Here is a 57,671-nt window from a genome sequence, read left to right as displayed (position 1 = left end):
ATCATAATCGCTATTCGGCTATGGTTGGTAACTCAATAAAAACATTAAAAAATCATGCATAAATTAATCACTATTGTGTCAGTTACTTTTCTTGGCTTTATTATATGGGTCATATATCAAGCTAATACGGGGCAACATAGTATTTTCTTTGAGCTTGTTAGAAGTATCCCTTATGGCGATAAAGTAGGGCACTTTTGTTTATTTGGTTTGCTTGCTTTAGGTGCTAATTTTGCGTTTAAGCTAAAATCATATTCAGTATTGTCATGCAATTTGTATATTGGTTCGAGCGTCGTGTTTCTATTCGTTTTATTGGAAGAACTAAGCCAATACTATATACCAAGCAGAACCTTAGACATTACAGATTTGCTTGCCGATATGTTAGGTATCCTCACTTTTAGTTTGATAACCAAGCTGATAAATAAAGGTTCGCGATGACGAGTTTTGTTAGCTTACATTAGTTGATTACTGCAAATGAACAGCTTTTTCCCCTGCATATAAAGCGCTGGTTTGAAGGTTGTTTTGTCGTTAGTTTATAAATGTATTGATAGTTAAATTTTATTCAATTCAATTCTGCCCCATTCGCCAAACTCATATTCACTATGTCGAATCTCAACCACCATGATTAATTTTCGGGTTTTTTCCATAAATTTAAAATGGGTGTCTTCGTAACTTTCTTCTTTATTACATGTTATTTGTGATCGAGGCGATTTATTACTTTGCTCACACTAGTAAGCACTTAGTGGCAAAAAGTGCCGATGGAGAGTTTGCTATGCTCGCCTCGGCAGAATAGGAGCTTGCAGTTTCTAAATAAGCGGCCCTAACGAGCAACGTCATAATTTGCTCGCCACTTTCATTTCTAGGGGTATTGTGGCTGAGTGAGGGTAATGGCGCGGTTATGTTGCAGCGCTGTTGAGCTGTATTCAGTAAAAGTATCCTGATGTTGATCAATAAATAATACCGATAACCCGTATTGCTTAGCAACATCCATACCTGCTGCGGAGCCTAGGCACAATAATGCTGTTGACCATGCATCGATCATCATGAAACACAGTAACCGACACCGTGCTATGCGACACGGGCGCTAAACGACGTGCATCAATAATATGGCTATAACGGTTACCTGCCTGATCATAATAATGCCGATAGGTACCCGAGGTCATAATGGCGAGCGGCTCAGGCTTGATAACGTCAACAATTTTTTGTAGTTGCTGTTGCTGGGGTAATGGCTTATCAATTGCGATACGCTAGTGTCTGCCATCAGGTTTGCTATCTTGGGTTTGTAGTTCACCGCCAATTTCAATCAGGTAATTAAACATTGATAAACCCCCAGCTCAGCTGGGGTGACTCGCATAGGTTTGACCGTGACAACGGTAGGGGTATCTTCTTTGCTCGACCAAAAGTAAAGAGGAAATAACCTATGCGAGACTATAAGAGTTTGTCTCATACTCGTTGGGATTGTAAGTACCATATTGTATTTATCCCCAAAAAGAGACAAAAGTTGATTTATGGAGCGATTAGGAAGCATTTAGGTGAGACGTTTCATGAATTAGCTAAAAGAAAAGGGGTAATAATCGAAGAAGGGCATTTAATGAAAGATCACGTTCATATGTGTCTGAGTATACCCCCAAAATTTGCAGTTTCTAATGTTGTCGGTTATTTGAAAGGAAAAAGCGCAATTTCGATAGCAAAAAACTTTCGAGGGCGACAACGAAATTTTAATGGGGAAAACTTTTGGACTCGAGGTTATTTTGTATCGACAGTTGGTTTAGATGAAAATATGGTTATAGATTATATTCGAAACCAAGAAAAGGATGATGAACACCGAGATCAATTAAAGTTTCAAGTGTAGTTCGCCTTGGGCGTTTTCTTTAGCCCTTTGAGGGCGTAATCAAATAAGCCTCCGGCTTTGCCGGAGGTCAGTTAACTGCTAATACCATAGTTTGGCAATATCCACTAAACGCTGTACTGAATAGCCTTGCGCGATTGATGATAAATCAATACTAACAGCAGGATGGCTTTTGGCAAGTTGCTCAGTTGCGACGATATTAACTGAGTTGAGACCAATATGTGGGGCAAGTTGTGCCCGTTGGGAATTGTAAGCTGTTGATCACGAAACCCCCACAATGAAAAAAGCGGGGCAATGGTTAAATCGTAACAACCTGATGTAGCCTCACTTATTTGTTTTGCGATAGTCACGAGCTGGACAATTTCAGGCCCCACATTGATAGCATCCGTTGTGTGTTGTTGATTAAATTTTCGATAACAGAATCATTACGATAATTAGACATTAAGCTGTCTATACGCTGTAACTCTTGCTCTACTGCCCGCTGAAAAGCTGGTTGACTAATCGGTTGTTCGCTCCAGTAACGAACATGATAAGTCGTGCCTTGCGCCGCGCCTGAAAAAGACTGCACTTGCTCTGTTGGCTGACAGCCCAGTAAACAAACGGCGATAGCTAATAGCATCAGTGTGGTTTTCATTAAAATTCACCTCTTAAATAATGTCGCTAAATTGTAACCTCTACAGCTACTTTTTTGCGCGGCGTTGCATCATTTTTACGAAATCTTTACGCCTTCGGCGACTATCAATCTGGAAAATTTACACCGATCCCACCTATTGTACAGCCTTAAGTTTTCTCACTAAGGAACGTTATGGGCTGGTTATTGTTATTAATACTTGGCGTGTTAAGCGCCATTTTGATTGTTGCCATGTTGGCACCTGAAAAGTTTTAAGGAATCACTGATGGAAGTGCTACTAATATTTACATTAGCTGTGCTGTTAGCATGGCCATTGGGTCGTTACATGACCGGTATATTCTCTGCGGGATCACACTGGAGTGATAAGGTTTTTTTGCCAATAGAAAATGGCATATTTAAACTACTGGGTATTAACCCACGTCATGGCATGACATGGAAAAGTTACGGTATCGCGTTTTTGTTAAGTAATTTAGTGCTCGGTATTATCGCCTATTTACTGTTGCAATTTCAGCATATATTGCCCCTTAACCCTAATGATATCGCGGCATTAGATTGGGACTTGGCGCTGCATACGGCGGTTTCATTTTTAACCAATACAAATCAACAGCACTATTCTGGCCAGGCTCAGCTGAGTTATTTAAGCCAAGGTTTTGTAATTCTTACCTTGCAGTTTGTTACTCCGGCAATGGCACTGGCGGTCTGTGTTGCGGTATTACGCGGCATGTTAGGAGGCCGTAATGCAACAACCGCAAAAGAAGGTGAAGAGCGTAACTTAGGTAATTACTATCAAGATACCGTGCGTGCAGTGCTGAGACTGATGCTGCCACTGGCTGCGATTGTTGCACTTGCGCTAACCAGTCAAGGCGTGCCTTCAAGTTATCAGGCGAGTCCAACGGTGGACGTGGTTGAACAACAACAAACGTTGAGCGAACAAATGATCCCACTAGGGCCGGTTGCGGCTATGGTCTCAATCAAGCAATTAGGCACTAATGGCGGCGGCTGGTTTGGCCCTAACAGTAGTAATCCTTTAGAAAACCCAACCCCAGTCAGTAACGCGATTCAAACCATTGCCTTGGTATTGGTGCCGATGGCGGTGGTGTTTATGGCCGGTGGCCTATTGCGCCGACAAAAATTTACCTTGTTATCGCTTGCGGTCATGGGATTGCTTAGCTTGGCCTTTATTGGTGCCGCTGTTTATAGCGAGCAGCAGCCTAATGCCGCCTTTGCTGGGTTAGCTCAAGAGGCCGGAAATATGGAGGGTAAAGAAGTTCGCCTTGGGACTGACTTATCGGCGCTCTGGGCCACGTTTACGACTCAAACATCTAACGGCTCTGTGAATGCCATGCATGATTCACTTAATCCGATTGCCGGGCTTGTTACCCGCTCGGGGATGTTGATCAATGGTATTTGGGGCGGTATTGGATGTGGTTTTGTGAACTTTCTGGTGTATGTGTGGTTAGCGGTATTTATTGCCGGCTTGATGATTGGCCGCACCCCTGAAATTTTTGGTCGTAAGTTAGAAAAGCGTGAACTCAGTTGGTTAGGCGTGCTCTTAGTGCTGCCAAGTGCAGTGATTTTAACCTTTACTGCGATCACAGTGGCATTTCCTACATTAACAGGCAATAGCAACCCAGGCTTACATGGCGTTGCCCAAGTGTTTTATGAGTACACCTCTGCCTTTGCAAACAATGGTTCTGGTTTTGAAGGACTGGGGGATGACACCACATGGTGGAATCTAAGTTGTGTGGTGGTACTAATCTTAGGCCGTTATGTCCCTTTGGTTATTCCACTACTAATTGCTGGTTCGTTAGCGAAAAAGCGTCAAGTGCCTACCAGTGCCGGTACTTTACCACTGTATAACGTCACTTTTGCTGTCACTTTAATTACAGTGATCCTGATTATTAACTTCCTGTCATTCCTACCGTCTATGGTATTGGGTCCGATTGGTGAAGCTCTTGAGATATCACAGCAAGCCGCTGTGGTGCTAGCGCAATAGCAGTATGCAGGTGAATAAAATGAATAATACATCAAAATTAACACAAGCCAGTTGGCAGGCTTTTGCCAAACTTCATCCTAAACTGGCGGTTAAAAACCCCGTTATGCTAGTCGTGTGGGTGGCCACCCTGTTAGCTATGGTTATGACGGTGCAACAGTTTGTTGCCGGTGACAATATTGCGTTTGCTCTGGCAAGTAGTTTAGTGCTGTTTTTTACTCTATGGTTTGCCAATTTTGCGGAGGCCATTGCCGAAGCTCGAGGACGCGATCAAGCGAGTAGTTTAAAAGCAACGCGTCGAGACTTAACTGCTTTACGGGTTGATGGTAAAACGCAAAGCCAGATTTCTGCAAGTCAATTAAAAGCCGGTGATATAGTTTTGGTTCACAGTGGTGAGCTGATCCCAGCCGACGGTGAAATTGTCACCGGTGTGGCAACTATCAACGAATCGGCATTAACCGGTGAATCAGCGCCGGTACTTCGCGAAGCGGGTACCGATCATTCCGGTGTTATTGCCGGTACTAAAGTGCTAAGTGGCACAATTACAGTGCAAGTAACCGCAGAATCAGGAAACAGCTTTCTTGATAAAATGATCAGCCTAGTTGAAGGCACTAACCGTCAAAAAACACCTAATGAACTCGCCTTAACGGTACTGTTGGCTGCCCTGACTTTAGTGTTTTTAATTGCTGTTGCCACTTTACCGGCAATGGCGGGGTTTGTTGGTATTGAGCTGGATTGGTTAATGTTAATTGCACTGGTGGTGTGTTTAATTCCTACCACTATTGCAGGCTTGTTACCGGCGATTGGGATTGCGGGTATGAACCGTGCTTTGGCTGAAAATGTTATTGCAAAGTCAGGTAAAGCCGTTGAAGTTGCTGGTGATATTGACACCTTACTACTTGATAAAACAGGCACGATTACCTTTGGTGATCGCCAAGCAACAGCGTTTCTACCAGTCTCAGGTGTTGCTGAAAGTGAATTAATTGCTGGTGCACTTTGGAGTTCATTGCAAGATCCCACTCCAGAGGGGAAATCAATTGTTCAGCTTGCTAAGCAAGATGAATACAGCATTCCAACGTTAACTGAGCAAGATGAGTTTACCCCATTCAGTGCGCAAACGCGTCTTTCATCAATACAACTAGCAAGCGGTGAATGCTGGGTAAAAGGGGCAACTGATGCGGTAAAAAATTGGGCGCAACAACGTGACCTCACAGTGCCAAAAAGTTTAGATTCAATCGTCACGCGCGTTGCACAACAAGGTGCGACCCCTTTGGTGGTTGCCAGCGAGAAAGGAATTTTAGGGGTTATTCAACTGTCTGATGTGATCAAACCTGGTGTTGCCGAGCGCTTTGCTGAGTTAAGAGCATTGGGCGTACGTACTGTCATGATCACCGGTGATAACCCTATCACGGCTGGTGCAATTGCGGCCGCGGCAGGGGTGGATGACTTTGTGGCTGAGGCAAAACCTGAAGATAAACTTGAGCTGATCCGCAAAGAGCAAGCACAAGGTCGACTCGTAGCTATGGTGGGCGATGGCACGAATGATGCGCCTGCACTGGCGCAAGCAGATGTGGGTTTAGCCATGAATTCAGGCACGCAAGCTGCGAAAGAGGCGGGTAACATGGTGGATTTAGATTCCGATCCCACTAAATTACTTGCTGTTGTTGCGGTGGGTAAACAAATGTTGATCACCCGTGGCGCATTAACCACCTTCTCATTAGCAAACGATGTAGCAAAATACTTTGTGATTGTACCTGCGGTGTTCGCCAGTGCAATGCCAAGCATCAATGCGTTAAACATTATGCAGTTACCCGATCCGAAAATGGCTGTGTTGTCGGCTCTGATATTTAATGCAGTGATTATTCCAGCCCTAATTCCACTGGCATTAAAAGGTGTGAAAATTAAGCCTATCAGCGCAGAAAAGCTGCTACGCAACAATATGTTGATCTTTGGTCTGGGCGGGATTGCGCTGCCGTTTATCGCCATTAAAGTGATTGACCTACTACTTAACGGAGTATTTTAACCATGAATAGATTACATCATAGTTCTGGACAGGCACCGTGGCGTCCTGCAATCGGCTTGGCTGTTAGTATGTTGGTGATTTGCGGCGGCTTTTATGCGGCGATTATAACTGGCCTTGGCGGTCTGTTATTTCCCACTCAAGCAACAGGCAGTTTAGTGATGGTTGAAGGAAAAGCAATGGGATCGGCGTTAGTCTCCCAGCCATTTACGAGTACCGTGTATTTTCATGGCAGACCAAGCAGCGCTGATAATGACCCTATGGCAACGGGGGGCAGTAATTTAGCGCCATCAAACCCTGAGTTACGCGATAGAGTAGCGCAGCAAAGCGCTGCACTGGCTTCGACTTATCAACTTGAGCCTGAACAGTTACCGGTCGATTTGCTGGCCAGCTCTGGTTCGGGCGTAGACCCTCACATTAGCCCAGCCGCTGCGGCGTTACAGGTGGAGCGTGTAGCGCAAGCTCGGGGGATCAGCACAGAGCAAGTATCGCAATTGGTTGCGCAATATAACGAGCCTGCACAATGGGGCATTTTTGGTCAGCCTCGGGTTAATGTGCTGCTATTAAATTTAGCACTTGATAACAATTACCCTCTATAAATTAATTAGTTAGTCGATTGTGATGCGGGACAATCGACTGCCGCTCTCGTCTTAGTACAGAACGGTTTCTCTCCCGCTTTTTTATAGGAAAACAATAATGCGTTTTATACTTTCTTTAGTAACGGCTACAACCGTAATGACCAGCGCTGGCGTCGTGGCGGCCCCTTTCAGTAGTGAAGGCTCTGTAACCTTAGCATCTAATTATTATTTTCGTGGTATTTCGCAAACTGAGCAGGGGCCTGCAATTCAAGGTAGCGTGAGTATTAATCATCAGGATGGTTGGTACGCCAGTGCTTGGGGGTCAAATATTCGCTTTGGTGAAGGCAGTATGGAACTGGATTTATCACTGGGTCGTAATTGGGCTTTAGATGAAAACTGGGCTTTAGATATGGGGCTAGTACAGTATCGATATCCAGAAGGTGATAATGAGACTACAGGCTATAACTACATGGAAGGTTACGCTAAGTTAAACTATCAAGATTGGCAACTTGGTTTAGCACTAAGCGATAGTTATTTTGGTAACGATGTGGGCAAATTTTGGTATTTATCGCTTGATTGGCAACAAACATTAACCAGTGAGCTACAGCTAAATTGGCATTTAGGGTACAATCAATTCGATAATGATCAAGAGTTTAAAACTTTTTTAGGCTCGCCAGTGATGGATGGCTCAGGGTATACTGATTGGGGGCTGACGCTGTCGACTGAGCAACTAGGGCTAACTTGGTCAGTTGGCTATGTTGGCAATTCAATTGCCAGTGATGCCTGCGCTGATATATGCGATAACCGTTTGCTATTAAGTGCAGCAAAAAGTTTTTAATTCCACTGAAAAGGAACTGTCGTGGCCGTTGATCCTCGTAACCAAAAAGCCGATGCGCTACTAAAAATCTTGCAACAACATCAAGGTGGGCAACTAAAAATTTTTATTGGTGCCGCCCCTGGCGTTGGAAAAACCTGTGCTATGCTTAATGCGGCCAGAGAATATATGCAACAAGGCGCGTCGGTAAAAATAGGTTTGATTGAAACCCACGGCAGAGCCGAGACGCAACGTTTACTCGAGGGCTTTGATATTTTACCTCGACGTGAAATTAGTTATCACGATCAACAACTGAGTGAATTTGATCTAGATGCCGCATTGGCAGCCAAACCGCAACTGATTTTGGTCGATGAACTCGCTCATACCAATATTCCCGGTAGTCGCCATAAAAGGCGCTATCAAGATATCGCCGAATTGCTGGAAGCGGGCATTGATGTGTATACCACGATGAATGTGCAGCATATTGCCAGCCTCAACGATTTGGTATTACAGATCAGTGGTGTTAGGGTTAAAGAAACCGTACCTGATCAGTTTATTGACCGCGCTCAGCAACTGGTGTTCGTCGATTTAGCTCCTAATCATTTATTGGACCGCCTAGCCCAAGGGCAAGTGTATCTTGGCGACTATGCCGAACAAGCGATACAGCAATTTTTTCAATTAGAAACGTTAACCGCACTGCGTGAAATGGCGATGAAGCGGGTGATCGGGCATGTTGACGATCAACTAAAAAATGAACAAGAAGCCAAAGCGCGCAGTAACGATTATTTAATTCAAGATAAGGTGTTGGTGTTGATCTCGAATCGCCGTGATCATGAACACCTTATTCGTATTGGCCGACAAATGGCAGAAAAACGCCACACACCTTGGATTGTGGTGTGGGTGGACACTGGAAAAATACATAACCAGCTTGAGCAAAAACGATTGCAATCGGCTTTTGCATTGGCAAAAGAGCTGGGAGCAGAAACCGATACATTACGTGGTCCCTCCAGCATACAAACTATTTTACCCTATATTAGTGAACATAGGATCAATACCGTGTTAGTGGGCGCGGGCACTAAGCGGCGCTTGCAACCATGGCGTAAACCTTTATATCAACAATTAATCAATAGCGGTTTACCGATAGAAGTGTCGGTTTGGCAAGCCAGTAAACGCCAGCACAAGTACGTAACAGAAGCCGCTCCGTCACTGGCATTTGGCCAAAAAATGGGCTATTTGTTTGGTTCACTTTTGGTTGCTGTAGCCAGCGCGGTTGCACTTGCATTATCAAGTTGGTTGCAAAGTGGTAACTTAGTACTGGTGTATGTATTAGCTGTGGTATTTTGTGGCTTAAAATACGGCGCGCGGCCTGCGATTTTTACCGCTTTATTGTCATTTCTAAGTTTTAACTTTTTTCTTACCGATCCGTATTACACCTTTTTCGTTAATAAAAATGATGATATTGCCACCTTACTGTTTTTATTTGTGATTGGTGTTGTGTGTGGGCCTGCGGCATCGCGTATTCGTCAACAGTTCTTATTATTAAAAGAGGCGAATCGTTATACTGAGCTGCAACGTGATTTTGCTCAGCAATTAACGGTGATCAATCAAGCCGATGAATTGTGCCTAACCTTGGCTGGGCAGTTACAGCAAGCACTGGACTGCCCAGCTCATGTGGTGGTTTTTGAGCATCATCAGCAACAGATCAGCCCTCGTTTAGGGCAGCCTTTACAGTCACTTGATCAAGCTATGGTTGATTGGTGTTATGCCCACAATCAAATGGCTGGTCGTTTTAGCGATACCTTAAATGCCAGTGATTGGACGGCATTTCCAATACAAGCTGATAATAAATCGATTGCAGTACTATTGCTAAAGTTTGCCAAAGAGCAGCAGGTGTTCACAGAGCAAGATAACAATTTGATCCGTACCTTTGTACAGCAAATGGTTAATGTGTGGCAACGTATTCATCTTAATAATGAGCTTGAAGCATCGACTCGCAAAGCGGAAATGGAACAGCTTCGTTCGGCATTATTAGCCTCAGTATCCCATGATTTACGTTCACCTTTGTCTGCCATGATGGGCTCGGCAGAAAGCTTAAAAGTACTCGATAAACAGCTATCAGCGCAAGACAGAGTGGATTTACTTGAAACCATCATACATGAAAGCCGACGTCTTGATCGTTACATTGAAAACTTGCTCGATATGACCCGCTTAGGTCATGGTACCTTAAAATTAGAGCGCGATTGGGTGCCTGTGGCTGATATTATTGGCAGTGCTAAACTGCGCTTAAAATATTTATTTCCTGATATTGAAGTGGACTATCAAGAGCAAAAAAACTTGCCTTTGCTGTATGCTCATGCGGCTTTGTTAGAGCAAGGCATTTTTAATATTTTGGAAAACGCAGCAAAATACAGCCCAATTGATGAGCCGGTGATCATTACTGCGAATCAGGATGGCCGACTGTGTCGCATTGAAATCGAAGATCATGGCCCTGGTATTGCTGAAGAATTACAAGAAAAAGTATTTGATATGTTTTACGTGGTCGCCGATGGTGATAGTAAACGGCACAATACCGGTATGGGCTTAGCCATTTGCCGTGGTATGATTGCGGCTCATGGCGGTAAGGTTAAGGCTGATACAGCCCGCTCTGGCAGTGGTTCGCGTTTTATTATTGAACTGCCCTTACCCGATCCCCAAGACATCCCAGTAAGAGGTTAACCTGCGTGTCGGCACATATTTTAGTTGTAGATGACGAATTTCAGATCCGTAAAATGTTGCGAATTGCACTGAAAAGTGTCGGTTATGAGGTCTGTGAAGCTGAATCAGTGAGTACTGGGTTGGCAGCAGCTGTTCGCCAACAACCAGATTTAGTTATTTTGGATTTAGGCTTGCCAGATGGCGATGGCTTAGCGCTATTAGCCGAAATTCGCAGTTTTTCGAGTGTGCCGGTGATTGTGTTATCAGTGCGCAGTGCAGATCTCGATAAAATCAAAGCCCTTGATATTGGCGCGCAAGATTATGTTACTAAACCGTTTAGCGTGGAAGAGTTATTAGCTCGGGTGAGAGCCCAGCTGCGAGACCGATTTCCAGATAAAACCGCCTCTGTACTTGATGATGGTCATTTAAAAATTGATTTAGCGCGGCGTTTAGTGACCTGTAACGGCAAATTAGTAGAACTGACTCCAAAAGAATATGCGGTGCTTGCCAAGCTTGCTCAACATCGACAATGTGTTATTACCCAAAAACAGCTGTTAGAACATATTTGGGGGCCAAGTCATGCACAAAATACCCATTATTTACGTATTGTGGTTAGTCATATTCGCCATAAAATAGGCGATGATCCAACCACGCCACGTTATTTGATCACCGAAGCGGGTATCGGCTATCGCTTAATGTTGTAAAGTTGTGTGTTCTATAGCAAGTCAAAGATGAGCCAACATACTGCGTGCAGATTCAATACTTATTACTAAGTTGTAAATAAGTATAAATGATTATACCATATATCTCTAACCTTAGGGGAGTAGTCTCTCAGCTCTACTGAGATAATCGTCAACAGTCCCCGAACAGCAGTTCGTGGCGGTTATGTCCAAATTGGATTGACAAGACTTAAGGCAAGTGTCGCTCTCGGGGTGGAGGGTTTCGCTTGTCTTTGTTCTTGCCGCCCCAAGGAACTGTTCATGAAGATATTCAAAAGCCAATGCGTACGCCCTAATACAGGGGATATGCATGGATTCTATTAATGCTATTTTACTTGGCATCGTTCAAGGTATTACAGAATTTTTACCGATTTCTAGTTCTGCTCATTTGATTTTGGCACCCTTGTTCGCTGGATGGCAAGACCAAGGCGTAGCATTTGATCTTGCAGTACATGTTGGAACGTTGTTTGCTGTACTGCTTTATTTTAGAAAAGATGTTAAAGAATTAACCCGAGATGGATTGTTGTCGTTACAACATCGTCAATGTGTTGGACAGGGAAAACTCGCGTTTTTTATAATGGTTGCAACCATTCCCGCTGTATTAGCTGGGTTATTGTTGATGGATCTTATCGATAATCAACTGCGCTCAGTAGCTATTATTTTTGCCACTACATTGTTCTTTGGTCTTTTATTGGGATGGGCTGATTGGAAACCCAATAAACAGCGTCAGTTAGACGATTTGAAATTCAAAGATGTGCTTTTTATCGGCGTCGCGCAAGCGGTTGCGCTCATTCCTGGCACATCACGCTCTGGGGCTACCATTACCATGGCTTTATTGCTGGGACTAAGCAGAGAAGCCTCGTCTCGCTTCTCCTTTTTGTTAGCAATACCCATAACTGCGCTCGCCTCTGCCGCAAAACTGATAGATGTCGCTCAGTCAAACGCAAGTGTTGACTGGCTGGCTTTCCTTATTGGGGGCATTACATCATTTTTGATGGCATTAACAGCAATTCACTTTTTCTTAAAATGGTTAAATCAGTTCGGTATGTGGCCCTATGTCATATATCGCATCCTCTTAGCTGGCCTAATTTACTTTTTCTTTTTAACGTAAGGTAACACTATGACACTCGCGATTTTAGCCATTTTAGGTGGCTTTATTTTATTGGTTTGGAGCGCTGACCGCTTTGTTGATGGTGCGGCCGCGACTGCAAAATATGCTGGCATGCCGTCACTGCTAATTGGAATGGTCATTGTTGGTTTCGGTACGTCTGCGCCTGAAATGGTGGTCTCTGCCATGGCGGCCATTGATGGCAATCCTGATTTGGCCCTTGGTAATGCGCTGGGTTCAAATATTGTTAATACCGGATTGATACTGGGTATTACCGCCATTATTACGCCAATTTTAGTGCAGTCAAAAATAGTCAGAAAAGAAATCCCATTATTATTACTGATAAGTTTAGCGCTGGGTTATTTTCTTTGGGATGGCGCGTTAACTCGTGTTGAATCAATCCTTCTTTTGGTAGGTTTTTTTACCTTAATTGGCTGGAGCATATACTCTGCCATGAAAGGCAAAGGAGACATATTAGAAGGCGAAATGGACCAAGAACTGGCAGAACACGCCATGCCGATAAAAAAGGCGGTTTTTTGGCTAGTACTTGGGCTGGTATTACTGATAGTGAGTTCGCGAGTACTTGTCTGGGGAGCGGTTAGTATTGCAGAAGCACTGGGTGTGAGTGATTTAATTATCGGTTTAACAATTGTCGCATTGGGCACCTCGCTACCTGAATTAGCCGCATCCATCATTGCGGTTAGAAAAGGTGAGCATGACATCGCTATTGGCAATGTGGTGGGGTCGAACATGTTTAACTTACTGGCAGTAACCGGTATTGCCGGAGTCATATCACCCATGACTAATTTGTCTTCTGATGTGCTATCTCGCGACTGGTTGGTTATGATGGGCTTGACACTCGCGTTACTATTCATGGCGTATGGCTTTCGTGGCGCTGGACGGATTAACCGATTTGAAGGTGCGGGCTTGTTGGTCGCATTTTGTGCTTACAATGTCTGGTTAGTTTCGTCTGTTATTTGATAACGACATTTAAAAATTAAGAAATTTGCATTTGAATTCGCTTCAAATGCATATAAAGAAAGAGATATATATGAAAGATTCACTTATTCAATTTTGGCAAAGTCATTCTGAGACAATAATAGCACTCGGTTATAATTTAATTTTAGCGATTGTTATTTTGGTGGCTAGCTCATTGATAGCAAGAGCAGTACGTAAGGCGATTCAAAACACTAACTCTAAGTTGAATAAAGTCGACGCGACCCTGATACCAATCTTTTCAGTGGTTGCCAGTTATGCGGTATATGTCATTGGTGGTGTATTTATTTTAGACATCTTTGGTGTAAATACTGCCAGCCTTATCGCTTTAGTTGGTGCGGCAGGTTTGGCAGTTGGTCTTGCGCTTAAAGATACACTCAGCAACATCGCTGCTGGGATCATGCTTTTGATATTACGACCTTTTAAAACTGGCGATTTTATCGAGTTTGGTTCAACTCAAGGGACAGTAAAAGAAATCAGTTTATTCACTACAGTGCTTGAAACCATAGATGGCTTGTATATTGCTTCACCCAATAGCGTTTTGTGGGGAAATAACATTAAAAACTTTACTCGCAATGGTAAACGCCGCATGGATATTGTTGTGGGTATTTCCTATTCAGACTCGATAGATGACGGGTTTAAAATATTGCAGGCTGTAGCAGCAAATGAATCAAGATTGATGACTGAACCAGCGCCTCAAGTCATGGTTGCATCCATGGCCGATAGCGCAGTAAATATTCAGCTTAGAGCATGGGCAACAAATGAAAACTATTGGTCTGCTTATTGGGATTTGAATAAACAAGTAAAAGAAGCCGTTGAAGCGGCTGGTCTAACGATCCCTTTTCCACAACGCACACTGCACGTTGTGTCTGAGCAACGTTTATCTACTGTAAAGGATAAGTCATGAAGCGATTAACTTTGGTGGTGTTAATCAGCTTAATGCTTGGCTTGGTGGCGTGCTCTAAGCCTGTTGAGGTAAAAATGTTAAGTGGCGCTGCACAAGGCACCACTTGGCATGTTTCAGTGTGGAGCAACTCCGCAATTGATACCGAAAGATTACAGGAAGAGATAGAAGCTGAGTTCCTGCGAATTGATAAAATGATGTCGAATTACCATTCAGACTCAGTCATTGAGCAGTTTAATCGCAGTGAAAACCCTCAAGCTATTGAAGTTGGGGAAGAAATTGTCAGCTTGGTTAACATTGCTCGACAAGTGAGTCAGGCAACCAATGGCTGCTATGACTTGACCGTTAAGCCGCTCTTTGATTTGTGGGGGTTTAGCAAAGATGTATTTAATGCCCCCTCTGAAACAGACATCCAAAATGCCATAAAAAAAATTGGCCTAAGTTATCTTACTTCACCAACACAAACCAGCCTGTTAAAAAAACAGCCAGAATTAAGTGTTGATCTATCCTCGATAGCACAAGGTTATAGTGTGTCGCGTATTGCAAAGGTAGTTGAGAGCGCTGGAATAACCGATTACCTAGTTGAAATAGGTGGTGAGATGCAAACTCGCGGGCACAAACCAGATGACTCGTTCTGGCGCATTGCGATAGAACGCCCCTTACCTGGCGATAGGGTTGTTCAAAAAGTGATTGATATTAAGCAGGATGATTCAATTGCTATTATGACGTCAGGCACTTACCGACACTACTTCGATGAACAAGGCAAGCGCTTTAGTCATGTTTTGGATGCACGAACAGGCAAACCGGTTACTCACTCTACCTTATCTGTTACTGTACTTCATGACGACCCCACGCAAGCAGATGCGTGGTCAACAGCCCTACTGTGTCTCGGTGAAAGTGACGCTATACGAGTCGCTAACGAACATGGCGTTGCCGCTTTTATTGTGAGGGAAGAGAAGGGTTCGCTAATCGAGAGCAGCAGTAATGCGTGGAATACGATGAAAAATATAGGGGTAAACTGATGTTAAGACTATTCTCAATTCATCAGAATGTTATTCAGGAAATTGAACATGATGCTGAAAATCTATCTAGTGTCATAAATGGCGCGCAATGGATTGATGTTCATGAGCCTAATGAATTTGATCGTTCGTTATTGATGGAGCTATTGCATACAGAGCTTCCTGAATCCAACGATATTGAAGAGATTGAAGCATCAGCACGCTGTTTTGTTGATAAATCCGGTATTCATATCCATTCGTTGTTTATGACGCAGTCTGAGGGACGTCATCAGACGGTAAGTGTTGCGTGTATTTTACAGAAAGAACGATTGATCACGATCCGCGATGGCGATATTGCAGACTTTCGTTTGCTGAGAATGCGAGCGCGTCGTGGGCAAGTGGAGTCCCGTTCGCCGCAAGACTTGCTAGTGACATTATTGGAACAAAAAGTTGAGAATCACGCTGACTCGCTGGAAGACTTACATCGAGAGTTAGAGGCCGTAAGCTATTTAGTATTGGAAGATGAGACATCCGAACTGGAAGACGCAATAGGAAAGCTGGCTAGACTGGAAGACACAAATGGTAAAATCCGTCTGTGTTTAATGGATACACAACGAGATATCTCATTTTTACTCAGGCACTTGACTGTTCAATCGTCAGAACAGGAAACGCTTAGAGAAATCATGCGGGATATTGAGACCTTGATGTCACATACCACCTTTTTATTCGATAAAATCAATTTTTTGATGGATTCAACACAAGGTTTTATCAATATAGAACAAAATAAAATTATAAAGATTTTTTCTATTGCAGCCGTCGTGTTTTTGCCTCCAACGCTTATCGCTAGTATGTATGGGATGAATTTTGAATTTATGCCAGAGCTTAAGTGGGCATTCGGTTATCCATGGGCTATTGGGTTAATGATTGCTGCGGGTTTTTCACCTTACTTGTATTTTAAACGCAAGGGGTGGCTTAAATAATGGAATTGTGAATAGTAAATAAGCTGGCTCAGCTTCTTAGTCCAAGATGGCCATAAACACTGGCCAATTTCTTGTGATTAGTTCGTTTGACGTCAAACTAATTTTATTTTGCAAAACTTGAAGCAGTGGCGTTTTCCCCAGTGTGGTTTGCAGAAAACGCTTGTTTTTCTCCTGCGAACTTTCCACCATAACGGCGCAACAATTCAAAACAGCCCAAGCAAAGTGAATATTAATATGCTTTATATTCATGATTTTTTGTTCTGAAAATAATGTCTAAATGAACTGACCGATACACAAGACTTCAACAACTAATAGGGCGCTTTTTATGATAACAATAAAAATACCTGGCGGGACAACTAAGATTATAACAGACAACGTTGCTAGCCCTTTTTATTAACAATGTATTACAACCCTTGTCCTAAAATTATTTTTTCGTCTTTGTGATATTTTATTTTAAACGGGTATTGTTTGGTATTTGGACAACTCGGGTAATTTGATAAGGCTAATTACCCGAGTTTTAGTTAACCAATAGAGAGTTGCGCGCTTGGGTACCTTAGTTTTTTACTACGTGGACTTGCTAAAAAATAGGCGATTGTTAGCGGACCTATTCTGCCCATAAACATTAAAAACATAATGATAAATTCACCTATTGGTGACAGCGAACCTGTTAAACCTCGAGATAAGCCAACAGTGCCTATTGCTGATACCGCTTCGAATGCAATATCAATAAAAGGTGCATCTTCGACTAACAATAAAACGAAAATAGCAAGCCAGGTAACTCCTGCAGAAATAATAGTTAAAGCTAATGCTTTATACACAGATTCTTTGTCTATTTCTCGGCGTAACACAGTGATCCCTTTATCACGTCTGAGGTAGCTATAGGTTGCTAATATTAAAACAATAAACGTAACGACCTTTATGCCACTTGCGGTACTCAAAGAGCCGCCACCAATAAACATAAGCATCATAGTTAAAGCGGTGCTGGCATTTTTTAATTCTTCAATAGCAATGGTATTGAATCCCGCAGTACGGGGAGTGACAGCTTGAAACCAAGCAGCTAACCATTTACCTACTTCAGACAGTGGTTGCAGTGTTTTTGGATTATCGTATTCAATCGCGTAAATAAGCAATAATGCAATAACGTTAATAATAACTGTGCTGATCAACATTAATTTACTGTAAGTACATAGTTTTGCCCAACGTTTCGATTTATATAAGTCCATTAATACGGTAAAGCCTAAACCACCAATTATAAACAAACCAGTTATAGTAAGGTTAATCACAGGGTCGGCCACATATGCCATTAAACTGTTTGGGCTCAATGCAAAGCCAGCATTATTAAAAGCACTAATAGTATAAAATACTGCATGCGCAAATGCTTTTAGCCAGCCCATTTCTTGGCCCCAATATAAGGTTAAAATGGTAATACCAAGGCTTTCTACTAGCAGTGAAAATAATAAAACTGACTTAGCAGTGCTGACCAAAGTAGAAGTATCGGTTTGATTATAAGCCGCTTTAGTAATAGTTTTTTGCATAAATCCGACTTTGTTACCAAGTGCTATCAGTGTGACCACAGCAAACGTCATCAGTCCTAAACCACCGAGTTGAATCAATAGTGCAATAACACCTTGCCCAAAGGCGGTAAACGCAGAGCCGGTATCCACAACAACCAACCCGGTTACAGTAACAGCAGACGTTGCCGTGAATAAACTTTGTTCCCAAGAAATAGGAATATGTGCAGCAAAAGGGAGTTTAAGTAATATTGCACCCAGCAATATTAAAAAAATAAAACCAGTGCTTAATATAACCGGAGGTGCGGCGTTTAATTTTTTATTTCCTCTTGGCTTTCGCTCAATTGGAGTTTGTAGGGGATGCCACTGAACCATAGTTTATACCAGCCTTGGTGCAATATGTTTTAATTCAGCTCTATTACCTGTTAATAGTAAACTATCGTGCTCCTGCAATCTAAAGTCGTGCTCGAGTTTAATGAATGTTTGTTTACCCCGTTTTACCAGCACCGGATCGATTTCGCCTTTAGTATCTTTTAGTAATTGCCCTAACGTTACATCCTGTAAGTTCGATTTTATATGAACTTCGACTACATATAAGCCATTACCCAGAGCAATATAATCGTTTACCATTGGATAGTTTAGCGCTTGCGCAACACGGACCCCCATTTCTTCCTCTGGATGAATAATGCGGCTAACCCCTAATTTTGAAATAATTGTGTGATGTGCTTTAGTGCCTGCTTTTACCCATATTTGTGCAACGGCTAAGTTCTTTAATGCTAAAGTACACAAAATACTTGATTGCATGTCTTCGCCAATCGCTACCAGTACTGCTTCACTATTTGCTAAATCTAGCTCCTTTAACGCCGCTTCATCCGTTGAGTCACACACCACTGTTTCAGATAAGTGCTCAACATATTTTTCGGCGAGTTTTGGGTTGCTATCAACGCCAGTCACTGTGTGTCCTAAATGGATCAACTCCAAGCTTGCTGCAATGCCAAAACGGCCTAAACCGATAACTGTAAAATGTGCCATAGTATTCCTTCGTTACTTTTTCCAAAAGCTGTGAGTAAAAAGTGCAAAAACAGTAAAATATTCTAACCGACCCACGATCATAGCGACCGAGAGTATCCAAATACCTGTATCTGAAACAGGTTGAAAGTTAGCGCCAACTTCACCAAATCCAGGGCCAAGCACATTGACGCATGCTGCTACCGCAGTAAATGCACTCCAAAAATCAAGGCCAGTTGCCATAAGCATTAATGTAAATAATAAGCTTGAACCAGCGGCAAAGGTCATAAATGCCATAATTGCATGACGTACATCTTCTTTAACGGGCGAGCCTTGATATTTAAGTGTAAATATTGCTCTTGGGTGAAGTAACTGCTTAATATTGTTATTAATCATTTTGCCAACAATAATGTTGCGGATTATTTTATTTCCGCCAGCGGTTGAACCTGCACAACCACCAAGGTAGCCTGCAATAACCAGTAAAAAACCGGCCTCAGTTGGCCAGTCAGTAAAGCTTGCTGCGCCATAACCTGTGCTGGTAATAAAAGAAATAATATGAAAAGTAGAAAAACTAAATGCTTCAAGTACATCTGAGTAGCTGTCTTTAAGCAGTAGCATAGCGGCTAAAATAACCGCTAAAAGCGCCACTATATAAATAAAATAACGTGTTTCTTCATCATGATAATAACTAGCAATGGCTCTTTTATGCGCCACTTTGAAGTGCAAGGCAAAGTTAATAGCTCCTGCAAGCATGAACAAATTAGCTATCCACAGCAGTAAATGGCTTTGGTAATACCACATACTTGCATCGTGGGTCGAAAAACCACCAGTTGAAACAGTGGTAAAGGCATGGGCAATTGCATCGTAAAAACTCATTCCGCCAGCATAATAAGCTAAACTACAAAGTACGGTGATAGCTAAATAAACACCCCATAAATAATGAGCGGTACTGGCAACACGCGGAGTTAGTTTTTCGTTTTTAATTGGTCCGGGGGTTTCTGCTTTTAATAATTTCATGCCACCAATATTCAACATAGGTAAAATAGCCACTACAAAAATTACAATGCCTAACCCGCCCATCCATTGTAGAAATTGTCTATACAATAAAAAGCTTGGAGGCATGTTGTCTAGCCCCGATAACACAGTTGCGCCAGTCGTCGTTAAAGCGCTGATCGATTCAAATAACGCATCACTAAAGTTAATGCCAGTGACGACTAAAATTGGAATGGCCCCCAACACACCTACTATAATCCAGGTTACGGTGGCGTATATGAGTGCATCTCTGAATGTTGCTGTGGTTAAATCCGTTTTTCGTAAATTGATCAGTAGCACTAAAGCAACGCAGAGCATTGTTGCAGCAGGAATAAGAAAAGCCCCAATAACCCGATCTTTAAAAATAAACAATGAAAGGGCGGCAAATACCAATTGTACAACCCCCATCCAAATAATTGGAAAGGCGAGTAGTCTTAAGGTGATTTTCCAATTTATCATCAATACGCCTTATCAAATACCTACACTAGGTAAGCAGCAATTACTAAAGTGGCGCTAAATATACGGTAGGAAATAGTAAAGTCAGCGTTGCAAAGCAAAGCTTTATAAAGATTTAATATATAGAGCAAAAAACTTTATAAAAACTTTATAGTCCCTGCCTAGTAATCACAGTAAGCTAAGAGGGAGTCTATGAAGAGCGATAAAATGAAGATAAAACAATACCTCAGTGCAATTGCTGCGAGTGTACTAATGCCAATACTGATTGTGTTGGCTATTTTTCCGGTGCGAGATTGGTTTACCACCACAGATATTGTGATGCTGCAATTATTGTGGGTTACTTTGGTGGCGCTGCGCAGTAATCGTCGTGTAGCGGCAATTACCACTTTAGTCAGTGTGGCCTGCACAGACTGGTTTTTTGTTACCCCGTATTTCACTTTTCATATTGAAAATATTGAGTATATGGTGACCTTTGCGGTCATGCTGATCGTGGGATTGGTGATAAGCCAATTAGCAGGTCAACTTACAAGTAAAATTAGTGATATTAAACGCCATGCCAGTAACACCAGTTGTTTGTATGAGCTTGCCAAAGGTTTAAATGGCCTCGATGAAATTGACCGTCAGCGCGACTATTTCCAAGCGGTAGTTGAGCAACACTTACAGATAGAACTTGATTGGCAACAAGCTAGAATGACTCAAAATGCACAATCAACACATTACTTTGCGATCGGTGAAGTTGATAGTCGTTGGGGCGGTTTTATAGCCTCAGAACCGCTTGATGAGGCGCAAAGTGCATTTTTAAATACTGCAATTTCAGTGCTATATCAGGCACATGAGAACACTCAGCTACGCCAACAGTCAGCTGCTATTTCTGTGCAAGCAGAACTCGAGAGAGCTAAAAACGCTTTATTGCGCAGTTTGTCGCATGATTTACGAACCCCGCTTGCAACGATCATGGGCGCATCGAGCATGCTCGCGGATGAAAACATTGTACTCACAGAGGCAATGGCTGCAGAGCAAGCGCGTAATATTTATGAGCAAAGTAAAATTCTTAACGAACATTTTGATAAAGTGATGGAGCTTAGTCGGGTCAATAAAATGGGCGAAGACTTAAAGTGGCAAGCCATTAGCTTGCAAACCTTGATCAGCGAAGCGCAAGCGCGACGTCAGCAGCTGTTATTTGATTTTCAGCTCGTCACTCAAGTAAGTGAACAAGACAGCTGCGAAGGGGATATCACCTTGCTTGAAATTGCTTTAGCGAATATGTTTGAGAATGCCAGCCGCTATGGTGATGGTCACGCGGATCTCAGCTTTCATTATCGGCAACATGCGCAGCAAGTTGACTATCAACTGTGCATTACTAATCGCTTAGCAAGCTCACTGCAATCAAGCACTGACCAAGGTGTTGGCTTAGGCAGTGTCATTTGTGATGTGGTGGCTAAATTTCACCACGGAAGTTTTACTTTAGATATTAATGAGCAGCAACAAAGTGCTACTGCCTGTTTAGTATGGAGTAAGTTAAATGATTAATATTTTAGCTTTAGAAGATTCACCACCACTGCAGAGCTTTTTAAAAACGTTATTAGCAGCCAGTGGTTATCAAGTGAGTGTGAGTGCTAAAGGGCTTGATGGTTTTGCGCTTTTAAGCGAACAAAGTTTTGATTTAGTGTTACTTGACTTAGGTTTACAAGATATGGACGGGCAAGATTGGCTGGTGGAACTTAGGCAGTGGAGCCAGTTGCCAGTGCTGGTACTCTCAGCACGCGATGGTGAAGTTGAAAAAGTCACCGCCCTTGATAATGGCGCTAATGATTACTTAACTAAACCTTTTAGTGCTAATGAATTACTGGCGCGAATTCGCGTGTTATTACGCACTAATACGCAAACGAGTTTAGCTTTAAACTGCGGCAATATTACCATTGATCCACATAAACACACTGTTACACTCGCGCAGCAAGAAGTTAAACTTACCAAAAAAGAATATGCAATTTTACTGTTAATGCTGCAAAACAAAGACAAAGTGCTTACTCACAATGCGATATTAAGTCATGTATGGGGGGAGCAGTATATTAACCGCCCTGAATATGTGCGTGTGCATATGGCTCAACTAAGGCAAAAGCTTGAAGCGAATCCCGCAACTCCAAAGCATTTACTTACAGAGCCGGCGGTAGGCTACAGGTTAGTTGATTGAGGAGGTTTGGGTATATAAAGCGTAAAGGGGCTTTACACCCCTTTTAAGCTAGCACTGGTAAGGGCTTAACCGTATTTTGCTTCTAGCTCATCTGCTGTATGGTACTTTTCATGGCTTTTTAATTGCTCTAAGTAGCGGGCAATTTCAGGGAAGTGGCTGATCATGCCACTTTCGGCTACCTTTTCAACAACAAAAGACAGCATAAAGTCTGCGCCTGTTAATTGCTCGCCTACTAAGTAGCTTCTACCTTTAAGTTTTAGGTTGATGTAGCCTAAAATTTTGCCAATTTCATTATCAGCGTAGTCGGCAATAAAATTAGTTTTACAGCCATCTTTGGTAATAAATAATTTTAGTAAAAATGGCACCATGGCAGAGCTTTCTGCAAAATGTAGCCACTGCTGATAATCAATATAGTCTTTGCTATCACGGCTTGGCGCAAACTTGCCGTTACCATATTGCGTTATTAAATAGTCAGTGATAGCACCTGACTCAGTAATAATTTGGCCATTGTCCTCAATCACGGGGGATTTGCCTAGTGGATGAATCGCTTTGAGCTCATCAGGAGCTAAAAATGTTTCGCTATTACGTTGATAGGCAACAATTTCGTAGTCAACGTCTAGCTCTTCAAGAAGCCAAATAATACGTTTAGAGCGTGATTTATTTAAATGATGTAATTTGATCATGGTTGTCCTTAAAAGCGCAGCCGTAGCTGCGCAGGGTAAATTTAAAGTGGATTATTTACTTGTACTACCGTTTTGCCAAAGTTCTTACCGTCAAGCATATCGTTAAACGCAGATACGGTATTTTCAAAGCCTGTTACTACATGTTCGCGATAATGAATTTTCCCCTCGCTAAGCCACTTTTGCATATCAGTGGCAAATTCATCATAACGATGGCCATAATCATCAAAAATAATAAAGCCTTGCATACGAATTCGCTTAGTGAGAATTTGCCCCATTAGCGCGCCCATACGATCCGGCCCTTGTGGTTGCTCAGTGGCATTATATTGCGACACTAAGCCACACAATGGCACCCGCGCTGCGGTATTAAGTAAAGGTAATACGGCGTCAAACACTTTTCCGCCCACATTTTCATAATAAACATCAATACCTGTGTCACAGGCCTGAGTTAATTGTGCTGCAAAGTCATCAGAACGGTGATCAATGCATGCATCAAAACCAAGCTTTTCAACTGCGTACGTACATTTTTCAGTACCGCCTGCAACACCGACTATTTTACAGCCTTTAATTTTAGCAATTTGCCCCACGGTTGCCCCAACTGGGCCTGTCGCTGCAGCAACAACGACGGTTTCCCCTTCTTTAGGTGCGCCGATATCAAGTAATCCCATGTACGCGGTAAACCCAGGCATACCCATAATACCTAATGCATAAGACGGATTGCTGGGAGATTCACCAAGCTTCATCAGTCCTTCGCCATTACTAATGGCGTATTGCTGCCAACCTGTATAAGCAAGCACCCATTCGCCTTGTGTAAATTCACTATTTTGTGATTTCTCTACTTGGCAAACAGTAGCGCCAACCATCACATCACCCACTTCAACCGGATCAGCGTACGACTTTGCATCGCTCATACGCCCTCGCATGTAAGGGTCTAGTGAAAGGTAAATTGTACGCAGTAGAACTTCATCTTCTGCTAATGCAGGTAGCTGTGTTGTTTCTACACTGAGGTTTTCTTGAGTGGGGGCGCCATGGGGGCGAGATTTAAGAATGAACTGTTGGTTGTCTAGCGTACTCATAAGTGTTGCTCCGTATCCAATGTATTGTCATATTTCGTATTTATTTTACTGCGTCGTCTGCAGATAACTTATTACTATAACTTAGGGCTGGTGAGTATTAATTCAATCTCGTATCGCTTTTTGTTTGTAGCTGCTCAGGTAATCATTTTTGCTCAGATGCAATAGTCTGTTATCAAGGAACAAACTGTGATAAAAAAGCATAGTACAAAAATTATCAAAGGAAGGGTAAATGATGAAACAGAGTTATTTTTATATTGGTATAAACGTGTTGCTGAGTAGCTTGCTTATATCAGCCCCTTTACATGCTAGTAACGAAGTACTTTCGGTTGACCGAGGCAGCCTGCAAGGTATGGAGTTTATGTTTGAAAATGATGCAAAAATAACCCCGAAAAATAGTAACTTCACCCTTGTTAACTCTGTGCTTATGAGCAGCGAAGCTGGTACGCGCGTGGCGGTTGTGACCATTCGTAATGATGCGACAGGCTCGCGGATACTGCAAGCTGATCATATTATGGCATTATTTGCTGATGGTAAGCGGCTTTCGCCTATTGGACTTTCAGATAATTTAAAGCTAGAAGATGGTGAGCAACGCTCCATTACTATTTCGTTTGGTGCTGATGATTTTCCAATTTTGGCAATATACACCAGCAATAATTTAAACCATTAATACAGGACTGCTCATGACACTTTTCGCTCCCTCTATACTCTCAGTTGCATTATTAAGCTTTAGCGTTAACGCAACACAAAGTACCGACTTTGTTAGTGATGATATTTTTACGCAAGGGGTTGAAGGGCCAACTTTTCATAATGGCTATTTATATGCGGTTAATTTTGCCGAGCAAGGCACTATTGGCAAGGTTGATAGCAGAGGCCGCACTACATTATTTGTTAAACTACCGAATGACAGTGTTGGAAATGGCTTGCAGTTTGACAGCCAAGGTAATTTGTATGTAGCGGATTACGTAAATCACAACATATTAAAAGTAGATGCTAACTCTCATGAAGTCAGTGTTTTTGCACATAATGATGCCATGAACCAACCTAATGATATTGCGATAACTAAATCGGGTGTATTGTTTGCCAGCGATCCTAACTGGGCTAAAAGTAGCGGTAAACTCTGGCGTATTAATAAAGACGGCTCAACTAAATTACTTGAAGATAATATGGGCACTACCAATGGCGTTGCGGTCAATAACGCTAATAATAAGCTCTACGTAAATGAAAGTGTGCAACGAGTTATTTGGCAATATGATGTTGATAGTGAATTAAATATCAGCAATAAACAGGTGCTTATTAAGTTTGACGATCATGGCATGGACGGCATGCGCGTTGACAATCAAGGTAACGTTTTTGTGGCACGTTTCGGCGCTGGCGTGATAGTAAAGATTAGCCCCGCCGGAAAGATACTAAAAACCTTTAAACTCAAAGGGCAGCATCCAACTAATGTGGCGTTTAATGAGCAGCAAACCAAGTTGTTTGTCACTATGCAAAAGCGCGGTGCGATAGAAGTGATTGAATTATAGAGAAAGTGGTTCGTGGGTAACAACGAGAATTATAAATAAAAGCCCACGAACACCGTTTACCTAATGCCGCAGCAAAACAATCATAATAGATAATTTTGCTATGCATCCCGATTTTTAAGGTAGCCACTTACTAACTTATTTGCAATCACGAGTGCTTTATCGCCAAGTAAAGGCCAGCTTTGCGTTAACCCTTCATGTATTAGTAATAGCTCATCTTCATAGCCTTTGAGATCTAGGGCAGTCGTTAAACTGTTAGCAACCTCAAATTTATGACGAGTTAACAGCGCTGATAAAGCTTTACTATTTGGATAAGCCGCTACCGCATTATGGAATAAACAGCCGCTAGGTGCATATTCCCCCATCCAAAACCCTATTTGCTTAAATATATGCTCTGCTGAGTTGTTCTGGCTGTCATTTGACGAAGTGAAAATAGTGTTTAAATACCGAGTGTGTCGGTACTCAAGCGCAGTGACTATCATTGCTTCTTTCGAAGGACAGTATTTGTATAGGGTTCTTAAGCTCACCCCGGTGGCATCTTTAAGCGCATCAACGCCTTGTTCTGCAAAGCCATGTTGAGCGAAAGCAGTTTCTAAAGCGGTGGCTATTTTTTCTTGAGTCTTATTCATAGTTGACATAGTAAAACGATCACTCTACCACTTGCAAGTAGAGTGATCGTTTTACTTTTGAGGTGAATGTGTTTAATAAGTTAAAATCAATGCCGATTTTAGAGATAGGGTTGGTCGTTGCGTGGAGTTCTGGCTTTATAGGCGGAACGCTTGCGTCTAATACAGGCTCAATTTTTACAGTGTTGTTTTGGCGGTTTTTAATCACATCAGTCATTTTACTGCCTTTTTCAATAAAGGTTTTAACGAAGCTAACTAAACGGGATTTACTCCAACAGTGTGTTATTGGTGGCTTTGCTATGTTTGGTTATTTAGCGACGATTATCGCAGCAATTGATATGGGGGTTTCTCCAGGAACGGCAGCGTTAATTGCTTCATTACAACCTATAGTCACTGCTGCACTTGCTGGTATTGTGTTGTCTGAGAAAGTTGTTTTAAAGCAGTGGATAGGTCTTTGTTTAGGCTTTGTTGGTGTCGCTGTCACTGTTGTTGGTGGCTTAAACGACTCACCTTTGCTTGCTTACGCTTTAGCGTTGCTTAGTATGATATGCATAGTTATCGCAACATTTGTAGCGAAAGCTAAGCCGAGTAAAGTGAGTATTTTGCCATCGCTCACTATACAATGTTTAATTACTAGTGCGCTCTTTATGCCTCTTGCTTACTTTAATGGTGGTTTAGTTCCCGAAATTAGTTTGAATTTCGTCTATGCGGTGGTTTGGTTTATATTATTTTCTACCTTAGGCGCTTATGGATTATATTGGCAGATCCTATCGAAAAGCTCTGCAACACGGGTGTCGAGTCTAATTTATTTAACACCACCGGTAACAACGTTATGGGCTTGGGTAATGTTTGGTGAGGCAATTACTGTACCTGCTATATTAGGGTTAGCTATCAGTGCAGTTGGTGTTTATTTAACTTTAATGAAGACAAAAAATACCAAGATCATAGCTGCACAGCCAGGTAGCTTAACCAAGTAAAAAACACTAAGTACAAAGTAAAAAGCGCACCGGGCAGGGTGCGCTTAGGGGTAATCCTGTGTTATATATTCAAATTGAATAAAAGGATTAATTTAATATTGAACTGTTATTCATTACGCTTTTGTGTTCATAAAGTGAACAGTGTACCTGTAGCCTAGATTGAAATTCAGAAATAACAAACTTATAGAACAACTTTAAAGCAATTTTACATTTTTGCAATAATTATTCTTATTTTTTGTATTTAATGATATATAATATTCCTGTCGTGTAATTTAATTTCTCAGCGTCCAAGAGGTAACACCGTATGCATCCACACATCGCTAAGCTTTATCAAAGCGCTAAAAAATCTCATAAATTGATCATTGGTTTAATGAGTGGTACGTCGCTGGATGGCTTAGATGTGGCATTGTGCAAAGTCTCAGGGCAAGGAATGCAAACCAAAATAGACGTTTTAGCTTTTGATACAGTTGACTATGATGATGACTATAAACAAAAAATAAAACAGGTGTTTGCTAAACGTGAATGCGACTTAGAGCTGGTGACCTTACTTAACCCGTGGATCGGTAAATTGCATGGCACTATGGTCAAGCAGTGCTTAGCTAAATGGCAAGTACCCGCCGAGGATATTGATGTAATAGCAAGCCATGGACAAACTATTTATCACTGTCCAAAAAGCCAGCATCAACATGATGATTTTAACCATGGCACGTTGCAAATTGGCGATAGTGATCATTTAGCTGTAACGACCGGCATTACGACGATTGGCGATTTTCGACAAAAACACATTGCAGCCGGTGGTGAAGGCGCGCCGCTTGCGGTATATGGTGATTACTTATTCTTTACCAGCCATCAAGAAAATCGTATTTTATTAAATATGGGTGGTATTGCTAATTTAACCTTTTTACCAAAATCAGCGGATACGAATGCAGTATTTAGCTCTGATATTGGCCCAGGCAATACGATTATGGATGCTTATGTGCAAACGCATTTTGCACCATTGCATTACGACAAAGACAGCCTGATTGCCAAGCAAGGTGTTATTAATACTTCGTTACTTGAAGTGCTTTGTAATGACGCATTTTTTGATTTAGCTTTTCCAAAAACCACGGGGCCAGAGGTATTCAATCTTGCTTACTTAACCAACGCACAAGCTATCAGCAACACCCTTGATATTAGTCATTATGATGTTATGGCAACACTTAATCGTTTTTCCGCGTTGATGATTGCAAAAGCAATTAACCAATGTAGCGAACAACTTTTTGATATTGCAGTATATGCAAGTGGTGGAGGTATTCATAACCCATTACTAATGGAGCATATTTTATCTTTATGCCCACCATTAAGTGAGGTTAAAAATACCCAGGCACTGGGAATTGACCCTGATGCTAAAGAGGCCGTTTTATTTGCTATTTTAGCTAACGAGTGCCTTGCTGGAGGACAAAGCCGTTTTGGTAATGCAGAGCAAGGTATTCCTTATGTCACTATGGGAAAAATTAGCTTTGCAGATTAAAAAAATGATAAAAATGAGCTGCTGCAACTTACGATAAACTGTTTAAAAGATTGCTCTTTACTGAGCATCGCACCTTGCTGACTCGTATCATGTTGTTGATAACCAGATCCATACGCTTCAATAAAGGCATCAAACTCAATACTGTCTTTGAGAGTGTCATGTAACCCATGCAACATTAATTGCAGTATATACTTATCACTATGACTAATGTGCTGAAAAGCGAGTGGTGCTATCCCTGCTTCGAGATCACCTTGAGTTACTGTGTGTTGCACAAAATAGCGCGCATTTCTGGCCGTGATATTTGTTGCGCTTAACGAAATAACATCTCCTTCATTTACATCATCAGGCAACTCGCAAATAAACTGAATATTATGATTTTCATCCGCAGCAATAGGTAAGCCGTCATAAATGGTATTATGAGCCATAGCAGTAGAAAATGGGCCTTCAAAAGAAGGCAGTGCAAAATTTAAATGCACTTGAGAAACTGTCATTTCAGCGGAACGTCTTTTCATCATCAGTTAAATCGGATAGAAATTATCCGCTATTTTAATTGCAGAATTATGACTGTTGAATTAACCAGCATTATATAAAAGCTAAAACGCTATTTTTAAATTTTATATTTCAACGCTGGAATGAAAAATGGCTGTTTCGCACCAGTCATCTTTTGCTGCTTACTTGTTATGTTTATATTTTAATATTGCTAAATTTAAAGCGCTCGATATTCTCTCTTTTAGTAGTACACTGCTAATAACTAACAATAATAAAAGTGAATAAATATGAGCCATGTAATTGTTGCAGGTGTAGGCATGACCAAGTTTCAAAAGCCAGGTCAGCATCAGCCTTATCGTGTCATGGCTGCTAATGCGATTAAAATGGCAGTGAAAGATGCAGGTATTACCGCCAAACAAATCGAGCAAGCATTCGCAGCTTATATTTATGGTGATAGTACATCTGGACAGCATGCTTTTTATGATGTTATTCAAAGTGGTATAGCAATCGTCAACGTTCATAACAATTGTTCAAGTGGTTCATCAGCGCTATATTTAGCAAGGCAAGCTGTGTTGTCTGGTGAAGTTGAATGTGCACTTGCATTCGGTTTTGAAGAAATGCAACCGGGGGCGTTAGTGTCACATTGGCAAGATAGAGAAAGCCCATTTGATCGCGTTGAGCCTGTTTATGAGCAATTTAATGTACCACAAGGGCCTATCGCTTTAAGGGCATTTGGCAGTGCGGGGCGTCATTATATGGAAAAATATCATGTAGATGCGAGCTTATTTGCCAAAGTGGCTGTGAAATCTCGCTCTCACGCTGTCAATAATCCGTACTCGTTGTTTAATACCCCATTAACAATGGCTGATGTACTCAATGATAAAGTTATTTTTGATAACTACTTAACGCGTACTATGGCTTGCCCACCAACCTGTGGAGCGGCAGCTGCGATTATTTGTAGCGAAGCGTTTGCCAAACGAAATGGCCTATCGCATGGCGTGAAGATCCTAGCTCAAACCATGACGACAGACACGCAAGTGTCATGGCAAGATCCAATTTCTTCAGTGGGTGCTGATATGACTAAGCGCGCTGCGAATAAAGCATATAATAGTGCGGGTATTGGCCCACAAGAGATAGATGTTATTGAATTACATGACTGCTTTACGCCTAACGAAATAATTAATTATGAAGCCTTAGGTCTGTGTGCAGAAGGCGCAGCAATAGAGTTAGTTGAAAAAAATGATAATACCTACGGCGGTAAATTTGTGGTTGGTCCCTCAGGGGGGCTGATGTCGAAAGGCCATCCCATTGGGGCAACAGGGTTAGCGCAATGTGCTGAATTATGTTGGCATTTGCGAGGTGAGGCCGGTAAACGCCAAGTAACAGGCGCAAAATTTGCGCTACAGCATAATATTGGTTTAGGCGGCGCTGTAGTGGTGACTATTTATGGTCAGTAAGCTTCGTAAGGTAAACACCGAACCAATTAGACAGCTCGGTGATTACCGTGCAATTTATTTTAAAGGAAGTGTTTTTAACTAATTGGTATGAAACTGAATAGCATGCGGTAGGTATAATTTAATTTCCCAATACATATACCTAGGCAAGGTGCTGGGATTAATCTTAACAGTGATATGGAATGTCGTATCTATGTAATGTATCTGGTAGTTTAATTTATTAGTAGAGGTGATAATACGTATGATGATAGCGTTCAGATCGAGTCTCTCGACGCTAAAAGCTACAGACACCACCTACGGCATTAAAAACACTGAGATATTGTTCGTAATAACCTTCATTTGTTTTTCCACGTCAGAGGGGGTTGTCATAAAGTATGAAAAGCTTAAACACAACTACAATTATTTAATGCTCATCGAGCCTAATAATGAAAGTTTATTCCCAGCTAAATTATTTTCTATATCTATATTCCCTTTTGTTATACCTTTCATTTGAATATATCTTTTTTGGAATATCAAATAAATGCTAATCTAGTGGGATAAATTATAATTGGAACAATCAAGTATGAGTTTTTCCGGATGGCTTACTTTAGGCTTAACACTCTTAGTGCTTCTAACGTTGATCAGAACGAAAATCGCGCCTCATGTTGTGATGCTGGCAGCACTGACAATACTCAGTGTGAGTGGTATTTTAACAACCAGTGAGGCATTAGCTGGGTTTAGTAACTCAGGGTTGATAACTGTTGCAGCAATGTTTGTGGTCGCTGCTGGAATACACCATTCAGGTGGGATAGATATTTTAGTTAATAAACTATTAGGTTCGCCCAAAAACTTACGTGCAGCACTGCTTAGGATTTTCATTCCAGTGGTGCCATTGAGTGCGTTCCTAAATAACACACCTGTTGTTGCCACCATGATCCCCGCAATAATGGCGTGGTCAAAGAAAAATGATTTAGCTCCTTCGAGGCTATTAATACCGCTTAGCTATACTGCGATACTGGGAGGAACAATTACCCTTATTGGAACAAGCACTAATTTGGTAGTAAATGGTCAGTATCAAAGCATTACTGGTAACCCAGGATTCGGACTGTTTGATATAACCCTTATTGGTTTACCTATTGCAATCTTGGGAATGGTGTTTATTTACTTTATTTCTCCCTTCTTGTTACCAAATAAGCGTGAGAGTAAGCCGTTTTCAGATCTCAGAGAATTTACTCTGGAAGTGTGTATTTCCAATAATGGTCCTTTGGTTGGGAAGTCAATTGCAGAAGCTGGACTTAGAAATTTAAAACGAATTTATTTAGTTGAAATTGAAAGGGATAATACAACTCTTAGCGCAGTTTCATCCGATGAAATACTCTATGGAAACGACAGGCTAGTATTTGCAGGACAGACTGAAGCCATCACAGATCTATTAAAAATCAATGGTATTGAGGCGCCTTTAAATCAGGATAAATCTTCATTAGATGAAAAAAAATCAGGGCGCACATTAGTTGAAGTCGTCGTGTCACCGCATTGTGAAGCATTGGGAAGCGCGATTAGAGATTCAAAGTTTAGAAATAGGTATGGCGCAGTCGTACTTGCGGTTGCAAGAAATGGCGAACGTTTAAAGTCTAACTTAGGAGGCATAAAAATCCAAGCGGGCGATACATTACTACTTGAAGCAAGACCAGCATTTATATCAAGGCAAAAGTATAACAAAGACTTTCTCCTTGTGAATGTTTTAGATCACGAGCAGCCTAATCATGAAAAAGCCAATTTATCATGGGGAATATTAGTGTGCGCCGTATTATCTGCTGCATTTGGTATCACCTCAATGTTAAATGCGGCGTTAGTTGGTGCGGGACTTATGCTAGCAATGGGGTGTTTATCGGTTAAGCAGGCAGAAAAAAGCCTCGATTTGACAGTCATATTGACCATAGCCGCCTCTTTTTCATTAGGTCTTGCACTGCAAAAGACCGGTGTCGCCAGTTTTATTGCTGATAATATTGTAAATATTAGCGCGGGCAATGCACTGTTGTTATTAATTTTGACCTATGTGACCGTTTCAATACTGACTGAAGTCATTACCAACAATGCCGCCGCAGTTTTAATTTTACCAATTATTATTGAAATCACAGATAAAGCAGCGTTAAATGCTGAACCTTATATTTTTGCCATTATGATGGCGGCATCAGCAAGCTTTGCAACTCCGCTAGGTTATCAGACTAATTTGATGGTATTGGGGCCTGGTAACTATAAATTTAATGACTTTCTAAAAATTGGCCTGCCAATGAATTTATTCATTGGCACAGCTACAGTATCCATTTTATATCTATTTTGGCCTTTAACCTTGGCATAAAACATAGCAGTGGCTAGCCACTGCTATACTAATTTACTGGCTTAAAATTGAGTCACTTGATTAGCTTTGAACCAAATATTTTGTCCGTCACGTAATTCTAGCGCAAGAAAGTCTGCTCGTGACAATTCAATTTCTATATCTGTTTTATCCTCTAGCACAACGTCTAACCGTGCAGTCCCCCCAATTAATAATGAACGTAATAATGTTGCTGTTTGGGTATGAGGTTGCTCTTCGTTATAAACGCTAAATTGATGGGGACGGCAATAGTGTGTTAACGTTTTTTTGTCTTCTTCTGACGATTGCAACGATGCAGGCAATTTATTCGTTGTACCAATAAATTGATAAACAAATTCACTGGCGGGTTGTTCATAGATTTGCTGCGCGGTACCAATTTGCTCAATCTTCCCTTTGTTCATTACTACGATTTGATCAGCGACCTCCAGCGCTTCTTCTTGGTCATGTGTAACAAATAAGCTGGTGATATGCAGCTCATCGTGCAAACGGCGTAACCAGCGGCGCAACTCCTTGCGTACTTTGGCATCCAGCGCCCCAAAAGGCTCATCTAATAACAACACATTTGGTTCAATTGCTAAGGCTCGGGCTAATGCAACCCGCTGACGTTGACCGCCCGATAATTGTGCGGGATAGCGATCCGCCAACCACTCTAGTTGCACAAGCTCTAGCAGATGCATGACTTTAAGGTTAATTTCGTCATCAGTTGGACGATCACCTCGCGGCTTTGCTTTAAGTCCAAACGCGACATTTTCAAATACCGACATATGTTTGAATAATGCGTAATGCTGAAAAACAAATCCTACTTGTCGAGAGCGAATATCCTGCCCAGCTGTATTCTTACCGTTAATTAACACTTCGCCAGCATCGGCTTGCTCTAACCCTGCAATAACACGCAGTAGGCTGGTTTTACCACAACCAGATGGCCCCAATAAAGCCACTAATGAACCGCTTGGAAAGGTAATACTAACATCATTCAAAGCTGTAAAATTACCAAAATGTTTAAATAAATTATTTACTTCAATACTCATGATTTCACTCGTTGATTCTGTAGGTTACGGTGCAAAACTTCTTTTATAATCAGGGTAATAATGGCTAAAAACGCCAATAACGATGCACAGGAAAATGCCGCTGTAAATTGATACTCGTTGTAAACTACCTCAACATGTAATGGCAGGGTATTTGTTACCCCACGAATATGCCCAGATACCACAGAAACAGCACCAAAGTCGCCCATAGCACGGGCGTTACATAAAATGACTCCGTACAGCAAACCCCATTTAATATTTGGTAAGGTTACTTTTTTGAAGATAGTCCAGCCAGATGCCCCTAACACTCTGGCAGCTTCCTCTTCATCTGTACCTTGGCTTTGCATCAGTGGGATCAATTCCCTTGCGACAAATGGAAAGGTGACAAATAGTGTGGCCAACACAATCCCTGGTACGGCAAAAACGATTTGCCAGCCCATAGCCGTAACTTCGTCACCAAACCATCCGCCTGCACCAAATAGCAATACAAACACTAAGCCAGCAATAACGGGACTGACAGAAAACGGCAAATCGATTAGTGTTAATAAGAAACGTTTACCGAAAAAGTCAAATTTAGCTATTGCCCATGAAGCCATCACGCCAAATACTAAGTTAAGTGGCACCGAGATCGCCGCAACTAGTAATGTCAGACGAATAGCCGCAAGAGCATCTGGTTCAGTGATTGACGCAAGGTATACATCCCAGCCAGAGCGAAGCGCTTCGTAAAGCACCATTAATAACGGTAAAATTAAACAAGCAACTATAAATGTCAGTGCGAGCGTCAATAATGTCCTTCTAACCCATGTTTTTTCGGTTACCGCAGGCTGATAAACCGTCATTGTTGGTCGATCTTCAAACCACTTTTTGGTTGCTATAATCATCAGGCCATTACTCCATCAAATTGTTTTTCTCTGCGCTCAAGCCAACCTTGCAAACCATTGATCACCAGTAACATCAACAACGAGAATAACAGCATGGCACAGGCAATAGCCGTGGCACCAGCATAATCATATTGTTCCAGTTTGGTGATGATCAGTAGGGGGGTGATCTCAGACACCATTGGAATATTTCCAGCGATGAAAATTACCGAACCATATTCGCCAACGCCTCGTGCAAATGCCAGGGCAAAGCCGGTCAACATTGATGGGAACAAGTGCGGTAATATCACCCGACGAATGGTATACCAGCGGCCTGCGCCTAGCGCTGCTGAGGCTTCTTCAAGTTCTTGTTCAAAGTCCTCCAAAATTGGCTGCACCGTACGAACTACAAAGGGAAAGCCAATAAAAATCAACGCTAGGGTAATACCAATAGGGGTATATGCCACTTTTATTCCCCATTCCAGTAACACTGACCCTATAGGTCCGTTAGGCCCATAAATGGCGACCAGGGCAATACCCGCTACCGCCGTTGGCAGTGCAAAAGGTAAGTCAATCAGGGCGTCCACAATCCGCTTGCCTTTAAATTGGTATCGCACCAATACCCATGCGACTAATGATCCAAATACGAGGTTCACACTTGCTGCGAATAACGCTGTTCCGAATGTTAATTTATATGAGGCGACTACTCTGGCATCGGTAATCACGCTCCAAAACTCGCTCCAACTCAGACTCATCGTTTTTACCACCAACGCACTTATTGGCAGCAGCACTATCAGCCCTAGATAAAAAAGGGTATATCCCAAGCTTAATGAAAAGCCTGGTAACACCGAGTAAGTTTTCAACTTGCTCAAAGACATAATTAACGCCCTGGCTGATAAATTTTGTCAAACACGCCGCCATCATTGAAGTGCTTCTTTTGAGCTTGTTGCCAGCCCCCAAATACATCATCAACGGTAAACAGGGTTACATCAGGGAAGCGCTGTAAATCTTTCTGATCAGCGAATTCAGGATGCACTGGACGGTAAAAGTGTTTAGCTGCCAAACGCTGAGCTACAGGGCTGTATAGATATTCCAGATAAGCCTTAGCTTCTTCTTCAACGTTATGATTTTTAGCATGCTTATCCGCAAGAGTAACCGGAGGACGGGCGAGAATACTCAGTGACGGTACTACAATTTCAAATTCAGCAGCATCACTAAGCTTAGTTGTGGCGAGCAGCGCTTCGTTTTCCCAAGCTAATAACACATCACCAATACCATTACGCACAAAGGTATTGGTTGAACCTCTGGCTCCCGAATCCAACACAGGTACATTGCGATATAATTTGCTGACAAACTCACTGGTCTTTTCTTCACTGCCGTAGCGCTGTTCGGCATAAGCCCAAGCCGCTAGATAGTTCCAGCGAGCACCGCCAGAGGTTTTCGGATTTGGGGTAATTACCTCTATACCAGGTTTTACCAAGTCATCCCAATCACTAATATTTTTAGGGTTGCCCTTGCGTACCAAAAATACAATGGTAGAGGTGTAAGGAGCACTGCCATAAGGTAAGCGCTTTTGCCAGTTCTTATCAAATAGCCCCGCGCGTTCCGATATGGCGTCAATATCATAAGCCAGTGCCAGAGTTAGCACATCAGCCTGCAAACCGTCGATCACTGCGCGGGCTTGTTTGCCAGCCCCTCCGTGAGACTGACGCACCTGTACATCAATACCAGTACGAGCTTTATAGTAAGTGGCAAATTCCTCGTTATATTCTTTATAGAATTCACGGGTCGGGTCATAAGACACATTCAATAATGTTTTTGTTTCAGCTAAAGCTATAGGTGTTAATAATACACTGCTAGCGAGTGCCACAATACTTAGTAGTTTTCTCATTTTTACTTCTCCGTTATAAATTAATGTATTAAAAGGTTAATTGCAGGCGTGCAGAAAGCAGTTTTTCATCAAGGCGATCTAGGCTTACAGATTTTCCATTATCAAAATCACTGATTTCATAGTTTACTAATACTTTCACATTGTTATTGACATGCCAGTTCACCCCCACAGTGGCGGACCGAATATTGCTGACGGAACGTGCTGCATCGGCGTGAGCTATGAAAACATCCTCATCTATATTCAGCTCAGCCAGACGAGCAACCACTTCCCAAGCTCCACTATCTGATGCAGGTTTCACCCCACCCCAGCTGTTCTGCTCACCGCTGACGATCCAACTGGCGACGACTTGCCAAGCGGTGTTGGTAATGTCAACTTGCTGGTTCTGACTATTGGTCAGCTCCAATGAAGATGCAACATACTCACCAAATGCGCCAAACTGACCGTTGTAATAAGTAAAATGGGGAGCTACACGAGTTTCCTTACCATCTCGCAGAACATCACTGTTATAGCGAAACACAGTAGCTCGGCTGGAGGTTTTATAGGTGGGTAAACTGCTGTTTAGTTCTGATTCAGCGAGGCTGCTCGCGATACCTATTCCTAAACCTCCTAAATATTCAGGCTGCCAGTAAATACGAGCATAAACGGCTTTAGTATCGTCGTTATCTACGCCAGCGTCGATACGATCTCCGGCGTTGTTAGCGATGCCAATAGTTACTTGTTGCTCTTTAGTTTTATAATTCCAGGCAATCCCTGCATCACGATTAGGCACTAAGTTGTCAGTTAAGCCGCGCTCAAGAAACAATAACCTTGAGCCTGATTGCACACGCTCCAAACCGATTGATGATTTAAACTTACCTATACGCAATGCTGCACTTTCACTGGTTTTCCAGTCAAGGTAAGCATCTAGTAATTCGCCATTTTTACCATCACCAAATTCCGGCAAAATACGAAAACTAAAGGTGTTATTGATTTTGCCACGTACATCTATACGCGCTCGGCGGATCAAAAACGTATCGGTTCCGGTATCGTCATCAGTAAAATAGCGGGCATCTGCCTGAATAAAAGCACCCACTTTTAAATTATCGACCCAACTTGATTGGGAGCGCTTTTCTAGCGCCGCAATTTTGTTGTGTAAATCATTAATTTCTTCCGCTATCGCTTCATTTTGTGAAGCGTTAGAGTTTGCAAGTACCGGAGCTGTAATTCCAAATAAGAGTAAACTTGTAGTAAAAAATGGTATCGTTCGCATTGAGTTAAATTCCTAATTTATTAATAGCTTACATAGCTAAAGCTATATTCGTGCCATTTTTAAATTGTTGATTTTTATGTATATTCTAAAAAGTGTTTTTATAAGCGTCCTATATAACCAATGGTTTTATTAAATGTAGTGAATCTGTCTTATTTAACGATTTTTGATCATAAGCGAAATAGCCAAATCCTTGTTTACAAATATATGGAAGTTTAGCGGTCTGGACCTCCATATATCTAAAAGTTATATTATAACCATTTAATATATCAAATAGTTATTAGTTAGTTATCCAAATATCGATAAAGCAATACACTCCAGCTCAAATTACATATTGAAATGGAGTGATTCATGGAACAATTACCGGTATTGAATTTAAGCGATTGGCATGGGGATGGACGAAGTCGTCAGGCTTTTATTAGTAAACTTGCAGATGCAGCTAGAAAAATAGGTTTTTTTTACTTGACTGGTCATGGCATTGAGCTTGCGAGACAACAGCAAATACTGCAACTAACAAAAGATTTCTTTGCATTACCAATGCCTGAAAAGCTAGCAGTTGAGATGACGAATAGTCCTCATTTTCGCGGTTATACCCGCTTGCAGGGTGAATTAACACTCGGTAGGCCTGATTTGCGCGAACAATTTGACATAATGAAAGAAGAGGCGATTCATATGCCAAGTCACGATTTACCTATCTGGTGTCAGTTACAAGGGCCTAATCAATGGCCGCAAAACTTACCGCAGATGAAATCGATTTTATTGAGATGGCAACAAGATTTAGCTGCTATCAGTGTATCGCTATTAAAAGCTCTTGCAGTAGCATTAGAACAACCTGAAACTGCATTTGATGCCACGATAGGAAATAGCCCTTACCAACACATGAAACTTATTCGCTATCCAAATAGTAAAAGGCATACTTCAGCCCAAGGTGTTGGAGCGCACAAGGATCCAGGCTACCTCACCTTAGTGTTGCAAGATGAGCAATCTGGTTTAGAAGTTCAGACTGACAACGGCTGGTTAAGTGTACCGCCTGTTGCAGGCGCTTTTGTTGTTAACATAGGTGAATTACTTGAGTTAGCCTCTAATGGATATTTAAAAGCGACTTATCACAGAGTCACTAGTCCACAAGCTGGAGTTGATCGCTACTCTTGCGCCTTTTTTATGGCGGCACAGTTGAACGCAACGGTGCCATTGTTACCTTTGCCTGAATATTTGGCACGCCAAGCTCAAGGGCCGGCAAGCGATCCATTAAATCCACTCTTTAATCAAGTTGGGCAAAACGTATTAAAAGGGCGTTTACGCTCACATCCTGATGTTGCGAAAGCTCATTATGCCTCATTTGCCGATGCTATTTAATTATAATTAGGAGCTATTATGCAGTTCAAAACTAAATTACTTCACACCAATCATACCGCTGAAAACTCAACAGGAGCCCTTACGACACCTATTTATCAAAGTAGCACTTTTGCTTATGGCAGTGCCGAAGATGGGCGAGCTCGTTTTGCAGGTGAACAGCCTGGTTTTATCTACAGTCGCATGGCCAATCCCACCGTACAAACACTTGAACAACAATTGGCACAGCTAGAAGGAGCAGATGAAGCACTCGTTGTTGCCAGTGGTATGGCAGCAATCAGTAGTATTTTTTATTCATTGGCAAGTCAAGGTGATGAAGTTGCATTTATTGATCCTGTATATGGAGGCACCGCAGCATTTTTAATTCAGACGCTTACTCGAGCGGGCATTACAGTACGTCGTTATCAAGATGATGCTCACCTATTGTCAGAGATAACCCCCGAGACAAAAATTATTTTATTTGAACCAATTACTAATCCGACTTTAAAGGTCAGTGATTATCGTAAGGTCATGTTAGCAGCTGAGCGGGTTGGGGCAATCACCATTTGTGATAATACTTTTTTAACACCCTATTTATTCAAACCATTGGAACATGGTATAGATATAGTAATGCACAGCGCTACTAAATATTTAAGTGGTCATGGTGATCTAATCGCGGGTGTGGTCGCCGGGCGTAAAGCGTTAATGCAGCCAATTCGCACCATAGCACTTAAGCATATAGGAGCTGCTATTGGGCCACAGGAAGCCTATTTACTTCAGCGTGGTTTACGTACTTTAGCACTTAGAATGGATGCACATATTGCGGGCGCTGCTAAAGTTGCTGCTTTTCTTGCGGCACACCCAAATGTTGTAAAAATCTATTATCCTGGTCGCTTAGAGGATCAAGGCTATCAAGTTTTGAGGGAAACAATAAATGCCTTTGGCGGGATGGTGAGCATTGAACTGGAGGGAGGATTTAGCCGAGTAGCACGTTTTTTAGACCATTTAAAGCTGTTTACTCAAGCTGTTAGTTTAGGTGATTTAGAAAGCCTAGCCTGTCACCCTGCCAGCACGACTCATGCTGCAATGGATGTTGAAAGCAGGTTAGCTTCTGGGGTTAATGATAATCTGATTAGGTTGAGTATAGGAGTGGAAGATCCTGACGATTTAATCGCTGATCTTGCACAAGCTTTAGCGCGTTAAACATTTTTAAATTAAATATAAATATTATAATGTGAGTTTAAGCCGAGATTTTATATATCTCGGCTTTTTACAACGCTGTTTCTTAAACGGTCTAATCTCTCACCTCAGACAGACTCTATTCTTTAGTTATTTCGAGCAGAATGGAGTTTTTGCTATTTTTAAAAAAGCACAAAACTTATGAAACTCGACTCTTTAAAAATGGAAGTGTAAACTCGCTTTCTTTTTTGTTTCCAGTAGCGAAAAATATCGCATTAAGTAACTCTTCTCCGTCAGGCCATGCTCCATGACCTGACGCTTCATTAATATGGCCGCTAAATCCGGCGTCATAGGTTGCAAGACCCCAGTTATTAGCCCAACTTTGTGCTTCTTCAAAAGGCATCCACGGATCATCTCGGCTCGCAACAAGCACACCAAATGTATCCAGATTTTGATAAGGAATAGATGCAGATATATTTATTTCATTTCCGGGAACACCTTCCTGTATTGGCCCCGCTAAAGTAAAACGTCGTGGTGTAGCAGGTGCGACAAACAACACGCCGGCAATTTTATGTTTCCAATCTTGTATCGCAACAGCACTTGCAAGGCAGCCAAAGCTATGGGCGACGATCCAAACTTTTCCTGTTGTTTTTGCTATTTCTGCGCTTAATACTTCAGCCCATTTCAGCAGTTCTGGTGAATCCCAGTCAATCCCTGTTACACGATGACTATCTTCGATCCGGCTTTCAAGCCAGCTTTGCCAATGTTGAGGTCCGCTGCCGCGATAACCAGGCACTATCAATGTAGTCGTTTTCATTCCCTCTCCTAATTAAAAGTAAAAAATATATACATGACTAGTGAGCTACATCAAATTTCGAGCCAAAGGTAAGGTTTTGATTTTTTTGTATATATTAAATTGATATAAGTATTGGTTTTTATATATCATCAATTGTTGGTTTATTGTGATAGATTCGTCTTATTTAGTAAGTACAGGCCATTTACATGATATTAACGTCCGAATTGCTCGCCATTTTTTGGCGAAAAGTTGCAGAAACACCGGAGTTGCCTAAATTACTCGAAGAGTTGCTCCCCTTCCTTAAAAGAGAATTTTCTATGAATGAAATTGGGGTGGTAAGGTGGCAACAGCAACCTGAAAAAATTCGTTTTTTAGCAAGTTCATTCTCACAAAGCAAAAATGTTGAACTCAGTTTATTGCATGGAGAGATTCAACAGTGGTTTGCTGACGAACGATTTCGCTCTCAGGTAACACGTGTATTACCACTGCAACAAGATCAGCAACATTGTGTGATATTAAGTAAATTAAGTTGCGCAGCAGATCAACAAATACTACTTGCATTTATTTATCGTCGAGAGCAAGTTACATTTGCTTTTGATTATATTCCTGGGTTGCTCCCTATTTTTTCAGTTGCTGCCAACAATTACTTACAGCATCAAAAATTACTACAAGCGACTAAAGTTGTGCAATCACAATGCCAAGATCTGTTATCCAAAATGGGCAAGGATAATATGGACAATCAAATAATTGGCTCATCACATGGGTTAGCTCAAACTATGGAGCAAGTGAATATCGTGGCTCCATCTGATTTAACAGCTTTGATTCGAGGTGAAACAGGCTCAGGTAAAGAAGTCGTTGCCAGAGCCATTCATGAGCAGTCCCCTCGAGCAGACAAAGCATTTATCAGAGTAAACTGTGGTGCTATTTCGCCTGATTTAATTGATTCAGAATTATTTGGACATGAAAAAGGCAGTTTCACGGGGGCAGCCGGTGTTAAGCTAGGTTGGTTCGAACGTGCTGACGGCGGCACATTATTTCTGGATGAGATTGGTGAGCTGTCATTAGCTGCTCAAACACGATTACTAAGAGTATTGCAAGAAGGGACACTTAATAGAGTGGGTGGTGAACGTGAAATAAACGTTAATGTGAGAATAATAGCTGCCACACATAGAAACCTTTCGGACATGGTCAATGAAAAATTATTTCGTGAAGATTTATGGTACCGAATCAATGTTTTTCCAATTTACTTACCTTCATTGAGAGAAAGAAAACAAGATATTTCCGCTTTAGCAAATCATTTTTCTGAACGTGCAGCAAAGAAGTTAGGGCTACCTTATATTCCTCCAACTTCACATCAAGCTACTATGCTCCAAGCTTATCATTGGCCGGGGAATGTGCGTGAGCTGCAAGTTGTTATGGAACGAGCTGCAATACTCGGTCAAGGAAAGCAGTTAGATATTGAAGCATCTCTTGGTCCCAGCTTTAAAGTGACGGCACCTTCCATCCCTGCTGAAAATAACAATCATGAAAATAAGCTCGATAAAAACGTATCAATCGAGCCTCTAGAAAAAACCATTGTCTCTTCGATAAATAATGCACTCAAGGTCACCAATGGAAAAATAAGTGGTGAAGGGGGAGCTGCTAGTTTACTCAATATAAACCCCAACACACTACGCTCAAAAATGCGCAAATATCAGATTGAAATAAAATATTTTCCAGGAAACTCAAACCTACTATCTTGACTCAGGTAATAATCTATCTAGTAGCAAGAGAAGCAAAAAAATTGTTTAGCCATTGCCAAACGGAAGTTTGTTGCTGTTTGTTTCTACCGGTATTATGTTTTTGCTCCCAGCGACGTTTTTCCTCAACCCTTTTTTTGCGTCGCTCATCGGCACGGTTAGCTACTTCTGTAAAGTGCAACCGTTGCTCTTTAGAAAGATCTTCTCCAAACGCTTTTATTGGTTTACTAGCACTAACTGCTCGACTTGATTTAGGGGATGAACACATATGAATTTCTTCTGTTAGTATTACTCTCATGTAGTTAGACAGGATGAGAAGTAAATTTCTTTCATTTTTTTGGTAAGTTAAAAATATTTGAAAATGATACTGACAAAACAGCTCAATAATAAAAACTATCCTGTTGTGCTGGATAAATATAGCAAAATCATTTTTGCCTTATTTTCCTTCTAGCTAATTAGCAACTTGCTGATTAGAATAGAGCTATTAGTTAAATAACAATAACGAGTCACCGATGTTGCAACACGTAATCGCATTAATTGATGAGGCAAACAGCCAAGATCCAAACCAACAGCAGCATAACAATAAAGACTGGCCTAAAGAGCGCTTATACTCAGAGCGGATGACAGATATGCTCAATCGTTTTCAGCCTGATGCCGACGAGTTAATGCATATAGCAGTTCGAGCGCAGCACATTAAACGCTGGTGTTCACCGCGAAGTGATTTCCCCATGAATAAGCAAGGTTATCATCAATGGCGCAGTGCGCTTTATATTTTTCATGCCAGTACTGTTGTTGAACTAATGCAGCAAGCAGGTTGTACGCAAAAAGATCAAGACCGAGTCTATGCCGCAGTTGCTAAACAGCAAATAAAACGTAACCCAGATAGCCAATTAGTTGAAGATATTGCAAGCTTGGTGTTTATTGAGCACTACATGTTGGCATTTGCGCAAACTAAGCCTGATTATGATGAACAAAAATGGATAGGTATTCTTCGCCGCACTTGGCAAAAAATGTCAGCACAAGCGCACGACTTTGTACTGGCGGGGCATATTACTTTACCAGCACCACTAGTACCCTTGATTGAAAAGGCACTCGCTGAGAATTAAAGTTTAGATAACCCTAATAACACTGAAAACTTAGTTGAATTAGCGTTAATCTCGTTCTATTAGTGAAAGTAGCAACTTAGTCTTGGTTAAGTTGCTTTATGTTATCAGTTGCTTGGTTTTTAACAATCACTTCAGGATTCATGGCTATAGGCAGCGCTAATTCTGTATTATCAAGGGTAAGCTTAAGTTGCTTTTTTAAAGCGATTTTATTTTCTTGATGTAGAGTTTTAAGGTTATGTGTTAATTCCAGTTGTACTTGCTCGGTTAACGATGCTTGATTTGGGCTTAATAATAAAAGTGTTAGTAGTAGCGTATTCATGCTGTTTTCTCCTTATTTAAATTACCGCCAGAATAAGGATTAAAGATGACGAAAAGGTGTTGTTAATATGTCTACTTGGTTAAACTTTGATGCTATTTCAATGAATACAATAGTTACTTTAAGCTTGCACTAAACAAATTAAAGTACCTTCAGTAGCACGTACGTATGCATAGTATTGGTTATCTTTTTGAGTCGGTGAATGTAATGGCTCTGCACCCGCCAAGATGGCTTTATCGTAGCTTTCACTTAAATTAGTACAACTAAAGCGCAGTTCAAAGCCTAAAGCGGGTTGTTTAGGATGTGAGCGAATATATCCTTGCTTAAATTGTGCTTGTGCTACAGGGTGGGTAACAAACGCTAATTTTATAGTGCCTGTGTTTAGCTCGCCAAATTCAACGTCATCACTGAGGCTATAAGTAGTTAGCCCAAATGCTTGATAATAAAAGTCTAAGGTTTCTTCAACGTTATCCACATAGATCACCTGACTGACAAACTCCATTTATTGTTCTCTTTTTGATTGTCCAGCTTATAAATAAAGCACAACAATAAAAATATAGCGAAAAAAAATGGCATGCTTAATAAGCACACCATTTTTTAAAGCTTACAACAGTCTTACGATTTATTGCGATTTTCTTTACTAAACGCACGAATTTTACGTTTTTGTGAAAGTGTTACTTTGTTAGTGCGCCCAGCAAATGGGTTATCACCTTCTCTAAATTCAATTTTGATCGGCGTACCCATAATTTTTAAGGCTTTACGGTAGTAATTCATTAGGTAACGTTTGTAACTATCTGGTAAGTCATGTACTTGGTTACCGTGGATCACAATACGTGGTGGGTTATAACCACCGGCATGGGCATATTTAAGCTTAACACGGCGACCACGTACAAGTGGCGGCTGATGATCGGCTTGTGCCATGTCCATAATGCGGCGCAACATAGCGGTGCTAATACGTTTTGTCGCTGATTCATACGCTTCATCAACTGACTCAAATAAATGACCAACGCCAGTGCCATGTAAAGCTGAGATAAAGTGTAAACGAGCAAAATCAATAAAGCCTAGGCGGCGATCAAGTTCAGACTTGATACGATCTTTTACGTGGTCGTCAAGACCATCCCACTTATTAACTGCAACCACTAATGAGCGGCCAGAGTTAAGCGCAAAGCCTAACAAGCTTAAATCTTGATCAGAAATGCCATCGCGAGCATCAACAACTAACAACACCACGTTACAATCTTCAATGGCTTGCAGGGTTTTGATCACTGAGAATTTTTCAACAGTATCACTGACTTTCTTACGCTTACGTACACCTGCGGTGTCGATTAAAATATATTCTTTGTCTTTACGGGTCATCGGAATATAAATCGAGTCACGGGTTGTGCCTGGCATGTCGTATACGATTACGCGGTCTTCCCCAAGGATACGGTTAGTCAGTGTTGACTTACCTACGTTAGGGCGACCAATAATAGCAAGCTTAACAGGCTTATCAGCAAAGGCTTGTTGCTCAGTTTCGCCGTCAGCGTCTTCGGCGTATAGATCAATGAGCTCTTCGTCATCATCTTTACCGTCGTCGTGTAATGCAGCAAGCTCAGCAATAACCGGTTGTAGGGTTTTTTCAAGTAGCAAGGTAATACCACGGCCGTGAGCGGCAGCAATATGATGTACTTCACCTAAAGACAGTTGATAAAACTCAGCGCAGTTAGAATCGGCATCGATGCCATCTGTTTTATTGGCAACCACAAAGCACTTTTTCTGTTGCTTACGTAAATGATTTGCAATCGCTTGGTCAGCAACGGTCATGCCGATACGGGCATCAACTAAAAATAATACGATATCAGCTTCTTCAATCGCGAGTAACGATTGATCGGCCATTTCGATTTCAATACCTTTTTCAGAACCATCAATACCGCCCGTGTCTACCACGATAAATTCATAACCATCGTAGTTTGCTTGGCCATATTTTCTATCTCGTGTTAAGCCAGGGAAATCGGCAACGAGTGCGTCACGAGTACGTGTTAAACGGTTAAATAATGTGGACTTGCCCACATTGGGTCGCCCAACTAGAGCGATCACGGGAAGCATAAACTACCTCTTAAAAAAACAACAAAAGGCTTCGCAGAGCGAAGCCTTATAAAAAAGATACAAAAATTAGTAAGTTAGTCTGGTATTTTAACCGCGCTAACTTCACCATCTCGGGTGTATAAAATAAGTTTGTCCTTGGCAACAACGGGTTCAACAAAGAAGCCTGAGCTGTCAAAATCTTCGCGTGATACTAGTTCACCCGAGTCTTTATTTAGCCAATGTAAATTGCCTTCTTGGTCACCCATTGCTAAGTATTTGCCAGCTACTGTTGGTCCGGTTAAGTACCAGCCACGTAGTGCTGGTTGGCTCCAGCGTTCAATGCCTGAGTCTTTATCAAGAGCATAAACTACGCCATTACTATCTACTACATAAATTGTTTGTCCATCTATGGTGATTTCACGGTAGCTACTGTATTCACGTTTCCAAACAACATTGCCTGAACGAATATCAACTGCGGCTAAGTTACCATTGTAGGCAATTGCATAAGCATAAGGGCCATTGATCAACGGTTGTGTGTCTACATCAACTAAACGCTCAAACTCTGATGCGCCTTTAGGTGTCGCAATTTCTGCACTCCAGGCTGAATAACCACTATCTGAAATAAGTACGCTAAGCTTGCCTGTTTCAAGGCCAACCAATACACCACCATTAGCAACAGTGGGTGTACTTTGACCACGTAAAGTCAGTGGCGGTACTTCTTGTTCGTGGGCCCAGCGTTCTTCACCTTCATCTGGGTGTAAGGCAAGTAGCTTACCAGAAGCTAAATTAACGAAAATCAGGCCGTCACCTGCGGCAGGTTTTGCCAGTATTTCACCTGGTACACTTTTACGCCATAAAATTTCACCCGTTTCACGGTCGATAGCGGTTAAATAACCATGCTCAGAGCCGACAAATAACTTACCGTACGCTTGTAAAATACCACCTGAAAGTTTAGCGCTTTCGTCAGTTTCCCAAGGCCAAAAAGCAAGGTTTTCGCGCACATCAGTTTCCCAAAGTGTATCGCCATTGGTTAAAGAAAGTGCCTCTACTTTGCCATCACGATTGGCAACATACACGGTTTCTTGATATACCGCTGGTGTTAAGCGTGAAAAGTAATGTTCAACACCATCGCCAATCGATTCTTGCCATACTACGTCGGTTTCAAATTGATTAACAATTTCGGGTAGTACTAGTTCTTCTTCGTCATCGCTTGATGAGCAGCCCATTAAAGTGGCTACACATAACGCAAGCGTTGCAGCTGTTAATTTTTTCATGAAAACCCCTTATGCAGATGGACTAGTTACGGCTAAGTCATCAAGTTTGATTTGCAATAATGGGTTGCCTTCAAGACCACCGGCATCAGCCGCTGCTTGATAAGCGCCAAGTGCTTCACTCTGCTTGTTTTGTGCAGTGTAAATATCACCTTTAATTTCAGCAACTGCAGCAGTAAATGCCGCTGGTAGCTCTGTATTTAAAGTAGTTAAAGCCTGATCATATTGTTTTTGCGCAATTTGCACACGAGCCAAACGAGTCGCCGCAGTCGCTTTAAGTTCAGAGCTTTGTGTATTTTCGATGATCCAGCTAAGCTTTTCATTAGCAGCATCAAGGTTTGTAGCATCAACGGCTTCTTTTGCGGCTACAAAAGCTGCAAGAACACTGTAGCTAGAGTCTTTATTGTCGGCAATAAATTGCTCAGACTTAGTTACTACATCACCATTTTCTACTAACTTAGTGTATGCATCTGATGCGCTTTCTGCGGTTGTTAATTGATGCTCATTGTACGCTTTCCAGCCGTATAAGCCGCCTAAACCAAGTACTACACCTAAAGCCAGTGATACACCATTTTCTTTAAAAAAGCGTTTAATTGCTTCTGCTTGTTGTTCTTCTGTTGAATAAATATCCATGCTTACCTCTTAATACTTATTAGCTTTACACAAGCTCAGCTAAAAGCGTTTTAATTTGTTCTAATTCTAATGTGACTTGTTCTTTACGCTCACGTAAATATTTAACAGTCACAACGCCTTGTTCTAATTCGTCTTCGCCGATAATCAATGCGATTAATGCATCGCTTTTATCCGCGCGTTTTAATTGTTTCTTAAAGTTGCCGCCGCCAGCATGCACCATAATACGAAGCCCAGGTACATCAGCGCGTAATTTTGCGGCAATAATGGGGGCTTGAATACTGGCTTTATCGCCCATTGCAGCTAAATATACATCGCTGCTACGGCGAATATCACCTACACATTCTAAAGCTTGTAACAATAACACTAAACGTTCAAGGCCCATAGCAAAGCCAACCGCAGGGGTTGCTTTACCACCTAGTTGTTCAACTAAACCATCATAACGCCCGCCTGCACACACAGTACCTTGTGCGCCAAGACTATCAGTTACCCATTCAAATACGGTACGGTTGTAATAGTCTAAACCACGCACTAGGCGCTCATTAACCGTGTATTTGACGTTAGCGGCGTCTAATCGTTCACATAAATTTGCAAAATGTTCTTTCGATTCAGCATCTAAATGCTCAGACAGTTTGGGTGCATCAGTTAAAATGGCTTGTACGTCTGGGTTTTTACTGTCTAAAACACGTAGTGGATTTGAGTGCATACGACGTTTTGAATCTTCATCAAGCACTTCTACGTGTTGTTCTAAGTAGCTAATCAAGGCATCGCGATAATCAGCACGGGCTTCATTTGACCCCAGCGAGTTTAGCTCTAAGCGAACATGCTCGCTAATACCAAATTGCTGCCATAATTGCGCAGTTAATAAAATAACCTCTGCGTCTATATCGGCGCTGGCAATACCAAAGGTTTCTAAACCAAATTGGTGGAACTGGCGATAACGACCTTTTTGCGGGCGCTCATGACGAAACATCGGACCCATATACCATAAGCGCTGCTCTTGGTTATACAGTAAACCGTTTTGATTACCAGCACGTACACACACCGCAGTGCCTTCTGGACGAAGGGTTAAACTGTCGCCGTTATGGTCGGCAAAAGTGTACATTTCTTTTTCAACAATATCGGTTACTTCACCAATAGAACGTTTAAAAAGATCGGTTGACTCTACAATGGGGAAACGAATTTCTTGATAACCGAATGATGATACTGTCTCGCGTAAGATGTCTTCTACTTTCTGCCAAACTTGGGTATCGCCCGGCAGACAATCGTTCATTCCACGTATTGCCTGAATTTGTTTTGCCACTGATAAATCCTAAAACTGTATTTGCGCAGCATGCTGCTACTACAAGAAAACTAAAAAAATCGACCCGCTATTATAGCGCGCTGACTATAAAGGTAAACGGCAAAGCAGGGGCTTTACCGAGTATATTGTCATTATTCGACAATTTTTATGTCAATTGGGGTCTCTTGCTCTTTTTTGGCGATAAAATCGCGCACATAGCCTTCTAGTTGCTCAACTATGTTGTTGTTATCAATACGCGCCTTTTGACGTTCACCATTGATATAAAGTCCTGAACGGCGATTAGCACCAGCAAGGCCAATATCACTCACTAATGCTTCACCTGGACCATTTACCACGCAGCCAATTACTGACACTGAAACTGGTTCGATGATATCTTCTAAACGCTCTTCAAGTGCATTCATGGTGCTTACAACATCAAACTCTTGGCGTGAGCAGCTTGGGCAGGCAATAAAATTAATGCCGCGCGAACGAATACGCAGTGATTTTAAAATATCAAAGCCGACTTTAATTTCTTGCACAGGATCGGCAGCAAGAGATACTCGTAGAGTATCGCCAATACCTTCGGCGAGTAACATGCCTAAACCAACAGCCGATTTTACCGAGCCTGAGCGCATACCACCGGCTTCGGTAATACCTAAATGCAGTGGTTGATCAATTTCTTTGGCAAGTAAGCGATAGGCCCCAACAGCTAAAAATACATCTGATGCTTTTACTGATATTTTAAATTGGTCAAAGTCTAAACGGCGTAAAATATCAACATGGCGCATCGCTGACTCTAGTAATGCTTCAGGCGTTGGCTCGCCGTATTTTTCTTGTAAATCACGCTCTAATGAACCGCCATTAACACCAATACGAATTGGAATATTATGCTCACGGGCAGAGTCTACAACAGCGCGAATGCGTTCTTCACTACCTATGTTACCTGGGTTGATTCGTAGGCAATCAACACCATATTTAGCTACTTTTAATGCTATACGATAATCAAAATGAATATCTGCGACCAATGGGATGGTGACTTGCTCTTTTATGCTTTTAAAGGCTTCTGCTGCGTCCATCGTTGGTACGGATACTCGCACAATATCGGCGCCCGCATCCTGAATAGCTTGAATTTGCGCCACAGTTGCATCAACATCCATGGTGTCTGTATTGGTCATTGATTGTACTGCGATTGGTGCACCATCACCAATCGGCACGTCACCGACATTAATGCGAGTTGATTTTCTACGTTTAATTGGGGATTCTGAAAACATACTAACTACTCTACTAACGGTAAATTAAACTTGGCTAAACGATTCTTAGGAAAGGCTGATAAATCAACGGTTTCGCCATTTAAGGTAATATCAACAACTTGATGTTTACCCAGCACTACAGAAAAAGGTGGTAAACCCGTTACTGTCATTACATAGCCTGGTTTTTTAACCCCAAAAGCAATGCGCTCACCTTCGCCGTCGTAAATTTCTACCCAGCTTTCTTCATCAAAGTGCATGATAATTTCGCTACTACCTTCACTTGCTTGTGTGGGTGTAATAGGCGAAGACTCCACTGCAGAGGGAGTTACTGCGTCTTGGCTTTCGTTAGCCTGGATAAGTTCATTAGCCGATGGATCACTTTGCACTACAGGTTCACTAAGCACTGGTTCAGAGTTTTCAAAAGGTGATGCTGGTTCAGCTTGATTTTTAGTGTCAGATTCGGACGGCTTTTCAGCAATTAGTTGAATTGTCGAGTTCACAACAGTGTCGGCAATTGGGGTTGAATTTTGCCACCACCACAATGCAGACGAGCCGATGATCAACGCTAAAATTGCGTAACTGACTAACATTAAACGGCTATCATGGGCTTCTTTTTCTGTGCGCTTTGAAAAGCTTTGCATATTGCCTTTAGTAACCGGCGCCGCAGGTTCAACAAAAAGCGCCAATACAGCGGTAGTATCTAATTTGAATTCACGGCAATAGCTTTTTACATACCCTTTTATAAATGTGGCAGGGCCTAATAAGTGATATTCATCATTTTCAAGGTGCTGTAGCTTTTGCACCGATAGTTTTAATTTTTTAGCCAGCATTTCGAGGCTGACTCCGGCATTTTCTCGGCTGTTCTTTAGCGTTTGGCCAAGTGTTAGCTCGGTTGATTCGGTATTATCTTCATTCATAATGCGTATGAGTCAGGGTCCACTAATAATAGTCTATGTCCCGCTTTTAAAGAGTCGTCGGGACTTAATTTATTCCATCGCATTAATTGATCTATTAATAAACGACGCTGCGTGGCAATACTGTATAAGGTATCGCCTTCATTGATTTCGTAAAAAATATGCGGATCATTAAGAAACACTTTGGTGCCATTGTTGATGCGATCCGATTCTTTTAGGCCATTCCATTGCAATAATTTTTGCAGTTTAACATTGTATCGCACTGAAATGCTAAACAGGTTTTCACCGTCTTGCATGATATGGTACGGCACTTTAATTTGTGCAAGTTGCGGATTCAACATAGGAACTTGATTCGGTTGAGCTGAGCCTTGAAAATGCACACTTTGTTGCTCGCTTAAAGAACGCGCTTGGTTTTGAAAAACCTGTGCATTTTTCTCTGGCTCATAAAATACTACTTTTCCCTGCGAGGCACTTTTGGTGGCCGCTTGGCTTGGGTTATTTGTATTACTGGTAGTTGCAGCTGTCGTTGGCGCGCCAAATGAGATGATTTTAACCCCATCTTTAGACTGAGAGGTGTTAGCTGTTGGCGTTGCGGGTTCTGTCGCTACAGCATTCGTGGCTTGTGCTGTAGCAGTTTGCTGCTGCGTTTCAAGAGCTGCTTTTCCTGCCACTTCAAGTGCTGAGAGCGCTGCAATAATAGTCCCAGTGTCAACAGGTTGTATTTCATTACTAGCAGGCACGTCAGTTTGAGTTGATTCAACTTGCGGTGTTACTTCTGACTTTGATGCTGCCTCTGATCTCGGATCATTTTTTTTTGCTTGAACCTCGGTTGCAACCACTGCAGTGCTCGTTTTTTTCTTTTTGATGATACGAATTTTTGGCTCAGCACTAATTACCCCTTCAGGGCTTTGTGCTTGTAGTTCATCTAATTGGGCTTTTCGGTATTGCTCTCTGAGTAGTTCAAACTCCGAGCGTTTCGTTTTTTGCTCGCGAATAAGAGTTGCTTGGTTTGAAGTCGGGTAAGTCTGTAAAATAATCGCTGCAGTGGTTTCGGCCTTTTCAATGTGGCCCATACGCTGCTCAATTAAATATTCAAGTAATAGTGAGCGCGACGACACCTTGCCAGTGCTTTCGTAGCGTTTTATTAGTTCTTCTGCTTTATGTAAATCGCTTTTAGCATAATACAATGCAGCCAAGTTTATTATACTTGATGGGCGTTGTGAGCTATGGTTAATGGCTGATTTTAAATAGCTTTCGGCATTTTCAAAGTCATCAAACTCAATTGCGCACAGGGCTAAATTTTCATAACTTTCTGCTACGCGGATATAGCTTGGGATAGCGATGGCTTTTAAAAGCTGATCAGTTGCGCGGTCATATTCGTTGATGCCACATAAAAACACGCCGTAGTTATTGCGAGTGTTAGGATCGTTAGGATCAATTTTTATCGCTTTTTGGTATGCTTTATCTGCTAAGACATTCTCACCAACTTGCTGATAGTAATAAGCAAAAGAGTAGTGTACCTCAGGTAGGTTAGGCGCAAACTCTGAGGCACGCTCAAGGTTATACTTAGCTTGTGAGTTATTACCCGTATCTAAATATTGTAATGCAAGTGCAATGCGTGTTCGAGCTGCGCCCACATTGTTAACGGCATTTTCAACCACTGGCTTATTACTACCGTTATAACTATTTTCAGTTACACAGCCGGTTAATAACAATGTGCTAGCGGTTATCGCAAGTAAACAACGCATTACCTAATCTCTTTTATTTTGTCCATTACGCCTATCTTACCGAAAAGCCTCTATGTTTCATCTATTATTTTAAAAATCTAAAGGCTTTAGGTATTTATTTACGCGTGATGGGTATTTACAGCTATGGCATTATCAGCGCGCTGCTTCTTTTTAGCCAAGCGTTTTGTACGATCGACCACATCGCCAGCTAATTGACCACAAGCTGCATCTATATCATCACCTCGGGTACGGCGAACAATACAAGTAATGCCAGCGGCTTGTAATACTTTTGAGAAGCGATCAATACGGCTATTGCTTGAGCGTGTGTATTCGTTACCTGGGAACGGGTTAAACGGAATAAGGTTCACTTTTGAAGGTGTGCCTTTTAGTGTTTTAACAAGTTCATGAGCTTGATCGGTGCTGTCGTTAACGCCGTTAAGCATAACGTATTCAATGGTCACATCTTTATTGGCTTTTGAGCCATCAATATAACGACGACACGCTGCTAAAAATTCTTCAATGGGGTACTTTTTATTAATAGGTACCAAAATGTCACGTAGAGCATTGTCAGGTGCGTGTAGTGAAATTGCCAATGCTACGTCGATTTTTTCTTTTAATAAATCTAGTGCAGGCACAACGCCTGAAGTACTTAAAGTTACGCGGCGCTTAGATAAACCAAAGCCCCAATCGTCCATCATTAATTCCATTGCTGGCACAACGTTTTTAAGGTTAAGCAAAGGCTCGCCCATGCCCATCATTACAACATTAGTTACTGGGCGCTTTTCACTGTTACCGTCAAGGCCTATGTCTCTGGCAACCCGCCAAACTTGGCCAATGATTTCAGAAACTTTTAAATTACGGTTAAAGCCTTGTTGTGCCGTTGAACAAAATGTACATTCCAATGCGCAGCCAACTTGCGATGATACGCAAAGCGTAGCGCGGTCTTTTTCTGGGATCCACACCGCTTCAACTTCTTGGCCGCCCTCAAGCACTAGTGCGTACTTAATTGTGCCGTCACTAGCCTGTTGACGTACAGATATTTCAGGAGCAACAATTTCACATTCTGCTTTAAGTTTTTCTTTAAGCTTTTTGTTGACGTTGCTCATGTCGTCAAAATTATCAACACCAAAATGATAAATCCATTTCATCACCTGATCACCACGAAATGGCTTTTCACCGTATGATAAAAATAGCTCACGCATTGCATCGCGGTTTAAATCTAATAAATTAATCTTTTTTTGCTCGGCCATGAAACAACCTCAATCGGTGACGGTGGTGATAAAAACTTACAAGGGCGAATTGTACACAATTCACTCACTTTAATCATTAGGTAAAACATCAAAAATTGTTGAGTAATTCTTTAACTAATGACTAAAAAAGGGCCCGAAAGCCCTTTTTACTTTTGCTTAACGCGTTCGAATTAACGAGTACGTGAGCAAAGCTCTTCGTCAGCGAAGAAATACGCGATTTCGCGAGCAGCAGATTCAACAGCATCAGAACCGTGAACAGCATTTTCGTCGATGCTATCAGCGTAGTCTGCACGTAAAGTGCCTGCTAGCGCTTCAGCAGGGTTAGTAGCACCCATGATTTCGCGGTTTTTAAGAACAGCGTTTTCGCCTTCAAGAACGGTAACCATTACAGGACCAGATGTCATGAAAGAAACTAAAGCACCAAAGAAAGGACGCTCGCTGTGCTCAGCGTAGAAACCTTCAGCTTTCTCTTGTGAAAGGTGAACCATTTTAGCTGCAACGATTTTAAGGCCAGCAGTTTCGAAACGGTTGTAGATAGCGCCGATGTGGTTTTTAGCTACTGCATCAGGTTTTACGATTGAGAAAGTACGCTCTAAAGCCATCTTTATGCTCCAATAATTTTTAAGTAAAAGTGTGGATATTAACGGGCGCGAATTATACGCGCTTTAGACGAGAAATCCTAGTTTTATTAAACAGAGCCTCAAAAGTTACTTTTTTAGGTTTATGAGTTATTGATTTATACATCGAAGGTATTTTTAATTGTGTAAATTCTATAATGCTACGTTAAATTACAAGACCATATGAGCGGGGCAATTAATGCGACTAACTTTTTTTTGTACACAATGGGGCTGTGAAGAATTAACCTTTGAGCAGTTTTTAAATCGTGCGAAAAGTGCAGGCTTTCAAGGGGTGGAACTTGGTTTCCCCCTTGATGCAGCACTACGCGATAAAATGGTTGAACAAATACAGGCGGCCGAGCTTGAATTTATTGGCCAACATTATGAAACGCTTGATAGTGATTTTACAGTGCATCGTAAAAACTACCAACAACGTCTGGAAAACTTAATTGCCACTAAGCCTAAATTTATCAACTCGCAAACGGGTAAAGATTTTTTCACAGCAGAGCAAAATAACCAGTTACTGGCGTTGGCACATCAGCTTAGTGAACAATCAGGTATAGCCATTCACCATGAAACGCATCGTGGTAAATTTAGCTTTGCTGCGCATATTACCGAGCAATTTATTAAGCAAGATAAAAAGTTAACCTTAACTGCGGACTTTAGTCATTGGTGTAGTGTGGCTGAGTCTTTACTTGAAAACCAACAAGCGGCGCTGAATCTTGCTATAAGTCGAGTGCATCACATTCATGCCCGAGTTGGTAATAGTCAACGGGCACAAATATCTGATCCGCGAGCACCAGAGTGTCAAACCGAAGTCGCCTGTCACCTTGATTGGTGGCAACGTGTTGTTGAGCAAGCCAAACTGCAAGGACGTGATGAAGTGACCATTACCCCAGAGTTTGGACCTGCGCCGTATATGTTTATGCTACCGTTTACTGAGCAGCCTATTACTTCACAGTGGGATGTAAATGTATTCATGATGAAGCTGCTAACAGAGCGAATTAAGTTACACTAAATGCCAGTTTAATGTGGTTTTGGTAAATTTCACAGGGGCTAATCATCGGGCTTGGAAAATGCGCAATATTAACCGCGTTTGGGTAATTTTGCGCCTCTAAACACACGCCAGCAAAAGGCGCAAAAGGTGCACCAAGGTGTCCACCAGTATAGAGCTGTATGCCAGGTTGGTCGGTATATAATTGCATTTGGATAGCATTTTTACTTGAGCTAAGTGTCGCTTGAGGAGTGTCAGCAGTAACGTCATTGAAAACCACATAATGATCAAAACCATGTTCATCAATGAGTTTTTGCTGTTGCCAAGTAGCTAAATGGGCGTTAATTGGTTTATTGTTTAATAACTGCTGATTATCTAATGTTTTAATTTCACCCATAGGTACGTTATTACTGTCTTTAATTAGATAACGCTCTGTATTAACCGCTAAGTGTAAATCTAAGCAGTGGTCTTCGCCTAAGTTAAAGTAACAATGATTAGTTAAGTCGATTGGCGTTAACTTATTTGTATGGGCTGTCATGGTCATGTGCAAACTATCTGCGATTAACTGATAGCGTACATGCGCAATAACTTCACCTACAAAACCCTGATCACCATCTGGAGAGTGCAAGGTGAGTTCTACAAAACACTGCTGACTATTGTATTCATGCACTTGCCAAAGCTGATTGGAGAAGTTTTTAGCTCCGCCATGTAAGCTATTACACCCTTCATTAGCATTGAGTTTCACTGTGTTGCCTTGGTAAGTATACTGCGCATTGGCTATTCTGTTAGCGACACGGCCGCAGGTTGCTCCTAAATAATATTGATCTGTGTATATGGCGTGCATATCTTTATAAAACACAAGCATTTCTTTATTTTGATATTGTATTGAAAGTATACGTGCGCCGAACTGACTTAATATTACTTTTAATCCATACTCACTTGCTAATACTATAGATTTATTTATGACTGATTTTGTCACTTGGTTTCCTAAACTATTTTAATTTAATATAAATAGCTTAGG

The 57,671-nt window shown here is 41.7% G+C and carries 55 protein-coding genes and 1 pseudogene; 26 read left to right on the top strand and 30 right to left on the bottom strand.

Annotation, left to right across the window (positions count from 1 at the left end; all coding sequences use genetic code 11):
• Positions 1-54 precede the first annotated feature (54 nt).
• Positions 55-435 (top strand): VanZ family protein, encoded by a 381-nt coding sequence (locus ACT3RM_RS02900; protein WP_441994530.1) that lies wholly within the window; start codon positions 55-57, stop codon positions 433-435.
• A gap of 421 nt (positions 436-856) precedes the next feature.
• Here the strand turns inward: ACT3RM_RS02900 and ACT3RM_RS02895 are convergent, their stop codons facing one another.
• Both ACT3RM_RS02895 and ACT3RM_RS02890 read right to left on the bottom strand, forming a co-directional pair.
• Positions 857-1,042, bottom strand: coding sequence for a hypothetical protein (locus ACT3RM_RS02895; protein ID WP_225740926.1), 186 nt, complete (start codon positions 1,040-1,042; stop codon positions 857-859).
• On the bottom strand, positions 975-1,184 hold the full coding sequence (locus tag ACT3RM_RS02890) for an FAD:protein FMN transferase (protein WP_404821609.1): 210 nt from the start codon (positions 1,182-1,184) through the stop codon (positions 975-977). The genes ACT3RM_RS02895 and ACT3RM_RS02890 overlap by 68 nt, the downstream gene beginning before the upstream one ends.
• A 233-nt stretch (positions 1,185-1,417) precedes the next feature.
• On the opposite strand from ACT3RM_RS02890, the gene tnpA reads away from it, so the two are divergent.
• Entirely contained in the window at positions 1,418-1,849 is a 432-nt protein-coding gene (gene tnpA, locus ACT3RM_RS02885; protein WP_089369065.1) for an IS200/IS605 family transposase, read from the top strand.
• Between the two features lie 78 nt (positions 1,850-1,927).
• Here tnpA and ACT3RM_RS02880 read toward each other — a convergent pair.
• Together ACT3RM_RS02880 and ACT3RM_RS02875 are read right to left on the bottom strand one after the other, a co-directional pair.
• Positions 1,928-2,196 (bottom strand): annotated as a pseudogene (locus tag ACT3RM_RS02880) (FAD:protein FMN transferase).
• On the bottom strand, positions 2,193-2,480 hold the full coding sequence (locus ACT3RM_RS02875) for an FAD:protein FMN transferase (RefSeq protein ID WP_192531765.1): 288 nt from the start codon (positions 2,478-2,480) through the stop codon (positions 2,193-2,195). Before ACT3RM_RS02875 ends, ACT3RM_RS02880 begins: the two are co-directional and overlap by 4 nt.
• A 262-nt stretch (positions 2,481-2,742) precedes the next feature.
• On the opposite strand from ACT3RM_RS02875, the gene kdpA reads away from it, so the two are divergent.
• From kdpA to corA, 11 genes are all read left to right on the top strand, one after another.
• Positions 2,743-4,473 (top strand): potassium-transporting ATPase subunit KdpA, encoded by a 1,731-nt coding sequence (gene kdpA, locus ACT3RM_RS02870; protein WP_225740925.1) that lies wholly within the window; start codon positions 2,743-2,745, stop codon positions 4,471-4,473.
• A gap of 19 nt (positions 4,474-4,492) precedes the next feature.
• The gene (gene kdpB, locus ACT3RM_RS02865) at positions 4,493-6,493 is read left to right on the top strand and encodes a potassium-transporting ATPase subunit KdpB (protein WP_208619503.1); all 2,001 of its coding nucleotides are present in this window, start codon (positions 4,493-4,495) and stop codon (positions 6,491-6,493) included.
• Positions 6,494-6,495: 2 nt separating this feature from the next.
• Entirely contained in the window at positions 6,496-7,089 is a 594-nt protein-coding gene (gene kdpC, locus ACT3RM_RS02860) for a potassium-transporting ATPase subunit KdpC (RefSeq protein ID WP_089369068.1), read from the top strand.
• 97 nt (positions 7,090-7,186) lie between these two features.
• Positions 7,187-7,906 (top strand): TorF family putative porin, encoded by a 720-nt coding sequence (locus ACT3RM_RS02855; RefSeq protein WP_192531764.1) that lies wholly within the window; start codon positions 7,187-7,189, stop codon positions 7,904-7,906.
• A 21-nt stretch (positions 7,907-7,927) separates the two neighbouring features.
• Entirely contained in the window at positions 7,928-10,597 is a 2,670-nt protein-coding gene (locus tag ACT3RM_RS02850) for a sensor histidine kinase (protein ID WP_089369070.1), read from the top strand.
• A 5-nt stretch (positions 10,598-10,602) separates the two neighbouring features.
• Positions 10,603-11,280, top strand: a complete 678-nt coding sequence (locus tag ACT3RM_RS02845) for a response regulator (RefSeq protein ID WP_089369071.1) — start codon at positions 10,603-10,605, stop codon at positions 11,278-11,280.
• A gap of 325 nt (positions 11,281-11,605) precedes the next feature.
• The gene (locus tag ACT3RM_RS02840) at positions 11,606-12,406 is read left to right on the top strand and encodes an undecaprenyl-diphosphate phosphatase (RefSeq protein WP_089369072.1); all 801 of its coding nucleotides are present in this window, start codon (positions 11,606-11,608) and stop codon (positions 12,404-12,406) included.
• 9 nt (positions 12,407-12,415) lie between these two features.
• Complete coding sequence (locus ACT3RM_RS02835) at positions 12,416-13,384, top strand: calcium/sodium antiporter (RefSeq protein WP_089369073.1); 969 nt, start codon at positions 12,416-12,418, stop codon at positions 13,382-13,384.
• A 70-nt stretch (positions 13,385-13,454) separates the two neighbouring features.
• Entirely contained in the window at positions 13,455-14,306 is an 852-nt protein-coding gene (locus tag ACT3RM_RS02830) for a mechanosensitive ion channel family protein (protein WP_441994531.1), read from the top strand.
• Complete coding sequence (locus tag ACT3RM_RS02825) at positions 14,303-15,325, top strand: FAD:protein FMN transferase (RefSeq protein WP_089369075.1); 1,023 nt, start codon at positions 14,303-14,305, stop codon at positions 15,323-15,325. The genes ACT3RM_RS02830 and ACT3RM_RS02825 overlap by 4 nt, the downstream gene beginning before the upstream one ends.
• Positions 15,292-16,281, top strand: a complete 990-nt coding sequence (gene corA, locus ACT3RM_RS02820; protein WP_244181082.1) for a magnesium/cobalt transporter CorA — start codon at positions 15,292-15,294, stop codon at positions 16,279-16,281. The genes ACT3RM_RS02825 and corA overlap by 34 nt, the downstream gene beginning before the upstream one ends.
• 521 nt (positions 16,282-16,802) lie before the next feature.
• On the opposite strand, the gene ACT3RM_RS02815 is transcribed toward corA, so the two are convergent.
• Genes ACT3RM_RS02815 through ACT3RM_RS02805 form a run of 3 tightly spaced genes read right to left on the bottom strand, consistent with a single transcriptional unit; the run spans position 16,803 to position 20,291 of the window.
• On the bottom strand, positions 16,803-18,167 hold the full coding sequence (locus ACT3RM_RS02815) for a TrkH family potassium uptake protein (RefSeq protein WP_089369077.1): 1,365 nt from the start codon (positions 18,165-18,167) through the stop codon (positions 16,803-16,805).
• A 3-nt stretch (positions 18,168-18,170) separates the two neighbouring features.
• Complete coding sequence (locus ACT3RM_RS02810) at positions 18,171-18,824, bottom strand: potassium channel family protein (RefSeq protein ID WP_441992819.1); 654 nt, start codon at positions 18,822-18,824, stop codon at positions 18,171-18,173.
• Between the two features lie 12 nt (positions 18,825-18,836).
• Positions 18,837-20,291 (bottom strand): TrkH family potassium uptake protein, encoded by a 1,455-nt coding sequence (locus tag ACT3RM_RS02805; protein WP_441834412.1) that lies wholly within the window; start codon positions 20,289-20,291, stop codon positions 18,837-18,839.
• Positions 20,292-20,480: 189 nt separating this feature from the next.
• Here ACT3RM_RS02805 and ACT3RM_RS02800 point away from each other — a divergent pair, with 189 nt between their 5' ends.
• Entirely contained in the window at positions 20,481-21,818 is a 1,338-nt protein-coding gene (locus tag ACT3RM_RS02800; RefSeq protein ID WP_441834413.1) for a DUF4118 domain-containing protein, read from the top strand.
• Positions 21,811-22,479: a response regulator gene (locus ACT3RM_RS02795; RefSeq protein WP_441834414.1), complete on the top strand. Its 669-nt coding sequence runs from the start codon at positions 21,811-21,813 to the stop codon at positions 22,477-22,479. Before ACT3RM_RS02800 ends, ACT3RM_RS02795 begins: the two co-directional genes overlap by 8 nt.
• Positions 22,480-22,544: 65 nt before the next feature.
• On the opposite strand, the gene ACT3RM_RS02790 is transcribed toward ACT3RM_RS02795, so the two are convergent.
• A complete protein-coding gene (locus ACT3RM_RS02790; protein WP_441992818.1) occupies positions 22,545-23,162 on the bottom strand; it encodes a glutathione S-transferase family protein in 618 nt (205 codons plus the stop codon).
• A gap of 41 nt (positions 23,163-23,203) precedes the next feature.
• Positions 23,204-24,235: an NADP-dependent oxidoreductase gene (locus ACT3RM_RS02785; RefSeq protein WP_441992817.1), complete on the bottom strand. Its 1,032-nt coding sequence runs from the start codon at positions 24,233-24,235 to the stop codon at positions 23,204-23,206.
• A 229-nt stretch (positions 24,236-24,464) separates the two neighbouring features.
• On the opposite strand from ACT3RM_RS02785, the gene ACT3RM_RS02780 reads away from it, so the two are divergent.
• Together ACT3RM_RS02780 and ACT3RM_RS02775 are read left to right on the top strand one after the other, a co-directional pair.
• Positions 24,465-24,902 (top strand): hypothetical protein, encoded by a 438-nt coding sequence (locus tag ACT3RM_RS02780; RefSeq protein ID WP_441992816.1) that lies wholly within the window; start codon positions 24,465-24,467, stop codon positions 24,900-24,902.
• Positions 24,903-24,915: 13 nt separating this feature from the next.
• A complete protein-coding gene (locus ACT3RM_RS02775) occupies positions 24,916-25,758 on the top strand; it encodes an SMP-30/gluconolactonase/LRE family protein (RefSeq protein WP_441992815.1) in 843 nt (280 codons plus the stop codon).
• 98 nt (positions 25,759-25,856) lie between these two features.
• Here the strand turns inward: ACT3RM_RS02775 and ACT3RM_RS02770 are convergent, their stop codons facing one another.
• Positions 25,857-26,384 (bottom strand): TetR/AcrR family transcriptional regulator, encoded by a 528-nt coding sequence (locus ACT3RM_RS02770; protein ID WP_192542457.1) that lies wholly within the window; start codon positions 26,382-26,384, stop codon positions 25,857-25,859.
• A gap of 68 nt (positions 26,385-26,452) precedes the next feature.
• Between ACT3RM_RS02770 and ACT3RM_RS02765 the strand changes: the two genes are divergently transcribed.
• Positions 26,453-27,358 carry a DMT family transporter gene (locus ACT3RM_RS02765; protein ID WP_192542456.1) on the top strand — a complete coding sequence of 302 codons (906 nt, stop codon included), beginning with the start codon at positions 26,453-26,455 and terminating at the stop codon, positions 27,356-27,358.
• A 304-nt stretch (positions 27,359-27,662) separates the two neighbouring features.
• Complete coding sequence (locus ACT3RM_RS02760) at positions 27,663-28,868, top strand: anhydro-N-acetylmuramic acid kinase (RefSeq protein WP_192542455.1); 1,206 nt, start codon at positions 27,663-27,665, stop codon at positions 28,866-28,868.
• Here ACT3RM_RS02760 and ACT3RM_RS02755 read toward each other — a convergent pair.
• Positions 28,865-29,383, bottom strand: a complete 519-nt coding sequence (locus tag ACT3RM_RS02755) for a hypothetical protein (protein ID WP_441995849.1) — start codon at positions 29,381-29,383, stop codon at positions 28,865-28,867. The genes ACT3RM_RS02760 and ACT3RM_RS02755 overlap by 4 nt on opposite strands.
• A 261-nt stretch (positions 29,384-29,644) precedes the next feature.
• Between ACT3RM_RS02755 and ACT3RM_RS02750 the strand changes: the two genes are divergently transcribed.
• Positions 29,645-30,814: a lipid-transfer protein gene (locus tag ACT3RM_RS02750; protein ID WP_441992814.1), complete on the top strand. Its 1,170-nt coding sequence runs from the start codon at positions 29,645-29,647 to the stop codon at positions 30,812-30,814.
• A gap of 559 nt (positions 30,815-31,373) precedes the next feature.
• Positions 31,374-33,149 (top strand): SLC13 family permease, encoded by a 1,776-nt coding sequence (locus tag ACT3RM_RS02745; RefSeq protein ID WP_192542452.1) that lies wholly within the window; start codon positions 31,374-31,376, stop codon positions 33,147-33,149.
• A 41-nt stretch (positions 33,150-33,190) separates the two neighbouring features.
• On the opposite strand, the gene ACT3RM_RS02740 is transcribed toward ACT3RM_RS02745, so the two are convergent.
• The 5 genes from ACT3RM_RS02740 to ACT3RM_RS02720 are packed head-to-tail and all read right to left on the bottom strand — an operon-like array spanning position 33,191 to position 38,186.
• On the bottom strand, positions 33,191-34,192 hold the full coding sequence (locus tag ACT3RM_RS02740; RefSeq protein WP_192542451.1) for a sulfate/molybdate ABC transporter ATP-binding protein: 1,002 nt from the start codon (positions 34,190-34,192) through the stop codon (positions 33,191-33,193).
• Positions 34,189-35,028, bottom strand: coding sequence for a sulfate ABC transporter permease subunit CysW (gene cysW, locus ACT3RM_RS02735; protein ID WP_225736702.1), 840 nt, complete (start codon positions 35,026-35,028; stop codon positions 34,189-34,191). The genes ACT3RM_RS02740 and cysW overlap by 4 nt, the downstream gene beginning before the upstream one ends.
• A gap of 41 nt (positions 35,029-35,069) precedes the next feature.
• On the bottom strand, positions 35,070-35,924 hold the full coding sequence (cysT, locus tag ACT3RM_RS02730; protein ID WP_301562812.1) for a sulfate ABC transporter permease subunit CysT: 855 nt from the start codon (positions 35,922-35,924) through the stop codon (positions 35,070-35,072).
• A gap of 2 nt (positions 35,925-35,926) precedes the next feature.
• On the bottom strand, positions 35,927-36,937 hold the full coding sequence (locus ACT3RM_RS02725; protein WP_301562813.1) for a sulfate ABC transporter substrate-binding protein: 1,011 nt from the start codon (positions 36,935-36,937) through the stop codon (positions 35,927-35,929).
• Positions 36,938-36,965: 28 nt separating this feature from the next.
• Positions 36,966-38,186 (bottom strand): OprO/OprP family phosphate-selective porin, encoded by a 1,221-nt coding sequence (locus tag ACT3RM_RS02720; protein WP_301562814.1) that lies wholly within the window; start codon positions 38,184-38,186, stop codon positions 36,966-36,968.
• 348 nt (positions 38,187-38,534) lie between these two features.
• On the opposite strand from ACT3RM_RS02720, the gene ACT3RM_RS02715 reads away from it, so the two are divergent.
• Positions 38,535-39,539: an isopenicillin N synthase family dioxygenase gene (locus tag ACT3RM_RS02715; protein WP_301562815.1), complete on the top strand. Its 1,005-nt coding sequence runs from the start codon at positions 38,535-38,537 to the stop codon at positions 39,537-39,539.
• Positions 39,540-39,557: 18 nt separating this feature from the next.
• Positions 39,558-40,718, top strand: a complete 1,161-nt coding sequence (locus ACT3RM_RS02710) for a trans-sulfuration enzyme family protein (RefSeq protein WP_301562816.1) — start codon at positions 39,558-39,560, stop codon at positions 40,716-40,718.
• Between the two features lie 175 nt (positions 40,719-40,893).
• Here ACT3RM_RS02710 and ACT3RM_RS02705 read toward each other — a convergent pair whose 3' ends face one another.
• The gene (locus tag ACT3RM_RS02705) at positions 40,894-41,511 is read right to left on the bottom strand and encodes an RBBP9/YdeN family alpha/beta hydrolase (protein WP_301562817.1); all 618 of its coding nucleotides are present in this window, start codon (positions 41,509-41,511) and stop codon (positions 40,894-40,896) included.
• A gap of 185 nt (positions 41,512-41,696) precedes the next feature.
• On the opposite strand from ACT3RM_RS02705, the gene ACT3RM_RS02700 reads away from it, so the two are divergent.
• Positions 41,697-43,232, top strand: a complete 1,536-nt coding sequence (locus ACT3RM_RS02700; protein ID WP_441992812.1) for a sigma-54 interaction domain-containing protein — start codon at positions 41,697-41,699, stop codon at positions 43,230-43,232.
• A gap of 13 nt (positions 43,233-43,245) precedes the next feature.
• Here ACT3RM_RS02700 and ACT3RM_RS02695 read toward each other — a convergent pair whose 3' ends face one another.
• Entirely contained in the window at positions 43,246-43,497 is a 252-nt protein-coding gene (locus ACT3RM_RS02695) for a hypothetical protein (protein ID WP_441992811.1), read from the bottom strand.
• Positions 43,498-43,741: 244 nt separating this feature from the next.
• Between ACT3RM_RS02695 and ACT3RM_RS02690 the strand changes: the two genes are divergently transcribed.
• A complete protein-coding gene (locus tag ACT3RM_RS02690; protein ID WP_441994532.1) occupies positions 43,742-44,335 on the top strand; it encodes a DUF4202 domain-containing protein in 594 nt (197 codons plus the stop codon).
• Between the two features lie 76 nt (positions 44,336-44,411).
• On the opposite strand, the gene ACT3RM_RS02685 is transcribed toward ACT3RM_RS02690, so the two are convergent.
• The 11 genes from ACT3RM_RS02685 to ndk form a co-directional block, all read right to left on the bottom strand.
• A complete protein-coding gene (locus tag ACT3RM_RS02685) occupies positions 44,412-44,654 on the bottom strand; it encodes a hypothetical protein (RefSeq protein ID WP_441994533.1) in 243 nt (80 codons plus the stop codon).
• Between the two features lie 118 nt (positions 44,655-44,772).
• Positions 44,773-45,153 (bottom strand): VOC family protein, encoded by a 381-nt coding sequence (locus tag ACT3RM_RS02680; protein WP_441993014.1) that lies wholly within the window; start codon positions 45,151-45,153, stop codon positions 44,773-44,775.
• 113 nt (positions 45,154-45,266) lie between these two features.
• Positions 45,267-46,736 (bottom strand): ribosome biogenesis GTPase Der, encoded by a 1,470-nt coding sequence (gene der, locus ACT3RM_RS02675; RefSeq protein WP_441994534.1) that lies wholly within the window; start codon positions 46,734-46,736, stop codon positions 45,267-45,269.
• A gap of 74 nt (positions 46,737-46,810) precedes the next feature.
• Positions 46,811-47,989 (bottom strand): outer membrane protein assembly factor BamB, encoded by a 1,179-nt coding sequence (bamB, locus tag ACT3RM_RS02670; protein ID WP_441835760.1) that lies wholly within the window; start codon positions 47,987-47,989, stop codon positions 46,811-46,813.
• Between the two features lie 9 nt (positions 47,990-47,998).
• Positions 47,999-48,619 carry a YfgM family protein gene (locus tag ACT3RM_RS02665; RefSeq protein ID WP_441994535.1) on the bottom strand — a complete coding sequence of 207 codons (621 nt, stop codon included), beginning with the start codon at positions 48,617-48,619 and terminating at the stop codon, positions 47,999-48,001.
• 25 nt (positions 48,620-48,644) lie between these two features.
• Entirely contained in the window at positions 48,645-49,919 is a 1,275-nt protein-coding gene (gene hisS / locus ACT3RM_RS02660; protein ID WP_441994536.1) for a histidine--tRNA ligase, read from the bottom strand.
• A 131-nt stretch (positions 49,920-50,050) separates the two neighbouring features.
• The gene (gene ispG / locus ACT3RM_RS02655; RefSeq protein WP_441994537.1) at positions 50,051-51,169 is read right to left on the bottom strand and encodes a flavodoxin-dependent (E)-4-hydroxy-3-methylbut-2-enyl-diphosphate synthase; all 1,119 of its coding nucleotides are present in this window, start codon (positions 51,167-51,169) and stop codon (positions 50,051-50,053) included.
• 5 nt (positions 51,170-51,174) lie between these two features.
• On the bottom strand, positions 51,175-52,065 hold the full coding sequence (locus ACT3RM_RS02650) for a RodZ domain-containing protein (RefSeq protein ID WP_441994538.1): 891 nt from the start codon (positions 52,063-52,065) through the stop codon (positions 51,175-51,177).
• Positions 52,062-53,810 carry a type IV pilus biogenesis/stability protein PilW gene (pilW, locus tag ACT3RM_RS02645; RefSeq protein WP_441994539.1) on the bottom strand — a complete coding sequence of 583 codons (1,749 nt, stop codon included), beginning with the start codon at positions 53,808-53,810 and terminating at the stop codon, positions 52,062-52,064. The genes ACT3RM_RS02650 and pilW overlap by 4 nt, the downstream gene beginning before the upstream one ends.
• Positions 53,811-53,908: 98 nt before the next feature.
• Positions 53,909-55,039, bottom strand: coding sequence for a bifunctional tRNA (adenosine(37)-C2)-methyltransferase TrmG/ribosomal RNA large subunit methyltransferase RlmN (locus ACT3RM_RS02640; RefSeq protein ID WP_441994540.1), 1,131 nt, complete (start codon positions 55,037-55,039; stop codon positions 53,909-53,911).
• A gap of 170 nt (positions 55,040-55,209) precedes the next feature.
• A complete protein-coding gene (gene ndk, locus ACT3RM_RS02635) occupies positions 55,210-55,641 on the bottom strand; it encodes a nucleoside-diphosphate kinase (RefSeq protein WP_002961288.1) in 432 nt (143 codons plus the stop codon).
• 214 nt (positions 55,642-55,855) lie between these two features.
• On the opposite strand from ndk, the gene ACT3RM_RS02630 reads away from it, so the two are divergent.
• On the top strand, positions 55,856-56,674 hold the full coding sequence (locus tag ACT3RM_RS02630) for a sugar phosphate isomerase/epimerase family protein (protein ID WP_441994541.1): 819 nt from the start codon (positions 55,856-55,858) through the stop codon (positions 56,672-56,674).
• Here ACT3RM_RS02630 and ACT3RM_RS02625 read toward each other — a convergent pair.
• Complete coding sequence (locus ACT3RM_RS02625; RefSeq protein ID WP_441994542.1) at positions 56,661-57,629, bottom strand: aldose epimerase family protein; 969 nt, start codon at positions 57,627-57,629, stop codon at positions 56,661-56,663. The genes ACT3RM_RS02630 and ACT3RM_RS02625 overlap by 14 nt on opposite strands.
• Between the last annotated feature and the right edge of the window lie 42 nt (positions 57,630-57,671).

Origin of the sequence: Pseudoalteromonas sp. AOP7-A1-14 (assembly GCF_052376275.1) — a bacterium.
In the GTDB taxonomy this organism is placed as follows: Bacteria; Pseudomonadota; Gammaproteobacteria; order Enterobacterales; family Alteromonadaceae; genus Pseudoalteromonas.
Note: the sequence above shows the minus strand (reverse complement) of the source record. Positions and strands in the feature narration are given on the sequence as shown.

Excerpts from the sequence above, each read along its gene's own strand:
- ACT3RM_RS02695 (WP_441992811.1), bottom strand. The coding sequence starts at position 43,497 with ATGTGTTCATCCCCTAAATCAAGTCGAGCAGTTAGTGCTAGTAAACCA.
- ACT3RM_RS02875 (WP_192531765.1), bottom strand. The coding sequence starts at position 2,480 with ATGAAAACCACACTGATGCTATTAGCTATCGCCGTTTGTTTACTGGGC.
- ndk (WP_002961288.1), bottom strand. The coding sequence starts at position 55,641 with ATGGCTTTAGAGCGTACTTTCTCAATCGTAAAACCTGATGCAGTAGCT.
- ACT3RM_RS02810 (WP_441992819.1), bottom strand. The coding sequence starts at position 18,824 with ATGGCACATTTTACAGTTATCGGTTTAGGCCGTTTTGGCATTGCAGCA.
- ispG (WP_441994537.1), bottom strand. The coding sequence starts at position 51,169 with ATGTTTTCAGAATCCCCAATTAAACGTAGAAAATCAACTCGCATTAAT.
- ACT3RM_RS02780 (WP_441992816.1), top strand. The coding sequence starts at position 24,465 with ATGATGAAACAGAGTTATTTTTATATTGGTATAAACGTGTTGCTGAGT.
- ACT3RM_RS02795 (WP_441834414.1), top strand. The coding sequence starts at position 21,811 with ATGATTAATATTTTAGCTTTAGAAGATTCACCACCACTGCAGAGCTTT.
- ACT3RM_RS02800 (WP_441834413.1), top strand. The coding sequence starts at position 20,481 with ATGAAGAGCGATAAAATGAAGATAAAACAATACCTCAGTGCAATTGCT.
- ACT3RM_RS02715 (WP_301562815.1), top strand. The coding sequence starts at position 38,535 with ATGGAACAATTACCGGTATTGAATTTAAGCGATTGGCATGGGGATGGA.
- ACT3RM_RS02900 (WP_441994530.1), top strand. The coding sequence starts at position 55 with ATGCATAAATTAATCACTATTGTGTCAGTTACTTTTCTTGGCTTTATT.
- ACT3RM_RS02855 (WP_192531764.1), top strand. The coding sequence starts at position 7,187 with ATGCGTTTTATACTTTCTTTAGTAACGGCTACAACCGTAATGACCAGC.
- ACT3RM_RS02825 (WP_089369075.1), top strand. The coding sequence starts at position 14,303 with ATGAAGCGATTAACTTTGGTGGTGTTAATCAGCTTAATGCTTGGCTTG.
- ACT3RM_RS02835 (WP_089369073.1), top strand. The coding sequence starts at position 12,416 with ATGACACTCGCGATTTTAGCCATTTTAGGTGGCTTTATTTTATTGGTT.
- kdpC (WP_089369068.1), top strand. The coding sequence starts at position 6,496 with ATGAATAGATTACATCATAGTTCTGGACAGGCACCGTGGCGTCCTGCA.
- kdpB (WP_208619503.1), top strand. The coding sequence starts at position 4,493 with ATGAATAATACATCAAAATTAACACAAGCCAGTTGGCAGGCTTTTGCC.
- ACT3RM_RS02685 (WP_441994533.1), bottom strand. The coding sequence starts at position 44,654 with ATGAATACGCTACTACTAACACTTTTATTATTAAGCCCAAATCAAGCA.
- ACT3RM_RS02630 (WP_441994541.1), top strand. The coding sequence starts at position 55,856 with ATGCGACTAACTTTTTTTTGTACACAATGGGGCTGTGAAGAATTAACC.
- ACT3RM_RS02755 (WP_441995849.1), bottom strand. The coding sequence starts at position 29,383 with ATGATGAAAAGACGTTCCGCTGAAATGACAGTTTCTCAAGTGCATTTA.
- bamB (WP_441835760.1), bottom strand. The coding sequence starts at position 47,989 with ATGAAAAAATTAACAGCTGCAACGCTTGCGTTATGTGTAGCCACTTTA.
- ACT3RM_RS02775 (WP_441992815.1), top strand. The coding sequence starts at position 24,916 with ATGACACTTTTCGCTCCCTCTATACTCTCAGTTGCATTATTAAGCTTT.
- ACT3RM_RS02760 (WP_192542455.1), top strand. The coding sequence starts at position 27,663 with ATGCATCCACACATCGCTAAGCTTTATCAAAGCGCTAAAAAATCTCAT.
- ACT3RM_RS02705 (WP_301562817.1), bottom strand. The coding sequence starts at position 41,511 with ATGAAAACGACTACATTGATAGTGCCTGGTTATCGCGGCAGCGGACCT.
- ACT3RM_RS02690 (WP_441994532.1), top strand. The coding sequence starts at position 43,742 with ATGTTGCAACACGTAATCGCATTAATTGATGAGGCAAACAGCCAAGAT.
- ACT3RM_RS02840 (WP_089369072.1), top strand. The coding sequence starts at position 11,606 with ATGGATTCTATTAATGCTATTTTACTTGGCATCGTTCAAGGTATTACA.
- ACT3RM_RS02640 (WP_441994540.1), bottom strand. The coding sequence starts at position 55,039 with ATGGCCGAGCAAAAAAAGATTAATTTATTAGATTTAAACCGCGATGCA.
- ACT3RM_RS02805 (WP_441834412.1), bottom strand. The coding sequence starts at position 20,291 with ATGATAAATTGGAAAATCACCTTAAGACTACTCGCCTTTCCAATTATT.
- ACT3RM_RS02815 (WP_089369077.1), bottom strand. The coding sequence starts at position 18,167 with ATGGTTCAGTGGCATCCCCTACAAACTCCAATTGAGCGAAAGCCAAGA.
- ACT3RM_RS02665 (WP_441994535.1), bottom strand. The coding sequence starts at position 48,619 with ATGGATATTTATTCAACAGAAGAACAACAAGCAGAAGCAATTAAACGC.
- tnpA (WP_089369065.1), top strand. The coding sequence starts at position 1,418 with ATGCGAGACTATAAGAGTTTGTCTCATACTCGTTGGGATTGTAAGTAC.
- ACT3RM_RS02700 (WP_441992812.1), top strand. The coding sequence starts at position 41,697 with ATGATATTAACGTCCGAATTGCTCGCCATTTTTTGGCGAAAAGTTGCA.
- der (WP_441994534.1), bottom strand. The coding sequence starts at position 46,736 with ATGCTTCCCGTGATCGCTCTAGTTGGGCGACCCAATGTGGGCAAGTCC.
- ACT3RM_RS02770 (WP_192542457.1), bottom strand. The coding sequence starts at position 26,384 with ATGAATAAGACTCAAGAAAAAATAGCCACCGCTTTAGAAACTGCTTTC.
- ACT3RM_RS02895 (WP_225740926.1), bottom strand. The coding sequence starts at position 1,042 with ATGATGATCGATGCATGGTCAACAGCATTATTGTGCCTAGGCTCCGCA.
- ACT3RM_RS02650 (WP_441994538.1), bottom strand. The coding sequence starts at position 52,065 with ATGAATGAAGATAATACCGAATCAACCGAGCTAACACTTGGCCAAACG.
- ACT3RM_RS02720 (WP_301562814.1), bottom strand. The coding sequence starts at position 38,186 with ATGCGAACGATACCATTTTTTACTACAAGTTTACTCTTATTTGGAATT.
- pilW (WP_441994539.1), bottom strand. The coding sequence starts at position 53,810 with ATGCGTTGTTTACTTGCGATAACCGCTAGCACATTGTTATTAACCGGC.
- ACT3RM_RS02740 (WP_192542451.1), bottom strand. The coding sequence starts at position 34,192 with ATGAGTATTGAAGTAAATAATTTATTTAAACATTTTGGTAATTTTACA.
- ACT3RM_RS02710 (WP_301562816.1), top strand. The coding sequence starts at position 39,558 with ATGCAGTTCAAAACTAAATTACTTCACACCAATCATACCGCTGAAAAC.
- ACT3RM_RS02680 (WP_441993014.1), bottom strand. The coding sequence starts at position 45,153 with ATGGAGTTTGTCAGTCAGGTGATCTATGTGGATAACGTTGAAGAAACC.
- ACT3RM_RS02785 (WP_441992817.1), bottom strand. The coding sequence starts at position 24,235 with ATGAGTACGCTAGACAACCAACAGTTCATTCTTAAATCTCGCCCCCAT.
- kdpA (WP_225740925.1), top strand. The coding sequence starts at position 2,743 with ATGGAAGTGCTACTAATATTTACATTAGCTGTGCTGTTAGCATGGCCA.
- cysT (WP_301562812.1), bottom strand. The coding sequence starts at position 35,924 with ATGTCTTTGAGCAAGTTGAAAACTTACTCGGTGTTACCAGGCTTTTCA.
- ACT3RM_RS02790 (WP_441992818.1), bottom strand. The coding sequence starts at position 23,162 with ATGATCAAATTACATCATTTAAATAAATCACGCTCTAAACGTATTATT.
- ACT3RM_RS02750 (WP_441992814.1), top strand. The coding sequence starts at position 29,645 with ATGAGCCATGTAATTGTTGCAGGTGTAGGCATGACCAAGTTTCAAAAG.
- cysW (WP_225736702.1), bottom strand. The coding sequence starts at position 35,028 with ATGACGGTTTATCAGCCTGCGGTAACCGAAAAAACATGGGTTAGAAGG.
- ACT3RM_RS02725 (WP_301562813.1), bottom strand. The coding sequence starts at position 36,937 with ATGAGAAAACTACTAAGTATTGTGGCACTCGCTAGCAGTGTATTATTA.
- ACT3RM_RS02830 (WP_441994531.1), top strand. The coding sequence starts at position 13,455 with ATGAAAGATTCACTTATTCAATTTTGGCAAAGTCATTCTGAGACAATA.
- ACT3RM_RS02745 (WP_192542452.1), top strand. The coding sequence starts at position 31,374 with ATGAGTTTTTCCGGATGGCTTACTTTAGGCTTAACACTCTTAGTGCTT.